The sequence below is a fragment of the Flavobacterium denitrificans DSM 15936 genome, assembly GCF_000425445.1.
In the GTDB taxonomy this organism is placed as follows: domain Bacteria; phylum Bacteroidota; class Bacteroidia; order Flavobacteriales; family Flavobacteriaceae; genus Flavobacterium; species Flavobacterium denitrificans.
The window spans coordinates 1-57,671 of sequence record NZ_AUDL01000004.1 but is presented as its reverse complement, the minus strand read 5'-3'; the positions used below and the strand labels follow the sequence as shown (position 1 = coordinate 57,671).

The window sequence follows — 57,671 nt, the reverse complement described above, 5'->3', positions numbered from 1 at the left end:
GCAAAAACATACTCGCGATGTAATTTTTATAGAAATTTTGAAAACATTATTTTGGTTCAATCCTGTTTTTGTTTTTTACAAAAAAGCCATTCAGCTTAATCATGAGTTTTTGGCAGATGAAAATGTGATAACAGCACATAATGATGTTTACTTATATCAAAACCTGTTGCTCAACAAATTAAGTAGCTCTCAGCCAATTTATTTGACTAGTAATTTAAATTTTTTATCAACTAAAAAACGACTTATCATGATGACAAAAATCACTTCAAAAACAAGAGCTTTAGTAATACAGTCTTTAGCTGTTTTAGGTCTTTTAACAATCTTTTTATTGTTTGCTTTCAAGCCATTGCCATTGAGCGGAAAAAAAACTATCGTAATTGATGCCGGACACGGAGGAGAAGATACTGGAGCGCAAATTGGTGCCGAGCAAGAAAAGAAAATTGTAGCAAATATTGCGAATAAAATTAATGCACTGAATGGCGAAGATAATGTTGAAATTATTTTGCTTAGAAAAGACGATAGCTTTATTCAATTAAGCGAAAGAGTATCGAAAATTAACCAAATAAACCCAAGTTTAGTAATTTCTTTACATGTAAATAGTTCACAAAATGTGAATGAAAATGGAGTAAATGCATATGTATCAAAACAAAATGCTTTTTATGAAAAATCGAAGGAAAGCGCTAAAAATTTAGTCGATAAAATCTCAGATCAAAAACTTGCTAAAGGAGAGGTTAAAGATGCAAACTATTATGTGCTTAAAAATTCAAAATGTCCCGCATTGTTAGTAGAAATTGGCTTTTTATCAAATGATAACGACAGAGCTTATTTGACCAGCGAAAATGGGCAAAATGAAATTGCAAATAAAATAGTTGAATTCATAAAAATATAAATGCCTGCTAAGGCAATTGATGAAGATAAATGCATTTTAATATTTCTTAATTCAGTTAAATAGTAGATTTTAAAACCTCAAAAAATAAAAAAAATGACCGACTTTCTATATAAATCAGCTTTGAGTTTGTTCGTGCTTTTGGTTATTTATCATTTGGTTTTAGAGAAACAGAAAATGCACAAGTTCAATAGGTTTTACTTGCTGTTTAGCCTTGTGTTTTCTTTTATTCTGCCTTTTGTAACGATTGAAATCGCATCGGAAGAAAACACTGTGCAGACGTACAAATATATGATGCAGAATGTTCCTATTCAGTCAACCGTTGTTGCTCAATCTTTTGATTATAGAATGTTGTCATTATGGGGTTTATATGGATTGATAACAATGATTTTGCTCTTTCGTTTTGTGCGAAATATTTTGAAGATTGTTTCAGAAATAAAATCCAATACGACTGTTCCGTTTAAAAATGCCAATTTGGTTTTGTTGGAAGAACAAACGTCTCCACACACTTTTCTGAATTACATTTTTTTAAACAATACGGATTATCAAAACCGAAAAATTGAAGAGGAATTGTATGTGCATGAGCTGATTCATGTAACACAAAAACATACTTTGGATATATTGTTGGTTGAGGTGCTAAAAACAATTTTCTGGTTCAATCCGCTTTTTATTTTCTATAAAAAAGCCATGCAGCTCAATCATGAATTTCTTGCCGATGAAAATGTGGTGACTTCTTTTAACGATGTACCGTTTTATCAAAATCTATTGCTTGAGCATGCGAACACAAATCCAATTTCTGGATTGACTAGTAATTTAAACTATTCAGTAACAAAAAAAAGATTTATTATGATGACAAAATCAGTTTCAAAAACAAAAATATTTTTTTCTAAGATTGCGCTTATCCCTTTATTCTTAGGACTTGTTTTCTTTATTTGCGGGGAAAGTATAGCGCAGAAAATTTCGGCAGCTAATGATATTTATGCGAATAATCAAATTGCAGAAAGTAGCTCAAATTCCGGTTGGAAAGTTGGCGTGGAAAAAAATGAAGATATAGTAGAAAAATTGCCAGAAATAATGACAAGCTTTGGTTATAATCTGGAAGGAATGAAGGTAAATCAGCCTGCATTGCAAAGTGCAATGTTGAAATTATCACATTATGTTCAAAATAATTATAAAAGCCCTAATGGAATTGATAAAAAGGATGAAGTTGCAAGTATTTCATTTCTGTTCAAAAAAGATGGAAGCCTTGAGGATGTAAAAGTGATTAATGGCAAAGAAACAGAAGCGACATCAGAATTGCTTCGTATTTTAAAATCAAGTCCAAAATTTCAGCCATCATCAAGTTATGGTAAAGCCGATTGGAAATCGGTTCCTATAAAAATGGATTTCTGGCCAATGAATCCCGAGGAAGTGAAAAACGAAGCAGTTCGAATTGAAACTCAAAAAACTCCAGAAAAAGAAAATCCTGCAGTTGTTGATGGAATTGAAAAACAGCCAGAGTATCCAGGCGGTATATTGGAGTTTTATAAGTTTGTAGGTAAAAATTTCAAAACGCCAGCCGAAGCTAAGATTGAAGGAAAAGTGCTTTTGGAATTTATGATTGAAAAAGATGGCTCGCTTTCAGAATTTAAAATAGTAAAAGATTTAGGATTTGGAATAGGAGATGAGGCAATTCGTGTACTAAAACTATCGCCAAAATGGAATCCTGGCCTTGCAAATGGAAAACCAGTGCGTGTGCAGTATAATTTGCCTATAACAATTCAAAATGAAGATGCAGCAAAAAAAGCGGAGGTAATTAAAGCATCATATCCTAAGGTTAATTTTGAACCAAGTATTTTTGGAAATTAAAAAAAATTTAGGATTAACAAAGATTGAAAATCTCTGAATCATTGTCAATTTGCACCTTAAAAAGAAAAAATCCGCTTCTTGCATCAGAGAAGCGGATAAAATAAACTAAAAAAAAAATTCTAAAAAATAAAAATCAAAAAACGGGACTAAAACAAGTCCGGGTTGTATCCAAAATAAGGCACAGTTTGTTCGTTAAAAATAACGCCGTACTCTTCTAATTCATTTAATATTGGTTCGTAAACTTCTTTTTTTATCGGAAGCTGAACGCCAGGAGTTGTGATTTTTCCGTTAAGAATCAGCAATGTTGCCATTGCAACCGGAAGTCCAACTGTTTTTGCCATTGCAGTATAAGTTTGATCGTCGCCAATGCAGACCATTTTCGAATCGATTTGCTTCTTTTCGCCATTGCACTCGTAACCAAATTTATGGTACATCACGATCATATCTTTGTCGTCTGGTTCTAGTGCCCAGCTATCTGTCAGGATTTTTTCTAAAATTTGGGCAGGAGTTGCATTTGGCAAATTCACTTTTTTGTTTGGATTGAATAAATCCAATTCCAAAAGTTTGTCCCACATGATATCGTCCTGATCAATTTTTAAAATAAATCTGGTTTTGATTTCCACAGAATCTGTTGGATGATAGGGCAAAAACGAATTTATAAATTGGCGATAGCTCATGTTTTCAGAATCTTCAATGACATAACTGTCATCCGTCATTCCGAGTTGTACAAACATGTTCCAAGCTTTTGAAAAACCAACTCTCCGTATAGTTCCTCGGTATAGAGTTAAAATATCATCAAGTCCGTAAACTGATCTGTATTTAAGGGAATCTCGGTTTGAATAGGCTTCAAATTTTCCGTAACCTTCCACTTCTAAGAATTCCGTTCTACGAAACAAAGCGCTGTATGGAATATATTTATAAGTTCCTTCCTGGATAAATTTTGCTGCGCCTCCTTGACCTGCTAAAACCACATTTCGAGGTGCCCAAGTGAATTTGTAATTCCACAGATTATTATCAGATTCGGGTGCTACAAGGCCGCCGCAGAAAGATTCAAACAAAAGCATTTTGCCCCCTTTTGATCTAATTTCATCAATCACTTTCATGGCGCTCATGTGGTCGATTCCGGGATCAAGACCAATTTCGTTCATGAAAATCAGATTGTTTTGCTTCGCTTCTTCATCAAGTGCCTGCATTGCATCACTAATATAAGATGCTGTAACAAGATGTTTTTTAAAGTGAAGACAATCTTTTGCAATTTCGATATGCAAATGTGCTGGAAGCATTGAAATGACAATAGAAGCTTTTTCAATTGCCGATTTTCGTGCTTCAGCATTAAAAATATCTAAAGCAATTGGAGTTGCATTTGGGTGTTTCTGTGTCTTTTTTTCGGCCAAAGCCAAAGACAAGTCCGCCACAATCAAATGTAGGTTCTCACTCTCTGATTTTGAAAGTAGATAACGAATCAATGACGACGCTGAGCGGCCCGCTCCAAAAATTAATATGCTTCTCATGTTTTATATTTATAACACAAATATATTAAAATGTTATAATTATAACAATATAGAATAAAAAAAAATGCAATTTATTTTTGAAATAAGTTAAAAGATGAATTTTTCAGTTTCTGCGCTTTTTTTGGGAAAAAGCAAACGGTTTTTTCTAATTGTATTGAGTATTTTTGTGGGGTAATTAGAAAAACAAAAACATGAAAAGAACAATAGTTTTGACGGGAGCTTTTATCGGAATGTTAGCTATTATTTTAGGCGCTTTTGGAGCTCATTTGCTAAAAAAATATTTATCTGTAGAAGAGCTGAATACTTTTGAAGTTGGAGTTCGTTATCAAATGTATCATGCTTTCTTTTTGTTTTTCGTTTCGACTCGAAAAGACATTTCCGAGAAAACCTTGAAAACCATTTATAATCTGGTTGTGGCGGGCGTAGTTCTTTTTAGTGGTTCGATTTATTTATTGTCTACAAAAAACTTCACTTTATTCGATTTTAAATTTATAGGATTCGCAACACCTTTAGGCGGAATGCTATTAATTATTGCTTGGTTGACCTTATTTGTTACTATTTTGAGGCAAAAATCATAAAATCCCGAATAAAAAATTCTATCTAAAAATTAATATTTAATTTTGTCTCATAAATAACATATAATCGTATTTGTGTGAATTTATTTTGTTTTTCACTTTAAAAAGAGAAAAATATAACAAATTGACGCAAAAGGTTATAAGATAACAAATTAGAAGCTCTTATTTTTTTATTTTATTGAATTTAAAGTTCAAATTTTGCTTTTTTGACATAAATTAAAGTGAAATTGAAATATTTTTAAAGGATTTACAATAAATCTGTAATTTTGCATTCTATCAAACATCACACACAACTTAAAATTTATGGACACTAACACACTTTTCTCGCAATCGATTTCGTTAAAAGAATTAGGAATTGAAAATGCTAAAGTTCGCTATCAATTATCCCCAGATGAATTGCATGCCATTACTTTACAATCAGGCCAGGGTGTCGAAAGCTCAACAGGAGCATTGGCTATTAATACAGGTGAATTTACAGGACGTTCTCCACAAGATCGTTTTATTGTAAAAGATGCGATTACAGAAGATAAAGTTTGGTGGGGAAATGTAAATATTCCTTTTGCACCAGAAGCTTTTGAAAAACTATATAATAAGGTAACAAATTTTTTATCAGACAAAGAAGTTTTTGTTCGTGATTCATACGTTTGTTCTGATGCAAACTATAGACTAAATGTTCGTGTTGTAACCGAAACGGCTTGGTCAAACTTGTTTTGCTACAATATGTTTTTAAGACCAGAAGAGTCTGAATTGGCAAACTTTACTCCAGAATGGACAGTAGTTTGCGCGCCAAGTTTCATGGCAGATCCTGCTGTTGACGGAACGCGTCAGTCTAACTTCGCAATTTTGGATTTTACTAAAAAAATCGCACTTATTGGCGGAACGGGTTACACAGGTGAAATGAAAAAAGGAATTTTCTCTGCGTTGAATTTCATCTTGCCAGTTTTCAAAAATACACTTCCAATGCACTGTAGTGCGAATGTTGGAAAAAATGGAGATACTGCGATTTTCTTCGGATTATCTGGAACAGGGAAAACAACTTTATCTGCAGATCCAGAGCGTAAATTAATTGGAGACGACGAACACGGATGGACAAGCGAAAATTCAGTTTTCAACTTTGAAGGCGGTTGTTATGCGAAAGTAATCAACCTTTCTGAAGAGAATGAACCAGACATTTACAGAGCAATCAAAAAAGGTGCGCTTTTAGAAAATGTGGTTTTCAAAGCAGGAACTAACGAAGTGGATTATGATGATGTTTCGATCACTCAAAACACGCGTGTAAGTTACCCAATAACACATATTGATAATATTCAGCCGGGATCAATTGGACACAATCCTAAAAATATCTTTTTCTTGACGGCAGATTCTTTCGGAATTTTGCCTCCAATTTCAAGATTAACTCCAGGTCAGGCGGCTTACCATTTTATTTCTGGATATACTGCAAAAGTTGCTGGAACTGAAGCTGGTGTAACAGAACCACAGCCAAATTTCTCTGCTTGTTTTGGAGCGCCTTTCATGCCTTTGCATCCAACAAAATATGCTGAAATGTTAAGCAAAAAAATGAAAGATGCAGGAGTAAAAGTTTGGTTGATCAATACAGGTTGGACAGGCGGTCCTTACGGAACTGGAAGCCGAATGAAACTAAAATATACTCGTGCTATGATTACTGCGGCATTAAACGGAGAACTGGATAATGTAGAGTACAAAGATCACGCTGTATTTGGAATTGCAAAACCACAATCTTGTCCAAATGTTCCAGAGGAAATTTTAAATCCAAGAAATACTTGGGCAGATAAAGATTTATACGATAAAAAAGCGTTAGAATTAGCTCAGAAATTCAAAGCTAATTTTGCCAAATTTGAAGAATTTGCAAATGCTGAAATTTTAGCAGGAGCACCGATTACAGAATAAAGGGGCAATTACTAATTCAAAATTAAAAAAGCTGTTCGTTATGAACAGCTTTTTTGTTTGTTTCCAATCGTAGCAAAAAAATAAAATAAACACTGAAAAGGGCGCTGCGACTGAAAACGGTGACTGAATGCCTATTTTTTAGCTTCGTCAATACGTTTTTGAATCAAATCCCAAGCGTAATAGTGGAAAGTCATTCCGTTGCTCATCGCTACAAAAAGTCCGTTTTTATATTTTCCACCTAAATTTACATTTGTAACATCGGCACCGTCGCATTCAATTGTAGAAGTTGGAATTTCTGCTAATAAAGAATAGCTATTTGGATTTCCTTTTGAGCCTTCTCTCGGATAAACCATAAAAGAATTTGCTTGCTGATTTGAAACTAAAATATATCCGGTCGAATCTGTTTTCTTGTAGATTGCAATTCCTTCATGATCTGCTTTGAAATCTTTTTGACCAAAAAGAGCCAATTCTTTATTGTCGTTTAAAGCTGGATCTGCTTTGTATTTTCTGATTCCGAATTGTTCATCACAGTAGTAAACCGATCCTAATTCATTGTCTACAGCAATTGCTTCAATTTCTTTTTTGCCGCTGTAAGCTCCGAATTTACGAACTACTTTTGCAGTGGCATTTTTTCCAGAACCAGAAAGTTCATATTGCCATAAATAACTTCCTGAAGGTCCCGTTTTTCTTCCAACAACAGCAAAAATCTTTCCATCACTTGGGCGTGTGTATAAAGCAATTCCCATTGGGTCACGTTGCGCTTCACCTTCAAAAACTGAAATTCCGCCATTATCAATTGGTTCTAAATCAGGTAAGCTGAAAATTCGGATTTTATTTTCTTCACGCTCTGTCGTTACAGCAACGTCTACTTTTTTTCCGTCGATAATTAATCCGTAAGCGATATCAACATTGTTTGGACGTTTTAACGGAATTGATTTTTTAAGGATTTTTCCATTCAAATCAAAAGCATATAATCCGCCGTCTGTGTCTTTATCAGTTCCAACGATTATACTTTTTGAAGCGTCAGTTGGGTGAATCCATATTGATGGGTCATCTGTATCGTGAGGCAAAGCTTGCGTAACAGTTGTTGGTTTAACTGCATTTGGCTGAATTGGCGCTAATTTGTCGTCTTTACAAGCAGTAAAGGACACCGCTAAAAGTAAAAGAGCAACTAGAGATTTATTTTTCATTGGTATGATATTTTAATGCAATTAGACAGAGTCGTTAAACTCTGTCTAATTTAAGAATTTTAAAAAACAGATTTTACAAGTCTAGTTTCAATCCGAAATTGTAACGCGCTTGGTAATACTCAGCTTGTTTTGTGTTTGTTTCAACGCCTTGGTAGTAACGCAAAGGCTGATTTGTTAAGTTATTTGCTTCTGCAAAAACACGAAGTTTTGGCGTGATTTTATAAGAAGCATTTGCATCTAAGAAAAATTGCTTGTCATAAAAACTGTCTTTATAAGATTCTGATCCTAATTCATCTAAATAATCAGATGTGAAGTTGGTTGAAACCCTCGCAGAAAAACGTTTGTTTTCCCAAGATAAAGATCCGTTGAACATGTGTGGCGCTGTACCAGGAAGACTGATATCATTTCTTTCATTTCCATCTTCATCAGAAATTCCTTTTGCTTTAGATTTTGTATAAGTATAGTTCAAATAAATACCGAAACCTTTTAAGAAAGCACCTGGCAAGAAATCTAATTGACGTTGAAAAGCAACCTCAAAACCATAAACGTCTACTGTATCTCCGTTTCTAGATTGTAAAAATGACCAGTTTTCTCCTTCTGGAATTGGATTAATTTGGTTAGGGAAATCTGCAGCAAATTTTTCAGTTGTATATTGATTGTCGCTATAATTATAGATGAAATCATGTAATTTTTTGTAGAAAACACCTCCAGAAATCAAACCAACAGATTTGAAATAATTCTCGGCCATGAAATCATAATTGTATGCATATGTTGCGTCAAGATCTGGATTTCCAGCTGTGATTTCCTTGTCAGCAGCAATGTTGTTTACGTATGGAGCTAATGCGTAATAGTTAGGACGCGCCAAGGCAGTTGTAGCAGCAGCTCTTAAAACTAAATCTTTAGTAGCGTTGTATTGAAATGAAATACTTGGCAATAAATTAGTATAAGTGTTTTTTGTATTGATTTGGCTTTCTAATTCTTCCTCATCCAAAACTCTATTTCCAGTATAATCAATATGAGTATTTTCAACACGGAAACCTAAAACCATAGAAAGTTTATCGTTAAAATCCTGATCCCATCTTACATAAGCTGCGTAGATGCTTTCTTTCGCATTGTAGTTTACAGCTAAATATTCTGCTGGATCAGCCTCCTTGTCAAATAAAGTAGAGTTGTTTAAATCCAAACCTCCTAAAAATGCTGCCGAAGCAAAAGTTCCCGGTACATATTTGCTTCCTGGATTGAAGTTTTTACCATCAAAATAAGAAGTTGGAACTTCAGATAATAATTCCATTCCGTCATTAATTGGTTCATAAGAATAGAACGAGTTGTTTCTTTCTTTCTCTTTCAAACGAAGTCTCAAACCTGTTCTCAATCTTCCTTTTTCTCCAGCAATTACAGAGAAAGGAAAACGGATATTTACTTTTGCTCCAAATTCACTTTCGCTTGTTTCATCTGTATTTTCAGTAACCGAATCAAATTTGAATTCGTCTGTAGATTCGCCAACTGTAGTCATCAAAGGAAATCTTGGATCAGATAAATCTTCCATCATTTCCAAACCTTTTTGACGGTATTCGATATAACGTTCTTGCGGACGATATTCTCTCGCCTTTGCATAATTAGCAGACCAATCCAAATCTAAAGTTGAATTGATTAAATGCTCTCCGCGAAGTGAATAATTTTGCACGCGCTGATCTTCTAATCTTCTGTTTTTGTTTCTGTTGTTGTCAACGCCACCTTTTGTCTGGCGTTTTACACGACCTTCAAAACCAGTGATTTCTTCGCCGTTGTAAATTGGCTCAATATCATCATAAGTAGTTCTGAAACGATTCTCACGATCATCTCTCCAGTTGTAGATTGCATTTGCAAAAATGGTATTGTTTTCGTCAAATTTATAATCTAAAGCAATAGAACCGCTTCGGCGAATACGTTGAACATCATATTTTCTGATTTCTGAAGCTTGCAGATATTCATTTCCGAAATCATCTTTTACCCATTCGTTTTCAATATTGTCAGATCCGTAATCTACATTATTATAAGAACCGCTGAAAACTGCTCCAAGTTTGTTGTCGAAAAAACGATTTCCGTAAACTAAGCCTGCAGTATAAGAAGCATGCTCACGAATTGGTAAATATCCTCCGGCAAGCGTTGCAGAAATTCTTTCGCCGTTTGGAGTTGCTCTCGTAATCAAGTTTACAGAACCTCCAATCGCATCAGCATCCATATCTGATGTAAGTGTTTTGTTTACTTCGATAGTCGAAATCATATCAGACGGAATCAAGTCCATTTGTACGTTTCTGTTATCTCCTTCCGCAGATGGAATTCGGTCGCCATTTAAAGTAACCGAGTTCAATGAAGGCGCAAGACCTCTAATAATGATGTTACGTGCTTCACCTTGATCATTTTGCATGGTGATACCCGGAACACGTTTTAAAGCGTCTCCAACATTGGCGTCAGGAAAACGCCCAACTTGGTCAGACGAAATTACGTTTCCAATGTTTTTGTTGTTTTTTTGCTGATTCAGCGCTTTGGCTTGACCTTTTAAAATGTCTCCAACCACAACTTCATTCAATTCAGTTCCTGAAGTTTTTAGGGCGAAATCAATTACATTGTTTTTTCCTTGTTCAACTGTTATTTCTTTTGTGATAGATGTGTATCCAATATATTTTACTTCAACTTTATAAGTTCCTGTATTTACATTTAATAATTCGAAACGGCCATTATAATCTGAAACCGTGTATTTGTTTTCACCTACGATTTGGATCATCGCTCCAGGCAAAGGAAGTTTGTCGTCAATATCTAATACTTTTCCAGAAATTATTCCTTTTTGGGCATAACCGGAAAAGGCTAAAAGCATAAAAGTTACTAATAAATAAATTTGTTTCATTGTGTTTTAGTTTAATTTCCTGCGAAACTAGAACCTTAATGTTATTTAAAAACTTGAAAAAAATTAACATAGTGTTATGATTAGTCCAATAAAAAGCAAACTTATTAATGTTAAAGTAACACTTGTTAATTTGAAATAATTTAAAGCGCAAATGAAAACAAATCAACTATTTAACTCATAATTAAATTTTTGGCGTTAAATTTGTTCTCTCAATCACAATCAAAAATCATCAATCATGTTAAAACAATTTTTTATCCTATGTTCAGGAGTCGACCGAGATCTCTTGAAAGATTGTTCAGAAGGCGAACAAACCAAATATGTTGGAATTGGCGCCACTGTATTTTTTACTGCTGTAATGGCATTTTTAGCGAGTGCTTATGCACTTTTTACTGTTTTCGATTCTATTTATCCCGCCTTGATTTTTGGATTTGTTTGGAGTTTGCTGATTTTTAATCTGGACCGATTTATCGTTTCTACGATTAAAAAGAGAGATCGTTTTATCGATGAATTCCTGCAAGCGACACCTCGAATTGCTTTGGCAATTATTATTGCGATTGTAATTTCAAAACCTTTGGAAATTAAAATCTTCGAAAAAGAAATCAATACCGTTTTATTGAAAGAGAAAAACGAAATGGAATTGGCCAATAAAAAACAAATTGGAACTTATTTCAAAACGGATTTAGATAAGAATAAAGCTGAGATTGCTGCTTTAAAAGCTGATATTGTAAAGAAAGAAAAAGAAGTGAACGCTTTATATTCTACTTATATTACAGAAGCCGAAGGAACTGCGGGAACTAAGAAATTAGGAAAAGGTCCAGTTTACAAAGAAAAGCGAGAAAAACACGACGCATCTTTAAAAGAATACGAAGCCTTAAAAACAACAAACGAAGCAAAAATTGCTGAGAAAGAGAAAATCGGGAAACAACTGCAAGCTGATTTAGACAAAAAAGTTTCGCAAACCCAGCCAATCATTGAAGGTTTCGACGGATTAATGGCGCGTATCAACGCATTGAACAAATTGCCGTGGTTGCCGTCATTTTTCATTATGCTATTGTTTTTAGCAATTGAAACCTCTCCAATTATCGCCAAATTATTAGCACCAAAAGGCGAATTCGATTTCAAACAAGAAGAAGCTGAAACTGCAATGAAAGCGACTTTGGCACAAAATAAATACCAACGCGATTTACTAGTAAAAACCAGCGCCGAAATGCACGACAGAGTGTATGCTGATATCGCTGAAGATAAAGGCCTTTTCGACTTGCAACGTAAAAATGCAAAAGAATTGCTGGAACTACAATCGCATAAATTTGTAGAAAAGCAAAAAGCTACGCTATAGTCGAAAGTTGGAAAGTCAAAAGTCATAAAGTCGAATTACAGACTTAAAAATCAAAAGCCAGAATAGAATTTCTATTTCTGGCTTTTGATTTTAGACAAAGCAAAAAGACTTTACGACTTTCGACTTTTGACTTTAAGACTAATTTTACATATAACTTAAAATCTCTTTTTTATAAGCATCATATTCTCCTTGCATAATCAATCCATTATCAAGAAGTTTTTTGTAATTCTGTAATTTGTCAAAAAGTTCTTCTTTAGACAAATCACTTAATTTGCGCTCTCCTGCTGGTTGTGTAGGTTGCGTTGGAAGCGGTTCGTAAGTTTCTGTAACGACTGGCGTTGCAGGCAAAATTTCTGCGAAGCTTGTCACTTCTTCTGTTTCTACTTCTTCAACTTCATCTTCGTCTTCAAAAACAGGTTCTTCTACTTGAACAGCTTCTTGAACAGGAGTTCCAGCTTGAACCGGATTTTTCAATAAATCCAATTGCTCTTTAGCGTAAGTATAAATTTTTCTAGCCTGAATTTTTGGGATATAATCGATAGAAACAGCTAAATCTGTTTTTGTTCCAAATGAAAACTCAGAACCTAAAATATTTTCTTTTACAAAAGTGCTTGCAATATCGTCCCAAGTATAATCGGTGAAATCCATAGAAAGACCTAAATTTTTAGGCTTGCAAATAATAATACGTTTATTCGTTAATACAATGCTGTCAGGAAAAACAGTAATCGCAGGCTTTTTTTGCACTGCAATGTATCCAACTTCTTCGCCTTTCATTAATAAATCTGTAAGTTTCGAAGTGATTTTTTCAATCGCTTTTGGATCTTGTTCTTCGTTCAGAAATTTTTTAAATTGTTCTTTCATTTTTTTAAAGGTTGTAAGTTGCTAAGCTACTAAGCAGCTGAGTTTTTTCTTTCGTTGCAAATGTAATGCCTAATTTTCTAATTGCTCCGCCTGTTCGGTAAAAATTTTACCTCGAGTCAGTTATTTCATTTTGAATTTTCTTTGTTAAGCTTTTGAAAACCAATTCGTACGAATGATCTATGAGTTCTTTCACAAATTTATCAGGCAAGTTTCCGTTTAAAGCAATCGTATTCCAATGTACTTTGCTCATATGAAAGCCTGGTTTTATTTCGTCGTATTCGGCGCGGAGTTCTTCGGCTCGGTCCGGATCACATTTTAAATTCACCGAAGCTTCATTTTTTTCCCATTGAGAAAGAGAAGACAAAGCAAACATTTTACCGCCTACTTTAAAAACCAAAGTATCTTCATCAAAAGGAAAATGTTCGCTCACTCCTTTTTTTGAAAGGCAATATTCGTAATAGGTTTCCAAATTCATATTATAAAAGTTATGATTTAACACGAATTGCACAAATTTCACTAATTGGATTGTTTCGTGCCAATTAGTGAAATTAGTGTTTGTTATATTATTTTTTCCATCATCTTTTGAGGATGATTCAGTTTTGTAAATCCGAATTTCTCATATAAAAAATGAGCATCAGTGGTTGCCAATCGCCAGATTTTGACTTCCTGCAATTGCGGTTCTTTCATCATCGCTTCAATTAGAATTGACGAATAACCTTTTCCGCGATGTTCTTCTGTAATAAAAACGTCCATTAAATAAGCGAAAACCACATAATCGGTGATTACGCGGGCGAAACCAATTTGTTTGTCATTCAAATAAATTCCAAAACAAACCGAAGCATCAATTGTACGCTGGACTTCCTCAATAGTTCTTCCCGCAGCCCAATAAATATCTTTCAGGAAGTTTTGTATAAACGGAACGTCTAATTTTGTTTTATCAGTTGAAACATTAATCATAGTTTGTTATTGTTTTGCCACGAATTACACGAATTGACACCAATTTATTTTTTGCCACAGATTAAAGTATTAAAAATGATTAAATCTGTGTAAATCTTTTTATCCCGATAGCTATCAGGAGTGGCAAAACAAAAAAAGAAATTTGCGAAAATTATTGTAATTCGTGGCGATCGAATTAAATTTTATATAAAATTGGCTTGCTCGGACTTGCATCATTTTCAAACGAAGCGATTTGAAGATTTAGTATATAATTTCCATCTTCAATTTCGTCTGGTACATAAATCATTTCGGTGATTGTTGCATTCAATCGGGCATCAGCATTCAGATTATGCGTGTCTTTTACATTCCAAAAAGCTTTGTGTGCTAATAATTTCCCTTCGTCATGTTCTTTATCAACGCTTGGTAAATCGATCAGTAAATGCTGAATTTCGCTTTCGCGGATGAAAATTGCAGCGTCTTCAGACAAATAAGGCGGATTGGTATTGGAATATTTTCGTGATTTTTTTTCCTTTTGATTGGGAAGCGTTCTGATGATTAAAGCTTCTTTAGGAATTCCTAATTTTAATGTGGCATTAAGCGCGGTCAAGATATTTTCTAAAGTAATTACCAAATCTTCACCAATTATTTCTGGTGTAACCGAAATCAATTCAGCAAAAAAGAAAAACTGTTTTAAAGACTGATTAATGCTATAAAAATCATTCGTAATATGTCCCAAACATTCCGTATGCGTTCCATGCCCGTGCGGATTGAAGAAAATATTATTGAAATTCGTAGATGATTTTCCTTCAGAAACTTTTCCAATCCAATCGCCAAAAACTACAGGTTCAATAGATGGTTTCTCGATATACCAAGCAATCGGGTTTTCATCTGTATTGGTTAATGGAATAGAGATATCGATAGGTTTTGATAAGTCGATTTCGAAGTTGTTGATTTTTGCTAACACAAATTTGGATTTTATGCCGCAAAGACGCTAAGTCACAAAGTTTAATAAATTTGCGCCTTTGTGCCTTCGTGGCTAATTTTTATTCATCCAAATTTAGATAAAATAAATCTGAAGCAATTCCATCCGTTAAAAATTTTCCTTTTGGAGTTGGTTTTAGAATGTTGTTTTCGATGGAAAGGAAATCGTCGCTTAAGAATTTTTGAGCTTGTTTTTTCAGATAATCCAAATATTCCGATCCGAATTCATTTTCAATTCTATCTAAAGAAACGCCCCAAATGGTTCGTAAACCCGTCATAATATATTCATTATAACGATCTGAAATAGTTAAAACTTCAGTTTCAATAGGAAGTTCATGGTTTTGAATTGCTTTTAAGTAAAGCGAATTATTCGCAATATTCCAACCTCGTTTTTTGCCGTCGTAACTATGTGCCGAAGGCCCAATTCCAATATATTTTTTACCCAGCCAGTAAGCCGAATTGTTTTTAGAGAAATAATTTTCTTTCCCAAAATTGGATAATTCGTAATGAATAAAACCATTTTTCTGAAGCATTTCAACCAAAATCATAAAGTGATTAGAAGCGACTTCATCTTGTGGTGCAGCAATTTTTCCGGTTTGGATTAATTTGCTCAAAGCCGTTTTAGGTTCAACCGTTAGAGCGTAACTTGAAATATGCGGAATGCCAAAATCTAAAGCCGTTTGAATATTTTGTCGCCACATTTCGTCGGTCATTCCTGGAATTCCATAAATCAAATCAAGCGAAATATTATCAAAATATTTTGTTGCTTCTTCCAAACATTTTTTGGCATCCGCCGAATTATGAGCACGATTCATCATCTTCAAATCCTCTTCATAGAAAGACTGAATTCCAATACTTAAACGGTTTATCGGACTTTTCGATAATTCTAAAATTCGTTCAGAAGACAAATCATCCGGATTGGCTTCAAGCGTAATTTCTGGATTTTCGACAACTTTATAGTTTTTATAAACCTCAGAAATTAAAAAATTGATTTCGTCATTTGGCAGAACAGAAGGAGTTCCTCCACCAAAATAGATGGTTTCAACAGTTTCAGTATCAAATTCACTTTTGCGCACAGCAATTTCTTTAGCTAATGCCAAAACCATTTCGTCTTTCTTTTTCATTGAAGTAGAAAAATGAAAATCGCAATAGTGACAAGCCTGTCTGCAAAAAGGAATATGGAGGTAGATACCGCTCATTTTTTTAATTAGATAATTAGTCAAATAGAAAATGTGTCAATTTGATAATTAGAAAATTCTATAGACAACGAAATAAATTCTCTAATTATCAAATTGGCACATTGCCTCATTTTTTCACTCGATCTTCATTTTGTTTTACAAAAGCGTCCCAACCCGAATAACTTTTTCCGGCAACAACTTTCCCCGAATTAAAATGATGGCAAACCGCAGCAGCTAAACCATCTGTTGAATCTAGGTTTTTGGGTAATTCTTTTAAGCCTAAAAGTTGTTGCAGCATTTTAGCAACTTGTTCTTTACTGGCATTTCCGTTTCCGGTAATTGCCATTTTAATCTTTTTAGGTTCGTATTCTGTAATCGGGATTCCTCTAGAAAGGCCTGCTGCCATAGCAACTCCTTGCGCACGGCCAAGTTTTAGCATTGATTGCACGTTTTTGCCAAAGAAAGGGGCTTCGATCGCAATTTCATCTGGACAATGCGTTTCAATTAACTCGATAGTTCTTTCAAAAATGATCTTTAGTTTTTGGTAATGATTATCGTATTTGGAAAGTTGCAATTCATTTAACTGCAGAAATTCCATTTTTTTATTGGTTACTTTAATCAGTCCAAAACCCATAATTGTGGTTCCAGGGTCAATGCCTAATATGATGCGTTCTTTTGTCAAGAGAGTTTTTGTTTCAAGTTTAAGGTTTGAAGTTTAGAAAAATTGCCACATTTTCTAATTTTCTAATTGCCACATTTGATTACTTTTGCGGCATGATTTCAATTCCTCACAAAGCTAAGCAATTCCTAGTTCTTCTGGCCAAACTTTTGATCGTTGGCGGCGCATTTTATTTTATTTACAATCAGCTGGCTAACAACGACAAATTAGACTGGCAGAAGTTTATTGTTTTGTTTAAGAAAAACCAATCGGTTTTAGGAATTTCGTTTATTTTGCTTTTGAGTGTTTTGAATCGCTATTTTGAGATTTTGAAATGGCAGAATTTGGCTCAGGTAATTCATAGAATCTCGGTTTATGAATCTACGAAACAAGTTTTGGCTGCATTGACGGCTGGAATTTTTACACCAAATGGAGTGGGAGAGTATGCGGGAAAAGCATTGTATTACCCAAAAGCAGATGCCAAAAAAGTAGTTTTCCTAAACTTAATCTGCAACGGAATCCAGATGATTTTGACCATTCTTTTTGGAATCTTTGGACTTCTTTATTTCAATGCGCAATTTAATGTGATTACAACCAAAACTGTTTTGATTCTTTTTGGCGGATTTGTTTTGATTTTGATTGTATTATTTTCCATAAAAAAGATAAAAATTAAAGGCTATTCGATTGAAAAACTGATTCACAAAATCAATGAAATTCCGAAAGAAGTTCATCAAAAAAACATCTTTTTAGGAATTTGCCGTTATTTGGTTTTTTCACACCAGTATTATTTTCTGTTTTTAGGTTTTGATGTCGATCTGCCGTATTTGACTTTAATGGCAGCCATAACGTCGGTTTATTTTTTGGCGTCTTCGTTGCCAACTTTTCAATTTTTAGATTTTGCTGTAAAAGGAAGTGTCGCAATTTATTTCTTTGGAATTCTGGGCGTAAACGAATGGATTGTCATTTTTATAAGCACTTTAATGTGGTTTTTAAATGTCGTTTTACCGGTAGTTTTAGGAAGTTATTTTGTACTGAATTTTAAAACCAAAACTGTAGAATGATTTTTACGTTATTTTCCATATTAGCAATTTATGTTTTTAGCATCAGTTTGCTTGTTTATGGATTTTATAATGTCAAAAAATATCAGAAAACAGGAATAAAACCGAAGACGAGTTTTACTATAATTGTGCCTTTCAGAAATGAAGAAGAAAATCTTCCGAATCTCTTAAATAGTTTTTCAAAACTAAATTATCCACAAAATTTATTCGAAGTAATTTTGGTCGATGATTCTTCAAGTGAAAAGTTTCAATCATCAATTGTTAATTATCAATTATCAATTATAGACAATATTCGTATTTCAAATTCTCCTAAAAAAGATGCGATTTCAACAGCAATGCAGCATGTAAAAACCGATTGGGTTACTACAACCGATGCTGATTGTATTGTTCCAGAAAACTGGCTTTTGACATTTGATAATTACATTCAGGAAAATAAAGTTTCAATGTTGGCGGGTGCTGTAACATATAACTGCGAAAACTCGTTTCTAGATCATTTTCAGCAATTGGATTTAACGAGTCTTCAAGGCGCCACAATTGGAAGTTTCGGTATCAATAAAGGTTTTATGTGTAACGGAGCCAATTTTGCCTACACAAAATCATTGTTTGAAAATTTAAATGGCTTTGAAGGAAATAATAAAATAGCCAGTGGAGATGATGTTTTTTTACTTCAAAAAACAATTGAAAAATTCCCAAATCAAGTTCACTATTTAAAAGCAAAGGATGCAATTGTAATTACAAAACCAACCGAAAACTGGAAAGCATTATTTCATCAAAGAGTACGCTGGGCGGCAAAAACTAGTTCGTATAAAAGTATTTTTGGTAAATTCTTAGGCTTGGTTGTTTTTTTGGGAAATCTGAGTTTTGCAATTGGATTTTTCCTGCTTCTTTTCGGAATTTGGTCGTATCCGATTTTTGTGATTTTTGCTTTTTATAAGTTTGCAATTGATTTCGTTTTGCTTTCAATTACCAATAAATTTTTGACACAAACAAAAATCAAAAGCCTTTTGCTGAGCAGTCTGCTATATCCTTTTTTTAGTTCGGCTGTGGCTTTGTATAGTTTGTTTGGTTCTTATGAATGGAAAGATCGACAATTCAAAAAGTAAATTCTTTTGAAAACGACTGCCCTAGCCCTGATGGAAGCGGCATCCTTTTGTGGTGGGGTTCACCACAAAAGATACAGTGGACAGCAGGAATAGCTCCTAAAATAAACTATTTTTCTTCTTTAGCTTTTAAAATTACTGGAAGAATAAATTGTGTTTTTACGGGAATTCCTCGCTTTATTGCTGGATTTACTTTTGGAAAATCAATCAGGCGTGCATGCAAAATACTGTCGACTTTGATGGTGTCATAAGCAACAGAATCTTTAGGAAATTGAGGCTCGAATTTCATTTTTGAATTCGGGAAAACAGTCACTTTTACCTGAATGGTGTCGAGTTCAGGATACAAAATCGACAGACTATCGATTTGAAGTTTTTCTTGGATAAGTTGGGCCATTACATCAAAGAAACATTTTTGGCGTTGTTTTTCATCCGCAATACTTTCACATTCTGTAACGGTAGGATATTCGTCAACTTCTTTCCAATTAATAGATTTTAGTTCTTTTTGAAGTAATTCTTTTTCAGACGGTACCTTCTTCTCAAAATATTGACAAGAGTTTAAAAGTAGGAAAGCTAAAAAAAAGAAAAACTGCTTCAAGATTTTGAGGTTGAGTTGAATAAAGTGCTTTTGTGGTATAAAAATACGATTATTTTTTTTGAGAACCTTTGTATTCTAAATAATCTTCATAGCTTTCTGAAAGCCATTGTTGTTTGTTCTGTGCCGCAACTTCCTTTTGGTCAGGATATAAAGACGCAAGCCGGTCTGAAAATGTTGCGATCTGAACGGTATAAGTGTAAAATTCTGTTTTTGTCAGAACAATATTTGGATCTTGTTTGCGGTTAAAAAATTCAAGAAAAAGCGTATCAAATTCTTTTAGAGAAAAATTTAATACTTTTTTCTTATTACTTTTATAAATGCTGTCCTGCAATAAAAGATCATCTAAAGAAAGTTTTTGAGTTTGAGCATGTAAATTCGAATTGATCGAAAGCATCAAAAAGAGGCACGCAAATGTTTTCAAAAATTTTGGCATAGCTTGTTTTTTCTAAGGATTTGCAAATACAATTTACAAAAAATATATGGATTTAGTATTGTTGTTGCTCGGTTTTATCTGTATGATTATCGGTATTTTTGGCAGTTTCTTGCCTGTTTTGCCTGGCTTATCAAGTTGCTGGGTTGGATTATTGCTTTTGTATCTTACAAAAGCTGTCGAAAATAATTATTGGGTTTTGGGCATAACGCTATTAATTACAATTGTTATCACGGTCCTGGATTACATAATTCCATCAAAAGGAACTAAAAAATTTGGAGGAAGTTCATATGGTGTTTGGGGTACGAATATTGGCTTGATAGTCGGAATTTTATCGCCAATTCCTTTCGGGGTTATTATTGGGCCATTTGTAGGAGCATTTATTGGGGAACTCATTTATGATTCAAAAAACCATCAACGAGCATTAAAAGCGGCCACCGGATCGTTATTAGGATTTCTTGCCTCAAGTTTTATCAACTTTCTGTTTTGTGTTATTTTTCTTGGAATTTTCTTGCATATAACATGGGAATATCGAAACAATTTATTTTAATTTTGTAAAAGTACTTAGGATTTTTCTTATTTTTTGTTTGTTTTTTTAAAATATTGAAAAAAAATTAAAATATTTTCAATTTCCATTTGATAACGAAAGCATTATGTTTACTGATATTGACAACAATTTATGTTAATAACCTGTTAATCGGGTATGTATATTCTTAACTTATTTTTTGGAAATGTTAAAATATTTTATATTTTTATCCTGATAAACGATAAAAAGCCTCACTTTATCGATTATTTTTAACAGTTATAAATAATTATTTTATAAGTTATGAGTATGACCCCAAACCTACAAATTGAACTTAGACGTTTTATTTCTTCTAATGTTGTTTCTAAGCTAAACAAGTTTTATTTCGAAAATGATGCTCTTTTAATTAAGGGAATTGATGTTTCGATAGGCACAATTTTGATGGGCCTTTATAACAAAGCCGAAGAATTAGGCTTTTATAAAGAAATCATCTCATTAATCGAAGACGATTCAACCTTTTATCAGGAAGTCGATTTTACCTCAGGCCGAATTTTATCTGTCGACGATTGTTACAGAATTGAAGGAAATGCCATTTTAAAAGAAATCTTCACCAATAAAAAAGGAAGAATTTCTGAAATGATTTCAAACGAAGTAGGAATCAAAAGTGAAACTGCCCGCGAAATACTTAACTTCTCAGCACTTCTTGTAGTTTCATATCTTAAAAATAATATCCAATTGTTAGATAGTTTAAAGCTTCTTCTTGAAGAGCAAAAAAGAGAAATCCTAAACAGCATTCAGCCCGGAATCAAAATCATATTAGGATTTTCAAATTACGAAACAGTTGAAGAAAAAAATCAAAATATCGGAAGATCGATCTTTACACTTTTTGGACATAACTTTTTCAGTTTCTAAATAAAAAAATCCCGTCTTACAAAAGCAAAACAGGATTGGTATTTAATCTAATTTGAAAAACTTAAGAGTTTTTCAAATTGATAATTTCTTGGTCTGTCAGAAAACGCCAGTTTCCTCTAGGCAGATTCTTTTTGGTTAAACCAGCAAACGAAACGCGGTCAATGCGCAAAACATTGTAATCAAAACTTTCAAAAATAGAACGAACAACCTTTACGTTTGATGTACGTAATTTAAGGCCAACTTCGCTTTTTGCCTCTTTTTCGATATAACTGATTTCCTCAACAAAAACACGGTGTCCTTCAAGAACTAAACCTTTGCTGATTTTTTCCAAATCCTCAAACTTCAAGTTTTTGTCTAAAGAAACCTGATAAATTTTTGATGATTTTTGATTCGGCAAAGAAAATTTACGAATCATATCAGTATCATTCGTAAACAACAGCAATCCCGTTGTATTCTTGTCCATTCGTCCTACAGGAGCAATTTTTGAATTTGTAGAACCACGAACAAGTTCTAATACATTGCGATATTCCTGACCTTCATCAAGCGCAGTAGTAAAGTTTTTTGGTTTGTTCAGTAAAATATATTCTTTCTTTTCTGGAGTCAAAACAACGCCATCAAAGTTTACAACATCATTGATTTTTACTAAATATCCCATTTCAGTAACTGGAACGCCATTAACTTTTACGTTTCCAGACTGAATATAAATATCGGCATCACGACGTGAACACACTCCAGAATTTGAAATGTATTTGTTCAAACGAATTTCGTCTGAAGCTTTTTGTCTCTTAGCTGGTGTGTTCTGTTTTCTGAATTTTTCAGCGGCAGCTTCCTGAGCAGCTTTAACTTCAGGTTTCACTTTTTTCGGCCCTTGAGCGCGTTTTGCCATAGGAGGTTTTGGCTTGCTAGAGTTTGGTCTTGAGCTATTTGGTCTCGATCCGCCTCTTCTATTATTGCCTTCCTTGTTGTTCATAAAGTCATTAATTTGTGCAAAGATAGTTTTTTCCTGCCAATAAATCTTAAGTTCAATGTTCTTAGATTAATAGCAAAAAAAATGAAAGGATTTTGAAGCATCACAATTGGCTTTTTTTCAGGGATTAATTCCCGCTTTCCGTTTCAATCTTTTATTTTTTTAAAGAAAAAAAATAAAAGGCTTTCCACTTCAAACGAAGTTCACTGAACTCCGATAAAAATAAAAGTTAAGTGAAGTAATCGGGGCTAGTTTCAAACAATTGGCTTTTTTTGAACATGGAGAGATCATATTGTTTCACAAAGACTCGCAAAGTTTTCACAAAGACTCGCTAAGAAAAAATTTGCTAAATCTGCCAAATCTGCGTGAGACAAAAAATAGGATTGCTATATAAAGTTAGTACAATGCCTGAAAAACTTTGTAAATCTTAGAGAAAGTCTTCGTGAATCTTTCCGGAACGAAACTAGTAATTAGAAATCAATTCTCGTCCGTGCCATAACACACTCGGATTAATTAGAACAATACAAAAAACGCCAGAAACAATCAAAAATTTCAAAACATTATGAAGCATTAAAAATTGCTCTTTTGAATTTGATTTCCAAAGAAAAATCAGAAAAAAAAGTAATATTCCAAAACAAACATAAAAGTAAATGTCCATATAGCCAACATCATAAATATTGACTAAAATATAAACCGGAATAATGGTCAAAAAAGTCAAAACGGTAATAATTTGCTTTGAAACCTTTTCGCTGTAAAGTATTGGAATAGTTCTGTAATCATTTGCCAAATCGCCTTTCAGATTTTCTAAATCTTTGATCATTTCCCGAATCAAAAGCAATAAAAACAAGAAAACGGCATGGGCAGAAATTACCATAAAATGACTCATATGATCCTCAATTTCTTCAAATGAAATCTTATTGTAGAAATAAAGCAAAATGGCAAAAAACGGAATTACAGCCATAAACGCCGCCATTAAATTGCCAATAATAGGATATTTTTTGATTTTATGTGAGTAAAACCAAATCAAGAAAATATAAGCCGAAAAGAATAAAAAAGCACGCCAAGAAACAATCGAAGCCATCAAAACTGCTAAAAAGTTCAAGCTGAAATAAACTGATAATTTAGTTTTCTGACTTACCAAACGATCCAACATCGATTTGTTTGGCCTATTGATCAAATCTTTTTGGCTATCGTAAAAATTGTTGATGATATAACCTGAAGCGATCGTAATTGCTGAGGCAAAAACAATTAGGAACAAATAAAAATCCAAGATAATATCAAGGGCTCTTTTCTCTGGAGCCAGAATAAATATTGCAGAGAGATATTGTGCAATAACAATAATCGGAATGTTATAACCGCGTACTACAGAAAACAAACTGACAATTTTCATTACTACAAGTTTGTGCTGTCTGCTTAACATAAATTATAAAGTGTGATGGATTAGATTTAGGGAAGTTAGAATATATTTTTTTATTCTATATTTTAAAGTTTGTTTTTTAACAATTCTTTAGAACCGTAACCTAATTTTCGAATACAGGCCAAAGCTTGTTTTTGGGTAATATCAATATCCTGAATGTCTTTTTTTTCTACAAAAACCACTGATCCGCTCCAAGGATTTGGTGCATCTGGAATAAAGACTGTAAATTTATCTTCGCTGATTTGCTCAATCAAAAAAGCAAATTGCAATCCGGCATCTGTAGGAACTAGAATTACTTTTAAGTCATCTTTAGATTCAATTCCCAGAATGTTTTCATTCATGTTTTTCATGAACGAATAACCAGGAACAAAACTCAAAATACCATCTTCTAATTTTTCTACCAACTTTTTTGCATTGGCAGTTTTGGCTATTAATCCTGCTACCAAACAAATAAGAATTATAAGCAGTATTCCAATAAATTCCTGAAGTGCAAGCCCTAGAACACTAATTCTTGGCAAGTTGTTTACCAGTGGAAGTGTCGTTTTTTGAATGATGCCGTATCCTTTTTCTAAAACAATTATCAGAACCACTAAAGGCACTAAAAATATAAGTCCTCCTAAAAAAGTTGCTTTGATAATCTTTAAAATACTTTTCATAGGCAATAATTTTTTAGGATTAAATGTTAGAAAATGGTATTCGATAAATTACAATATTTTAAGAGGTTAAAACTTAAAACTGATAAACAACTTCTAATTTGTAGTCTTTCAAAGATGCTTTGGCACGTTCTAGATCTTCGGTAAAACCAAGAATATAACCGCCGCCGCCAGAGCCGCAAAGTTTTAGGTAATAATCGTTTGTGTCTATTCCGTGTTGCCAAATTCCGTGAAATTGCTCAGGAATCATTGGTTTGAAATTATTCAACACAACTTTAGAAAGTTTTTTAGTATTTCCAATCAAAGACTTCATGTCGCCATGCAAGAAGTTGTCGATACAAATATCTGTGTATTTTACAAACTGGTTTTTAAGCATTGCGCGGAAACCTTTGTCTTTTAAGCTTTCCATAAAAATACTGATCATAGGAGCAGTTTCGCCAACAATTCCAGAATCTAATAAAAATACAGCGCCTTTTCCGTCAACAGTTTGAGTCGGGATGCCAGTTGTTTGAATATTGTCTTTAGAGTTGATCAAAATTGGAATGCTCAAATAACTGTTCAGCGGATCTAAACCAGAACTTTTTCCGTGGAAAAAGCTCTCCATTTGAGAAAATATATTTTTTAATTGCAAAAGTTTTTCGCGTGTCAAATTCTCTAAAACCGTGATTTTGTTTGCAGCATATTTGTCATAAATAGCCGCTACAAGCGCACCGCTGCTTCCAACACCGTATCCCTGTGGAATACTAGAGTCGAAATACATTCCGGTCTCAACATCGTTTTTAAGATTTTCTAAATCAAAAGTAACCAAATCAGGCTGTTGTGTTTGTAGAACTTCAAGATAAGAAGCGAAACTTCTTAAGCTTTTATTTGATGCGATAGCTTCTTCAGAAGGCTCTTCAGACTTTTTCAGAGCGCCATTGTAAAAGTTATAAGGAATAGCCAGCCCTTTTGAATCGCGGATAATTCCGTACTCTCCAAAAAGTAATATTTTTGAATAAAATAATGGTCCTTTCATGATTTATTTTATGTCTTTCTTAATTTTAATTGGGTTTTGTCTGCTATCAAAAAATGTAATTATCTCTACTCTTTTTGTATTGAATTTATAATAAATTGTCGTTTGTTTTGACAAGACACATTTTCGATAATTTTTATTTAATTCCGATTTAGGAAAAATTTCTGGTTCAATTTGTATTAGATAAATTACTTTGTCGAGATTTGATATAAAATTGTTTTTTATTCTTTCTGACCATCGACTTTCTAAGTATTCAAATAATTCGGATAAACCTTTTTCAGCATTTTTTGAAAAGACAATTGTTCTTTTCATTAACGAAATTTTTTCATCATTTCTTCATATTCAACAAATTCACCACGTTCAATTTGTCTTTCTCCTTCTCTAATTTCTTCTTTCTGTTCCTCACTCAAATCATCCCACCAATCTTTTTTGTTTTTGGTTAACAATTTTTTGACAGCTAAAATAATTGAAAGATCATTTGTACCTTCCAAAATATCTATTACTTCGCGTTTTTCTAATTGAATGTCCATAATCAAAAAATTTAATTAAAGATACGCAAAATTATAATGCAATTGCGCCTTCTCCAATTTTGTCGCAAATGTACTGACGATTCTGACAAAATACAACTAATTCGTCCTGAATAAATTGTAATACTTTTTCGCTAACGTTTTCGGGATAAAGCACATGAACATTTGCTCCGGCATCAAGCGTAAAACACACTGGAATATTAGTTTCATTTCTAAATTTCCATATCGCGTTTATGATTTGAAGTGTGTTAGGTTTCATCAAAATAAAATACGGCATTGAAGTCATCATCATAGCATGCAAAGTCAGTGCTTCACTTTCTACAACTTTGATGAATTCTTCTAAATCTCCGCTTTCAAAAATGGTGATTAATTTATCTAAATTTTCGTGCGCCTGAGCAAAACGTCTTTCCGCATAAGGATGATTGTGCATTAAATCGTGTCCAACAGTACTTGAAACTTGTTTCTCGCCTTTATCAACTAATAAAATGGTGTCTTGATAATTTTTGAAATTTTCGTGAATTACATAAGGGAATTCAACACCAAATAAATCGGTACTTCCTTCTATGTTTGCTTGATTTCCCCAAACGACCACATTTCCTTTTACGCTTCGGCAGGCACTTCCTGAACCTAAACGAGCCAAAAGTGAAGCTTTTTGATAAAAGTATTCGTCTGTCATTTCTGGATTTAGCAGTTTTTCCAAACTCATAAAATTCATTGCCAAAGCGGCCATTCCAGATGCCGAAGAAGCAATTCCTGAACTGTGCGGAAAAGTATTCTGAGTATCAATTGTAAAATGATAGTCTTTTAAAAACGGCAGATAAACTTCAACTCGTTCTAAAAACTTTTGAATTTTTGGTTTGAAATCTTCTTTTGGTTTTCCTTCAAAAAGCAAATCAAAAGAAAAAGAATTTTGGCTTGCTCTTTTTTCAAATCCTAATTTCGTAATCGTTTTGCAATTATTCAAAGTAAAACTAACCGAAGGATTCGCCGGAATCTGATTGTCTTTTTTCCCCCAATATTTCACTAATGCAATATTGCTGGGAGCACTCCATTCAAAATTTCCATTTTCGACCGTTGAAGTATAAGTATTTGGAATAAAATCAGCTGCTGTAAACATGAATTATAAAATTTTGGCAAAGATAGTTTTTAAATTTTTTCACCATATAAGTTATATAAGAAATTATAAGTAGGCTTTACTAAAATGAACTTCTATGACTTATATGGTTTAAACTTTTCTTTTGACTATTTTTGGACTACAAAATTTGATAAAATGAATAAGATTGTAAAAATCGCTATAGCTTTAGTAATTTGTTTAACAGTTGGGTATTCTGCCAGTACAGTAACTAGACCGAGTATTGAAACATGGTACGTGATGCTTGAAAAACCAGTTTTTAATCCGCCGAATTGGATTTTTATGCCAGTTTGGACTGTACTTTATATTTTTATGGCAATTGCAGCAGCTTTGGTTTGGGATAAAATAAAAGAAAACACCGAAGAAATAAAAAAAGCATTGCTATTCTTCATCATTCAATTGATTTTAAATTCAATTTGGTCTTATTTATTTTTCGGATTGAAAAATCCAATGTTGGCTTTAATTGAAATTATCCTTTTATGGTTGATGATTTACGAAACGTATTTGAAGTTTGTTAAAATCAATAAAATATCAGGTTATTTATTGATTCCTTATTTGGCTTGGGTTGCTTTTGCAATGGTTTTGAATGCTAGTATTTGGTGGTTAAATAAGTAGTTTCAGGTTTCGGGTTTTCTGCGTTTCAAGTTCTAAGGTTTTTTCAATTTCTTAAACTCTTCATTTTTTAAATAAAGAAAATCCATAACAGCTAAAACATTTGGATTTTCAAGAAGCGTTTTTGATTTTGGGTCAGCATCGCAGAATTTTATGAAAAGTTCCTTTTCTTCGGGTTTTAGTTTCAAATTATTGATGAAAAAATCGGGTGGGCAATAAGCAAGTGCTAATTTCTTAAAACGATCGTCGTCAAGTTCAATTTTTTTGTTTTGCTTGCCTTTTAAGGGGAATGAAACTCGAAGCGCTTCTCTAATTGTATTGTCACTAACTCCTGTATTCCAGAATAAATTTTTGCCATTTTTATCAATCAATACATCTGCAACAGCATCAGCATCAACCTTAACTTTATCAAATTCGACTTTAGTTATGACCACTTCTTTCAATTCTTCAGGTTTTAGAACAATATTCACGATTATATTATTCTGAATAATATTTTCCTGAGAAATTTTCAACCGTGAGAAAAAAGAATCTTTATAGAAAAAAATAAGGCTGTCCTGCGCTTTTGCCAAAATTGAAAATGCTCCCAACTCGTTTGTTTTAGTGCTGATTTTGGCGGTCTTATTAATTACATCCACTTGGTTTAGTGGTATATTCTGCGAAAGCACTTTTCCGTTTATTAATTTTTCTGTTTGAGAAAAGCTGAGTTGATAGGTGAAAAAAGAAATTGTGGTAAGTAATTTTACTCTCATTTAATGGATTTTTAGTTTTTAATTCCAGAATTTAATTTTTTAAACTCATCGTTTTTGGCATACAAAAATTCCATGGTTTCTAGAATATTTAAATTTACCAGAAGCGCTTTTGATTTTGGATCGGCTTCGCAGAATTGAAGAAATAGCTCTTTTTCTTCAGGATTTAATTTTAAGTCTTTAGTAAAAAAATCTTGTGAACAGGTTTTTGCAAGTAATTTTCTAAAATCCATTTCTGAAGTTTTCTTTTTGGGTTCTTCTTCGTCTTTTTTGAATAAGTTGTAAACTTGCTTGCCCAAATAAATGAAATCGATATCAAGCGGGCTGGCTTTTACTTCATAAAAACCTTGGATTTTTAATCCTTCTTTTGATTTATGTGAATTTAGTTTGATTTCTTTGATATCTTCTTTACTCAGTGAAATTGAGGTAGTTTTTTTGTCTAAAATTACCACTTCGTTCAATTCTTCTGCTTTAGGAATCATATTTACAATAAGATTGTCCGTTTCGATTTCCTTCGCTGTAATTTTTAATCTTGTGAAAAGATAATCTTTCGCGAAAAAAATCAAACTATCTTGCGCTTTTACTACAATAGAAAATTCGCCTAAAGCATTTGTTGTGGTACTAATTTTTGCAGTTTTATTAATGACTTCAACATCTTTGAGAACTAAATTATAAGAAGTAACTTTTCCGTGTACTAATTTTTCTGTTTGAGAAACGCTGAGTTGATACGTGAAAAAAGAAATTGTAGTAAGTAGTTTTACTTTCATTTAATCGGTTTTAGTTTTGCTTCCAGAATTTAATTTTTGAAACTCTTTGTATTTAGAGTGCAAAAAATCCATGGTGTAAAGTAGATTTTTTTGTTGTACAAGAATTTTAGCCTTGGGATCAGCGTCGCAAAATTGCAGAAACAAATCTTTGTCTTCAGGTTTTATTTTTAAATCATTTCTGAAGAAATCCAATGGAACTGTGGCTTCGGCTAGTTTTTTAAAATCTAATTCTTTGAATTTTTCTTTAGCTTTTTTATCTTTTTTTCGAAACAAACTGAAAATAGATAACAAATCAACCCCATTTACAATTCCTCCTGTATAAACGCCCGGATTAGATATTGGAGGTTTTGGTATTATAGTTGAATTTTCGTCTGCTGCACTAACCTGAGGAAATGTGATTTTGGTTATTACAATTTCATCCAGTTCTTCGGGCTTTAAGATCATATTTACTGTAATATTGTTTTGATCAATATTTTCTTGAGAAATTTTCAGTCTTTTAAAAAAATAATCTTTGGAGAAAAAAAGCAGACTGTCTTTCGGGCGAACCATAATGGAGAATTCTCCTAGCTCGTTTGTTCTGGTGCTGGTTTGCGCTGTTTTATTAATGACTTCTACTTTATTGAGAGGAATGTTTTGAGAAAGCACTTTCCCGTTCAATATTTTTTCGCTTTGAGAAAAGCTGAGCTGATATGTGAAAATAGAAATTGTGGTAAGTAATTTTACTCTCATACAGGATTAATTAGTTGAGAGTAAAATTATTAGAATAGTCTTAATGAAAACTTACAGAATCTGTAAATTCTTGTTAATAAACTATAACAAGCTTTTGAATCTCTCAAATTCGCCATTATTAAATAAAACGGGGCCATGACCAAAACACAAAATTTTTGGCTGTAAGGAAGCAAGTTTTAGAATCGATTTTCTATTCATTTCTTGATCGGAAGTAAACAAATGAGGAGGTTCATGCAAGCCAACTTTTGTAGTCAGTAGATTCATATTTGTCATAACATCACCCACAATCAGAACGCCATCTTTTTCTCTGAAAAAAGATAAATGACCTCTTGAATGACCGGGAGTTTCAACAACTGTAAATTCACCGATTTTATCTCCTTCTCTTAAAGATTGAGAAACTGGATGTCCTTTTCCTGCCCAAAAGTTTTTCTGAAATTTTGAAATAATATGATTTGGGTTTGGGTATTCTGTTATTACATTTCCGTTTTCAGCAAATTCTTTTTCAGGTTCACTGCATAAAAGCGGAATATTTAGTGTTTCGCAGATAATTTTACTGCTTCCCTGATGATCGGCGTGTGCGTGCGTCAATGCGTGTTTATTAACAGATTTGCCTGTGATTGATTTTAATATTTTACTGGCAGAAGTTCTTATTCCAGCATCAATTAAAACATCTTCAATTAAATAACAATTTATGGCGTTTCGAGGAAATAATGGAATTTGGTAAACGTCTTGGGCGATATTCTTCATCTTTTCAAATTTTATTTTGACAAAGATTTGAATTCCGTTTCTCAACTCACTTGATAAATGTTAAGAAATGTCCTGACGGATTCTGCTCAAAGATTCTGGAGTAATTCCGAGAAAAGATGCGATATAGATTAAAGGTGTTCGCTGAATTATTTTGGCTGGAGCCGAAGCTAAAAAAGTCTGGTATTTTTCTTTGGCGGGAATCATTTGCAGTTTTAAAACGCGATCTGCCATACAGAGATAATTTTGCTCTGCTAAGATTCTTCCAACGCGTTCCCAATTCGGAATTTCCTTATATAAAAACTGCATTTTTTCGAAAGTTATCGAAAGCACTTCGCAATCTTCAATACATTGAATGTTTTCAAAAGATTGCGTCTGATTGATGAAACTGGAATATGATGCAATAAAACCGTCATTACAGCTTAAATAAGTGGTAATTTCTTTTCCGTCTTTTAAGTAATAAACACGAGCCAAACCTTCAACAATAAAAAAGATTTTATTGTTGGTTTTTCCCATTTCAGAAAGGAATTCTTTAGCTTTAAAACTTTCATATTCAAAACAAGAATCAATCATTTCGATTTCATTTTCAGAAAACGAAGCGATTGATGTAATTTGTTTTTGTAAAGAAGGATTCACGATTTTATAAAATATCAATCAGTTCCGAAGCTTTATTAATAACTGTTTTTGCACCGCTGTTTTTCAATTCTTGTTCTGTTCTGTAACCCCAAGTTACGCCAACAGGAAACATATTAGCATTTAAAGCAGTTTTCATATCAATATCAGAATCGCCGACAAAAAGGATTTCTTCTGGTTTTAGATTCCATTTTTTGCTTATTTCAATTGCTTCAACCGGATTTGGTTTTTTAAGTTCTTCTGTGCTCAAACCAACTGCTGTGTCAAATTGCTTTGGAAATAATTCCGTTGCAATTTTCTTGGTCAATTCATCGGCTTTGTTAGAGAAAACCGCCATTTTGATATTTTGTGAAGTCAGGTTTTCTAATAATTCTACAATTCCGTCATAAGGTTTTGTTTTGAGCGTACAGATTTTAGTATATTCATCGACCATACATTCAAAACAACTTTCGATTTCATCATCAGAATTGTTTGTGGCTGGCAATGCTTTGCTTACCAAATTTCGTAAACCACTTCCGATAAAATATTGGTAAGTATCGTAATCATGTGTTGGGTAACTTAGAGCGGTAAGTACTTTGTTCATCGCATCTGAAATATCGTGTAATGAATCTACTAGCGTTCCGTCTAAATCAAAAATAATTCCTTTAAATTTCATTTTATATTAAATATTTTGAGCCAAAATAAACCCGCTTGTCCAGGCATTCTGAAAATTAAATCCGCCTGTAATGGCGTCGATGTTTACAATTTCACCAGCAAAATAAAGATTCTCGTGAATTTTGCTTTCCATGGTTTTAAAGTTGATTTCTTTTAAATCGATTCCGCCAGCGGTTACAAATTCTTCTTTAAAAGTACTTTTTCCGTTGACTTTAAATTCAGCTTTTGTTAATTGTGAAGTTAGATTCTGCAATTGATTTTTAGATAAATCTGCCCATTTGGTTTCCGAATCAATTCCTGAAGCCAAAACCAAACTTTCCCATAAACGATTCGGGAAATCAAAAGGAGATTTTTTAGAAACGGCTTTTTTCGCGTGTTCTTGTTTTAAATCTTTTAGGATTTTCTCAGCATCTTCAAAATCAACATCATTTAACCAATTCACATAAATCGTAAACTGATAATTTTTATCATGCAAAATGCGTGCTCCCCAAGCTGATATTTTTAGGATTGCAGGCCCGCTCATTCCCCAATGCGTGATTAGCAAAGGTCCTGTAGATTCTAATTTGGTATCTTTTACGTTTACGGTAACTTGTGTCGCAACACCTGGTAATTCTTTAATTCGGGAATCTTTAATATTAAATGTAAATAGGGAAGGAACAGGGCTCACAACTGCGTGTCCGTGTTCCTGAAGCATTTCCCAGATTTTAGGATTACTTCCTGTTGCCATGACTAATTTTTCCGTAGCATAATTATCAGTCTGAGTATCAATTTTCCAATGATTTTCTTTTTTGAAAATCGATTGTACGCTTTGACCTGTCAAAACTTTTATGCCTAATTTTTCGGTTGCTTTTAAGAAACAGTCAATAATGGTTTGTGAAGAATTAGAAATAGGAAACATTCTGCCGTCTTCTTCAATTTTTAATTCTACGCCATGTTTTTCGAACCATTCTATTGTATCGCCAGAACAAAATTGATGAAATGGACCACGAAGTTCTTTTTCGCCTCGCGGATAAAATTTTACTAACTCGTTAGGTTCAAAACAAGCGTGCGTCACATTGCATCGTCCGCCTCCGGAAACGCGGACTTTCGAAAGCACTTCTTTTCCTCTTTCTAAAATGGCAATTTTCAGTTTCGGATTTTTCTCTGCAATATTAATTGCGGTAAAAAAACCAGCTGCGCCTCCGCCAACGATTATTATGTCGAAATTTTTAATCATATTTTTTTTAGGTTGCCACGAATTCACGAATTGGCACTAATTTTTTTATTTAACCACAAATTACGCAAATTTTCACAAATTGATTTTTGCATTTAATTTGTGAAAATTTGTGGAATTTGTGGCAAAAAAAAACTTTTAATCTGTTGCTATTTTAAACTTTATATTTTTTCTGGATTATCAGAGATGATTCCGTTTACTTGATAACTTTTTACTTTTTGAATGTCTTCTTCTGAGTTTACTGTCCAAGTTAAAACTAGAAAATCTTTTTTCTGCATTTCGTTTACATTATTTACACTTAGTAATTGAAAATCAGGATGAATGGATTTTGCTTTTATTTTTTCGGCGAAAGCCAAAGCGGTATCTATATTTTCTTCTGTTAAAACGCCAATCGGAATTTTTGGATTTAGATTTGATGTTTCTTCCAGCATATTCCAATCGAAACTTGAAATTATAAAATGGTCATAATTCCAGTTTTTTTCTGAAATATATTCCTCAATTAACGAGACAACTTTAGGAGCAGTTCCTAAACCTTTTAATTCGATATTGATGAGACATTTTTTGTCAACCAAATCAAAAACCTCGTTTAAAGTTGGGATTTGGTATTTTCCATCAATTAAAAATGATTTTAATTCTGCTAAAGTGAAAGTGTTTACAAGACCTTTTCCATTAGTTGTTCTATCGATGGTTTCGTCGTGAATTACGATTATATGTCCGTCATCGCTTAAATGAACGTCGAGTTCTATTCCGTCTGAATTTAAGTCTAAGGCTTTTTGAAAGGCTTGTAAAGTATTTTCAGGTTCGTAGGCTTTGGCACCTCTGTGAGCAATCTTTAGAATATTCATTTTTCTAGGTTCAGAGTTGCAAAGGTACAAAGGAGCAAAGGAAAAATAATAGCCACAGATTAAAAGGATTAAAGTGATTTTTAAATCCGTGTTAAATTATGTCTCTCGCAGATTTAGCAGATTCGGCAGATTGCTTTTAAATTATCTGCTAAATCTGCGAGAGAAAAATATTTTTAAATCTCTTCTAATAAAACTATATCAAAATCATTGTCAATAATTACTTTTCCATCGATAACCTCAACTTCTTGATTCGAGTAAGTATCTTTTAGTTTTGTTCCGTTTGAGAAAACGTCACCAATTGGAAGTTCTTTTCTGCCTTTTGGTAAATCCAAGCCAATTAAAACTTTATCTGTAAAAGAACCTTGAGTAAACGTTCTGGAAAAAGTATAAGGATACGGATTAATAAGTTTATGAACGCCAGCACCAACAGCAGGATGATTTCGTCTAAACTGACCTAATTTCTGCCAGTGTAAAAGAGTTTTTTGTATTTCAGGATTGTTCTGAATAGCATCCCAATTCATGTTGGAACGTAAGGTTGCATCGCCTTGAGTTCCTTCAACGACTAAAGATCTTGCCGATTCATCTCCATAATAAACTTGAGACATTCCTGGAGAAAGCAATAATTTATTTGCAGTTTCAATGCTTTTTGTTCTGTTGGCGTCAAAAGGTTGTCCGTCGTCGTGAGAAGACATATAATTAAGGACTGAATATCCTTTTAAATCATTGTTTAACGCATTCGAATATTTAGAAAATAAACCTTCATAATCGTTTTGAGCGGCATTCCATTTAAACTCAAAATTGATCATGCTGTTGAAACCATTTTGGAAATAATTTACTTTTCGGTCTCCAAAATCATAATCCTGCCCACCGCTGATTCCGTAGCCGTAAACTTCGGCAATTGTATAAAATGAATTTTGATCTAAAACTTGCAAAGGATGATGTTTTTTCCAGGTTTCAAAAGCATATTCGCATTCTTTTTTAAAATCGGCCCAAACATTTTCATCGGTATGTTTTACTGTGTCGCCTCTGTAACCGTCAATTCCGAATTCCAGAATATAATCTGTCAGCCATTTTATGATATAATATTTAGGCGTTCTTGGATAATTTGTTCTTTTGAAGAATTCGTCAAGTGATGCGATTTCTTTTTCGTAACGACCTTCTTTTTTCCATTTTTCGATTAAAAAAGGAGGTAATTGTACTTCCTGATTACTTTCAGTTCTAACATCGGGAAGATTGTCCACCAAAGTACACATTGTTGTATTCTCAAAAGATTTGTAATCGCAGACAACACCAGTTCTCACCCAATCCGAAGGCCAAACGGGATCTTCTGGAGTTACTGGTCCTGTATGATTGATTACGCCGTCAAGAATAATTCTGATGCCTTTTTCGTGTGCTTTTTTAACTAGTTTAGCTAAATCTTCTTTGGTTCCGAAATTTGGATCTAAAGCCGTCCAATCTTTTGCCCAATAGCCATGAAAACCATAGCTAAGTCCAGTTCCTTCGTCAACGCCATCGTGAATCTGTTCTACAATCGGCGTAAGCCAAATGGCATTTATTCCTAGTTTTTCAAAATATCCTGATTCGATTTTTTTAGTGATTCCGATAATGTCACCGCCTTCAAATCCGCGGAGTTTTCCGGGAGTTTTGGTTCGGTTGAAATTGACGTCGTTGGAAGTATCTCCGTTGTAAAAACGATCTGTAAGTAAAAAATAAACATTTGCTCCTTCCCAAACGAAAGGTGTTTTCGAAGTAGTATTCATTGTAACTGATTTTGAGCCAGAACAACTCATTGTTAAGTATACTAAAGATAAAAAAAGGAAAGTGTATTTTTTCATTATTTTAGAATATTTTAGGATGGATTGTATTGAAAAAAATAGCCACGACCCGAGCGATAGCGAACAGGCGAAGCAATTCACGAATTTTTTATTCTCAAAGATTGTCAAAAATAATTCGTGAATTCGTGGCAGAAAAAAAAGTTTCTCGCAGATCTCGCAGATTTGGCAGATTTTTTTAAAATTATCTGCTTAATCTCCTAAATCTGCGAGAGAGAAAATTTTGTTATTCCAATTCTAAAACCAAAGCCGATTTTGGTTCTAAAGTAATTTCAGTAGCTAAATCAAATGTTTTTCCAGTAATAACATCTTTTCCTGATTTAAAGTTTTTGATGTTTTCTTTGAAACGAGCTGTTTTTACAACCTGCTCTTTTGCATTGTTGTTGAAAATCACCATTACGGTTTTAGCATCGGTATATCTGAAATAAACATATGTATTGTTTTCCGGAATATAATGCGTCATTTTTCCGAAATGAACTGCTTCATTCGTTTTTCTCCAGTTGAATAATTTTGAAGTAAAATCAAAATATTGAGCTTGTTGAGCTGTTCTTCCTGCTGCTGTGAAAGCATTGTTTTTGTCGCCAGCCCATCCGCCAGGAAAATCTTGACGTATATCGGCATCACCTTTGCTTTTGTCACCGCCCATTCCAATTTCTGTACCGTAATACACTTGTGGAATTCCGCGAATGGTTGCCAATAAAGTCATGGCTAGCTTGTATTTTGGCAAATCATATTTGAACTTTTCGTTCATACGATCGGTATCATGATTTTCTGCAAAAACTAAAATATTATTAATGTTTGGATATAAATAATCCATCGCAAAATTGTTGTAGAATTTAATCAATCCACTATCCCAGTTTGGTGTATCTTCGTTGAAAGCAGAAGTAATTTGACTTTGAAGCGTAAAATCCATTACACTTGGCAAATTCGAATTGTAGTTTTTGATTGCTCCAATTTTGCTGTCTTTTTGCCAATACGCCAAACTTGCCTGATTGTGCATCCAGATTTCGCCAACAATGTTGAAATTCGGATATTCATCTGTAATTGATTTTGCCCAATTTGCCATAGCCGTTGGATCAGAATAATTATAAGTATCCACTCTGAAACCATCAAGATTGGCAAATTCAATCCACCAAATCGCGTTTTGCGTTAAATATTTTGCAACTAGCGGATTTCTTAAATTCAAATCCGGCATAGAAGGGACAAACCAGCCATCAATACAAACTTCCTGATCTGCTTTTGAAGCATGTGTATCCGGAATTACCTCACGTCTGTGATTTGTTTGCGTAAAGTTTTCAAATTGATTGAACCAGGTTTTTGTTGGCGTATCTTTGATCATCCAGTGCGTAATTCCCCAGTGATTCGTCACATAATCCATAACCAGTTTCATGTTTTTTTTGTGCATTTCTGCAGAAAGACGAGCGTAATCGTCGTTCGTTCCATAACGCGGATCAATTTTGTAAACATCCGATTGTCCGTAAGTGTGGTATGAATGCTGTTTGTCGTTGTCTTCGCATAAAGGCGTGCTCCAAATTGTAGTGGCACCAAGAGACGAAATATAATCTAAGTTTTTAATAATTCCTTCGATATCTCCACCGTGACGCCCGCCTGGTTCTGCGCGGTTTCCTTTTTCAGTCAAAACAGGATCGCTGTCGTTTTTCGGATTTCCGTTAGCAAAACGATCTGGCATGATTAAGTAAATCAAATCTGATGCATCGTAGCTTTTTCTATCTGCGGAATTTGCTCTTCTTTCTTTAAGCGAATATTTCTGCGTGAAAGCTACTTTATTATTGTTTTTGAAAGAGAAAACCAATTCAGAAGCTTTGATATTTTGCGTATCAATTGTTACGAAAAGGTAATTTGGGTTTTCTGTTTTTTCTACATTTTTAATTACCACATTATTCGAAACTGAAGCTTCATATTGTGCAATATTTTTTCCGTAGAACATAATTTGTAGCTCCGGGTTTTTCATTCCGGCGTACCAAAATGGCGGTTCTACTTTTTGGATTTGCGCTTTCGCGGAAGCGGAAAACAGCAAGACGACTAGGATTAATTTGTAGAAATTGTGGTTTGTTCGAATTCTCATAATTTATAGTTTTATTTTTCCTGCAAGGTTTACAAAACCTTGTAGGTATGTTTTGAGAAAAGTTTAAACCTACAAGGTTTGCAAAACCTTGCAGGATGATAGAATTTAAACCATATAAGAAATGTAAGAACAATTAAGAAAAAACTGGGGAGATTTTAATTTTAAATGGACTTACATTTCTTATATGGTTAATTAAATTATTTTGTTTCAATAACGCTTATCGCATAACCTCCGCCTGGAGCAGAAAGCTGTGATAATTTTGATTTGCTAGTTACAGCAATTTTCTTGATCGTATAAGCTTGCGGATTCGTTTTGTAATGCGCATCTTTTGCATCAGCATAAATTGTAGCTGTGTATTTTTTGCCTTTTTCAAGGAAACTGAAATCGATGTTTGATGTACGAGGCGTTTCTCCGTTTACGTTTCCAATAAACCAGTTGTTTGTTCCTTTTGCTTTACGGGCAACAGTGATAAAATCTCCTGGCTCAGCTTCAATATATTTACTTTCTGACCAGTCTACAGCTACATCTTTAATGAATTGGAATGCATCTGGAAAACGGTTGTAGTTTTCTGGAGTATCAGCTGCCATTTGCAACGGGCTGTACATGGTAACATATAAAGCTAATTGATTACAGATTGTACTGTTTACATGCGATTTGTTATCAGGATTCATCTTGCTGATATCCATTTCGAAAATTCCCGGAGTATAATCCATTGGACCACCAATTAAACGTGTAAATGGTAATACCGTTACGTGATTTGGTTTAGAACCTCCAAAAGCTTGGTATTCTGTTCCTCTTGCGGCTTCGTTTCCAATTAAGTTTGGATACGTTCTTGCAATTCCCGTTGGGCGAACCGCTTCGTGAGCGTTCACCATAATTTTGTAATCAGCCGCTTTTTCGATAGCGTATTGATAGTGATTTACAATCCATTGACTGTAATGATTTTCACCTCTTGGTAAAATATCACCTACGTAACCGCTTTTTACAGCATCGTATCCGTTATCGTTCATAAATTTGTAAGCAGCATCCATGTGGCGCTCGTAGTTACGAACAGATCCTGAAGTTTCGTGGTGCATAATGATTTTTACACCTTTAGATTTAGCATATTCGTGAAGACCTTTTACATCAAAATCTGGGTAAGGCGTTAAGAAATCAAAAACATAATCTTTAGAGTGTCCAAACCAATCTTCCCAGCCTTCGTTCCATCCTTCAACCAAAACAGCATCGAAACCATTTGCAGCAGCAAAATCAATGTATTTTTTTACGTTAGCATTGTTTGCACCGTGCGTTCCACTTGGTTTTGCTTTTGAGAAATCAGAAACTCCTAACTGAACTGTTGGAAAATCGTTTGTGTATGACCAAGAGCTTTTTCCTGTAATCATTTCCCACCAAACACCAACGTATTTTACTGGCTTAATCCAAGAAGTGTTTTCAATTTTTGAAGGATCGTTTAAGTTGTAAGTCATTTTTGAAGCTAAGATTTCTCTCGCATCATCGCTTACCATAATTGTTCGCCATGGCGAATGGCTTGGCGCTTGCATATAACCTTTATCACCTTTTGCATCTGGCGTTAACCAAGATTCGAAAACCAAGTTTTTATCATCTAAATTCAAGTGCATACAAGAATAGTTGATCAAAGCCGCTTCGTGTAAGTTGATGTAGATTCCGTCAGCCGTTTTTAACATCAAAGAAGTCTGAACCCCTGTTGGCGAAAAAGACTTTTGAGAAACGTTTGCCGTGTATGCTTTTTGAGATAAACCTCTGATTTCAGATAATTTCGATTTTGTATAATCGTACTCCTGCGTGTCATAATCTCCCGGAATCCAGAAAGCAGTGTGATCTCCAGTCATTGCAAATTGAGATCTTTCTTCTTTAATGACGAAATAAGTAAGATTCTTTTGCGCTGGGAATTCATATCTAAATCCAAGTCCGTCTTCGAATAAACGGAAACGGATAATGATTTGTCTGTCGGTTCCTTTTTGATTTAAAGTTACAGCCAACTCATTATAATGATTTCTGATGTGATCTACTTCTCCCCAAACTGGTTTCCAAGTTTCATCAAAAGTTGAAGTTTTTGTGTCAACAACTGTAAAGTCATTCAGCAAAGATTTTTTATCATCTTTAAGTTCAAGACCTAATTTACTGGTTTTTACAACTTCTTTGTTTTTATATTTTAAATTGTAAGTTGGAGTTCCGTCGTTTTGAAGCGAAAATTCCATTACGAACTTTCCTTCGGGAGATTTTAATTGTTGTGCTTCTGCAATCGAGCTAAAAGCAAACAAGATTAAACTTGCGAAAAATAAGTTTTTCATGTTTTTTTAGATTTTTAGGTGTATTGTAATTTAATTTATTTGTAAAAATTTACTTGCAATTACAGGTTTTCCGTTAACGATAATTGTTAAATCTTGATCGCCATCTACAGTAAAAGTTGTTTCGTTATGATTTACTGCTACTTTTAAAATTTGGTTTCTGAAATTGATTTTAAACGAATAGCCTTTCCATTCTTTTGGAATTTTTGGAGAGAAATGAAGCTGGTTGTTTTTAACACGCATTCCCCCAAAACCTTCTACGATACTCATCCATGTACCGGCCATTGACGTGATATGACAACCTTCTTCCACTTCTTTATTATAATCGTCCAAATCCAAACGGGAAGTTCTTAAATAAAAAGTATAAGCCATATCCATTTTGTCTAAAACTGCAGCCTGAATCGAGTGTACGCAAGGCGAAAGTGAACTTTCATGAACTGTAAATGATTCGTAGAATTCGAAATTGCGTTTTAATTCTTCTTTAGAAAAATGATCTTCAAAAAAATAGAAACCTTGTAAAACGTCGGCTTGTTTGATATATGGAGAACGTAGCACGCGATCCCAAGACCATTTTTGGTTGATTGGACGTTGTGATTTGTCTAAATCTTTAACAGGAACTAATTCCTTGTCTAAGAAACCGTCTTGTTGCAAGTAAATTCCAAGTTCTTCAGAAACTGGGAAGTACATATCATCAGCTACTTTTTTCCATTCTTGAATTTCTGCTGGTGAAAGAGTAACTTTTTCCATCACTCTTTTGTGATCTGCAGGATATTCTGAAGCTACTTTTTCAATTTGTTCAGCAGCAAAATCAATACACCATTTTGCAATATAATTGGTATAGAAATTATTGTTAATGTTGTTTTCGTATTCGTTTGGTCCTGTAACACCAAGAATTACATACTGATTTTTATCTTTTGAAAAAGAAGCTCTCTGGTGCCAGAAACGCGCAATTCCGATTAAAACTTCTAAACCTTTTTCTGGAATATAAGAGTAATCTCCCGTATAGCGGTTATAGTTGTAAATTGCAAAAGCAATCGCTCCGTTTCTATGAATTTCTTCGTGTGTGATTTCCCATTCGTTGTGACATTCTTCACCATTCATGGTAACCATTGGATACAAAGCTGCACCGTTTTTGAAACCTAAATTATCTTTAGCATTTTCAATCGCTTTGTCCAATTGATTGTAACGGTACGTCAATAAATTACGCGCAACTTGCTGGTCTTTTGTCGCCATGTAAAACGGAATACAATATGCCTCAGTGTCCCAATAAGTAGATCCGCCGTATTTTTCTCCAGTGAAACCTTTTGGACCAATATTTAATCGGCTGTCTTTTCCTGAATACGTTTGGTTTAATTGGAAAATATTAAAACGAATTCCCTGTTGCGCTTTTACATCACCTTCGATTGTAATATCTGACATTTCCCAGATTTTTGCCCAAGCTTCAATTTGATTTTGAAGAAGTGCATCATATCCTAAAGTAACTGCCGATTTGATTACTTTTTCGGCTCCAGCCAAAGTATTTTCGTGGTTTAGAGAAACCGTATATCCACCAATTTTTTGAATTGATGAGGTTTGTCCTTTTGCAATAATAGTTCCGTACGTGTACTGAACTTTATCTGTTGTTGAATCGATTGTTGACGGAGAAACGTTGATGTTTTCGCCATTTGCCAAAATCGTATTGTGCATGAAAGTGGTAACCTTGAAATGCGTTTTGAAAGTCTGAGCTGTTACAAAAGCCTCGTTTGTACCTTTTTTAACTTCAAGCGGTTCCCAGAATTTTTCTTCCCAGTTGGCATCTTCATTGGTTACACCAGCGTCGATATACGGTTTGTAAACGATTTTTGCGTCTTTATTCAAAGGCGTAATATCGTATTTGATCACTCCGGCTTCATCTAAATCTAACGAAAGAAAGCGACGAATGTTTACTGCAATTTCAGTTCCGTTTTTTAGAACTGCTTCAAAAGAACGGTTGTACCAACCTTCTTTCATATTCAATTCTCTGCGGAAATTTCTAACTTCGGTACAATTATGTAAATCAAGATTTTCCTCGTTGATTTCAATATCAATTCCAATCCAGTTTGGAGCGTTTAAAACTTTGGCAAAATATTTCGGATAACCGTTTTTCCACCAGCCCACTTTTGTTTTATCTGGATAATAAATACCTGCAATATAACTTCCTTGGAAAGTTTCGCCAGAATATGTTTCTTCAAAATTCGCACGTTGTCCCATAGCACCGTTCCCGATACTAAAGAGACTTTCAGACGATTTTACTCTTTCGACATCAAATCCTTCTTCTATTATGGACCAATTGTCTGGTTTTATATAATCTTGATTCATCTTTTAAATTAGATAATGTGGCAATTAGGTAATTAGATAATTTGTCGATTAGATAATTAGATAATTATCAGTTGGACGCTATTTTTTACCTTTGAATTGCTTGGTGTTTTACATTTTTTTTTAAGTGACACAATTTGTTGAGTGATAATTAAATTTTTCTCATTTTTTGAAAATTATCTAATTATCAAATTTTCTCATTGACTAATTAAGTCGTTAATAAAGCCTGGTGTGATTTGGGTGAAATCTTTAAAAATATGATCAGCTTCATGTAAAATTGTTTCCTCACCAATTCCAACACTTACCATTTCTGCAATATTTGCTGCCTGAATTCCGGCAACAGAATCTTCAAATACAATTGAATTTTTTGGATCAATATGTAATAATTGAGCCGCTTTTAAGAAAACTTCAGGATCTGGTTTTGCATTGGTAACGTCATTTCCGTCAACAATAACATCGAAGTAAGATAGAATCCCTGTTTTTTCTAGAATTGGTCTTGCATTTTTGCTGGCAGAGCCTAATGCAATTCCTTGATTTAAATCTTTTAATAGTTGTAGAATTTTCAAAACTCCTGGAAGAACCTCACTTTCATCCATATCAACTAAATAAGATAAATAATCTTCGTTTTTTTGAATCAGCCATTTGTCTTTGTCTTCCTGCGAAGCTTGAACATTGCCTAACCCAAGTATTATATCTAACGAACGAACTCGGCTCACACCTTTTAAAAGTTCATTGTCTTCATGTGTAAAATTTATATTTAATGACTGAGCTATTTTTTGCCAGGCCAAAAAGTGGTATTTAGCGGTATCAACAATTACGCCGTCCAAGTCGAATATAAATGCTTTCTTGTTCATTATAAAGGGAATTCTAATTTATGATTTTTGAATAGTGTCGTCTACATCTTTTACTTTATACACTAATGCAGCCGCGATTAAAAAGCTTACACCACTTGTAATCAGAGCGTAAATTGCATCTCCGTTATAAAGGTATTTTACAATTGGGCCACCAATTAATGCGTTTACAATTTGTGGAATAACAACAAAGAAGTTGAAGATTCCCATGTAAACTCCCATCTTTTTTGGAGCTATAGATCCTGCAAGAATTGCGTAAGGCATTGCCAGAATACTTGCCCAGGCAACTCCAATTAAAATCATTGGTAAAACAACCCAGTCTTCATTTGGCATGAAATAAATAGATATTAAACCTATTCCTCCAATGATTAATGAAACGGCGTGAGTTGATTTTCGTCCGATTTTTTTAGCGATATACGGTAAGAAAAACAATGCGACGATAGCAGAAACTAAGTTGTAAACACCAAACAGAATTCCGACCCAGTCACCAGCGTCTTGATATTGCTGACTTGAAGTATCATTTAATGGTAATCCGTAAATGTGATGCGCGATTGCCGGTGTTGTAAAAACCCACATTCCGAATAATCCGAACCAAGAAAAAAATTGCACCCAGCTAAGCTGACGCATTGTAGTTGGCATTTTTGCAAAATCAGTAAAAATGTCTGTGATTTTTGATTTTTCCTCAGAATCAGAAATCGCATCATTTTGCGGATCTTCAAATTTTGCCAATTCTTCTGGTGAATATTCTTTTGTGGTGAATAATGTAACTAAAATAGAACCAATTAAAACTGCTGCACCAATAATAAATGACAAAGTCAGATTTAATGGTACACTTCCCGGAACGGTGCTGTTTGGAACATGAAACCATTTAGTTAAAACGTAAGGCAAAGCAGAACCAATTACAGCTCCAAAACCAATCAATGAAGTTTGAATACTAAATCCAGCAGTACGCTGATCTGTTCTTAAATTGTCACCAACAAGTGCGCGAAACGGCTCCATTGCAATGTTGAAAGAAGCGTCCATGATCATTAACATTCCGGCACCAACCCATAAAGCAGGTAAAACAGAAATGAAAATATTAGCTTGCGGCATTAAAATTAATCCAACTGATGCTAAAATTGCGCCAACTAAAAAGAAAGGTTTTCGTCTGCCAAACCTTCCCCAGGTTTTATCACTATAATGACCAATGATAGGCTGAACTATTAATCCCATAAGGGGAGCAATAATCCAGAACCACGAAAGTTCATGTACGTCGGCACCAAAAATTTGAAGAATTCTGCTGGCATTTGCATTTTGTAATGCAAACCCCATTTGTATTCCTAAGAAACCGAAACTCATGTTCCAAATTTCCCAGAAACTTAATTTACGCTTTTCCATTATCGTAATTAAAGAATTAATTAGACGATAAGCGCTTTGCTTATCAAAACTTACTGTTTTTTTCGAAGTAAAAGTAAAAGCCTTGACGGGCGTAAAAGTATTAATTATTTTTTTATTTATGCTAATAAAAAAGCCATAAATATTTTTTATGGCTTTAGAATAGGTTGATTTTAAGAAATTTAGTCAGTAGATTCTCTTTTTATTAAATGAGTTTCAATAACCTCAGTAGTGTAATTCTCGTTTTCGTCTTCATCTTCGTCATGTTCAGCTTCTAGTCTTTCGATAAGCATTTTGGCTGCTTTATTACCCATTTTTTCACCACTTTGACTTACTGTTGTAATACTTGGAGTTGAATATTTTGAGATAATTCCATCCGTAAAAGCAATTACAGCCAAATCTTCAGGAATTTTTAATCCCATTTTCGAAGCCGTTTTGATAATTGTAACAGCAAAAAGCTCATTTACAGCAAAAACAGCATCAAAAGCACGGTCATGTAAAAGCTCAGAAATGGTGATTTCACAAGTATCAACATCTTCAATTTTAATAATTAAATCTTCATTGAATGGGATTCCGTTGTCTAAAAGCGCTTTTTCGTAACCGTCAGTTCGTAATTTTCCAACGCTTACATAATCAACCGTAGTTACTAATGCAATCTTTTTTCGGCCGTTATCAATCAGACTCTGAACGGCTTCGTATGCAGCAGCTTTATCATCAATAATAACTTTATCACATAAAATATCATTGGTAACACGGTCAAACATTACAACAGGCATTCCTTGATTGATAACTTCAGTAATATGATGAAAGTCGCCTTTAAATTGTGTTTCTTTAGAAAGGGACATGATAAAACCATCAATACTTCCATTGGCTAACATTTCCATATTCAGAACTTCTTTGTCGAAAGAATCATCTGACAAACAAATCACAACGCTATAGCCGTGTTCGTTCGCTACTTGCTCGATTCCGTTGATTACGGTGGAGAAAAAATGATGTACAATTTCAGGAATAATAATACCAATACTTTTGGTTTTTCGGTTCTTTAGACTAAGAGCAATATTGTTAGGCTTATAGTTGTAAAACTTAGCAAAAGCCTGAACTTTTAGACGTGTTTCTTCGCCTATTTCAAGACTGTTTCTAAGTGATTTTGAGACAGTTGAAATAGATACATCAAGTTCCTTTGCGATCTGTTTTAAGGTTATTTTACGTTTCATGGTGTTTTTTGGAAAAAATCTAATTGATAATAAAGATGGTTAATATTTTTGGTATTGGCAATTTTTGACTTAAAAGATTACAAAAAACAGAAAGTTTTCAACACTACCACGTTTTCGTAAACCAATAAAAATTGCCTCTTGTTGAGCGTGTTAATAAATTCATAATTTTGAAATTCGAAGTAAAATTAAAAACTTAACTAACAATCAAAAACTCAAACTAATTTAAACAAAAAGTATGAAAACAATTTACAAAAAGTTGTTATTTTTATTCCTATTGTTGCCATTTACTGTGTTAGCTCAAAGCACATTAAGTGGGACTGTTGTTGATAAAGCAACAGGACAGCCAATACCGGGAGTAAACGTAAATGTTCAAGGTGCTCCGGGTGGAACATCAACAGGATTTGATGGTAATTATCAATTATCTAATGTAAAAAACGGTAACAAGATTTCTGTTTCTTTTATTGGATACGTAACTCAAATTCTTGATTACAATGGACAAAAAACAATAAACGTTTCTTTAGAAGAAGATACAAATCAGCTTAAAGAAGTTGTAGTACAAGTAGGTTACGGTACTGTTAAGAAGAAAGACGCAACAGGATCTGTTTCTCAAATTTCTGCTAAAGAATTTAATAAAGGAATTAACGTAACTCCAGAGACGTTAATCAGCGGACGTATTGCCGGTGTTAATGTTGTTGGAGGAGGAGCTCCTGGAGCAAAAGCCGATATTAGAATTCGTGGAGGATCTTCATTAAGTGCTTCAAATGAGCCATTAATCGTTATTGATGGACTTCCTATGAGTAATGCGGTTCCAAATGGTTCTACAAGTATTTTATCCACTATAGACCCTAATGACATTGAGTCATTTACTGTTTTGAAAGATGCATCAGCAGCTGCAATTTACGGTTCTCGTGCGGCAAATGGTGTAATTGTAATTACAACTAAAAAAGGAACAAAAGGTGGCGTGAAAGTTAACTTTAGTTCTCAGGTTGGTATCAATACAGTTGCTAATACCGTTGACGTTTTAAGTGCAGATCAATTTCGCGCTTTAGTAAACGAGAAAGGGACTGCAGCTCAAAAAGCTTTATTAGGCACAGCAAACACAAATTGGCAAGATGAAATTTTTCATACTGCTTTAACAACCAACAATAACATATCTGCAAGCGGTGCTTTATTCAAAAAATTACCAGTACGTTTATCTGTTGGAAATGTAGATAATCCGGGGATCTTAAGAAATACTTCTTTTGAAAGAACTACGACATCATTATCATTAAACCCAGTTTTGTTTGATAACCACTTGAAAATTGATATTACAGGAAATTTATCTTTTGGAAAAAACCAATTTCAAAATGAAGGTGCTGTAGTAAGTTCTGCTATTACATTTGATCCTACACAATCAGTTTATGAGGCAGGTTCTCGATATGGTGGTTACTTCGAATGGTTGGAAGGAAATGGTAATGTACCATTATTACCAGCAAGAAACCCTGTTGCAAGATTAAATCAGGAAGACAGAAGAGCAACTTCTACAAGAAAATGGGGTAACATTAGATTAGATTATAAATTTCACTTTTTTGAAGATTTAAGAATCGTTGCTGAGGCAGGTATCGATAAATTTGATAGTGATGGTTATAATGCAATTAGTACTGAAAGTATTTTAGGATACCAGCCTAATCCATTTGATAATGGTAACTGGGTAAACTACGGAGGTTATACTCATTATACAGACAATCGTCAGAACAAAAACTTAAATACATACTTTAATTATACTAAAGATATTGGTAAGTTTAAAATCGATGCTACTGCAGGTTACAACTATCAGTTGTTTCAACGTGAAGGGTTTAATTCGGGAGATGTTAGACAACCAAATCCACCTGCTGACGTTACTACTGATCCGGACATTAACTTACAATCTTATTTCGGACGTGTTAATTTAGGATATGACAGTAGATATTTGTTAACTGTTAATTACAGAAGAGACGGAACTTCACGTTTCTCTAAAGAAAACAGATGGGGTAATTTTGCCGGAGGTGCATTCGCATGGAATTTAGCAGAAGAAGCATTCTTAAAAGATAATTCTACATTATCTAGTTTGAAATTAAGAGTTGGTTACGGAACTACAGGACAACAAGATATTCCACCTGCATATGATTTCTTAAGAAGAGTTACATTTGGTACACTTAATACACAATATGTATTTAATGGTGTAGTATACAGAGCTGCAAAACCAGAAGGTTATAATGAGGATATTAAATGGGAAGATTTAGCTGAGATGAACTTAGGAGTTGATTTTGGATTCTTTAATGAGAGATTAACTGGTACTATTAACTATTTTGATAAAAAATCTAGTGATCTTTTGGCAGATATTCCTGTTCCTGATGGAGCAAATATTCGTAACCAAGGATATAGTAATATTGGAAGTGTTAGAACTAAAGGGGTTGAGTTTAGTCTTCAATCAGATATCATTAAAACTGATAAATTAACATGGAATCTTGCTGGTAACGTAACGTATATTGATCAAAAAATATCTGATTTAGGAGTTACAGTTCCTGGATTCCAAGGATATATTACAGGAGATGTAATTGCGGGAGGTACAGGTAACCAGGTTCTTATTCACTCTGAAGGTTTTGCACCAAATTCATTTTTTGTTTTTGAACAATTGTATGATGCTAACAAAAGACCAATTCAAGGAGCTTATGCAGACAGAAATGGTGACGGAGCAATTACAGACGCGGATCGTTACAAATTCCATAAGCCAACAGCTGATTATCTTTTCGGATTGTATTCTACTTTGAATTATAAAAAATTCGATTTTACAATGAACTGGAGAGCTAGTTTAGGAAATTATATTTTCGACAACGTAAGTTCAGATAAAGGTTATGTACAATCTGGTTTAAGAAGAGATAGCGATATTTCTAATATTACTACAGATTACTACAATACAGGATTTACAACTGAAAGTAACTCAAATGGTACACAACGTAATTATTCTAACTATTTTGTTAAAGACGCTTCATTTATTAAGTTAGATAATATTGTACTTGGATACACTTTTGATAAAACATTATTAAAAGCAGCTTCATTGAGATTTACTGCAGGAGTTCAAAACGTATTGGTATTCACGAAATACGACGGTTTAGATCCAGAGAAGTTCAACGGTATTGATAATAACGTTTATCCTAGAGCCAGAACATTCTTGTTTGGAGTAAATGCGAATTTCTAGTAGTACATTGAAAAACAAAATTTTAAAAATAAACAAAATGAAAATATCATTTAAATATATATCTTATTTTCTCCTATTCATTTTAGGATTAAATATGACACTTACGTCTTGTACAGGTGACTTAGACGTGACACCAACGGATGATGATGAGTTCCTTTCTAATGAATTTTTTCAAGATCCGGCATCGTACAAACAAGTAATGGCAAAATTATATGCAGGTTTGTATGTTGGAGGAAATGATGGAGATGGACAAGCTGATATCGCAGGTCTTGGAGGAGACTTTAGTAGTTATTTACGACTAATGTTTGTTACTCAGGAATTCCCGACAGATGAGGCAATTGTGGCTTGGTCTGATGATGGTTTGCCAGCAATAAATGGGCAAAAATGGAGTCCGAGTAACCAGTTTTTGTACGGAATTTTTTCTAGAGCTTTTTATGAAATTAGTGTTGCGAATGAATTTTTAAGACAAACTACAGATGAGAAACTGGCATCAAGAGGCGTTGACGCTAATTTGAAAGCTGAGGTTACGACTTTAAGAGCTGAAGCACGTTTTTTAAGAGCTTTCTCTTATGTTAACTTGATGGATTTATTTGGAAATGTGCCTATCACAACTGAAAATGATCCGGTAGGGTTCTTTTATCCAGAACAAAAAACAAGAGCAGAAGTTTTTGCATTTGTAGAGTCTGAATTGAAAGATATGGATAATACTTTGGCGGCTTCAAAAACTAATGAATATGGAAGAGTTGATAAAACTGCTGCTAAATTTTTGCTTGCTCAGATTTATTTAAATTCTAAAGTATATACAGGAACAGAAAGATTTAACGATGCAGCTGTTTTATGTAATGACATTATTACTTCTTCAGGATATACATTTGCAGAGGTTCCATACCGTTATTTGTTTTCTGCAGATAACAACAGAAACGGAGCGCAAAGTGAAGTTATTTTCCCAATTGTTGGTGATGGAAATGCAATTAGAGCAATCGGTGGAGGTATGAGTTTTATTTTGCACGCATCTATCGGAGGAAAAATGGCAGGAGCTGATCAAGGAATGGACGGTGGTTGGTCAGGTATCAGAGTAAGACCAGAATTTGTTCAGTTATTTCCTGATGTAAATGCAGTTTCTGATAAAAGAGGTACTTTCTTTACAGATGGACAAACTTTAGATATCGCTGATTATGGAGTGTTTACTAATGGTTATGCAGTTAAAAAGTTTACAAACATAAATTCTGATGGCTCTGCGGCACAAAGAAATGATATGCCAGACACAGATTTTCCTATGTACAGATTGTCAGATGTCTATTTAATGTATGCTGAAGCAACTCTTAGAGGAGCTGCGTCTGGTGATGCAGCAAAAGCTCTAGGTTATGTAAATAAAATTAGAGCTAGAGCTGGAGCAGGTATTATTACAAGTTCTGAATTAACATTAGATTTTCTTTTAGATGAAAGAGCAAGAGAATTGTTTTGGGAGTGTCACAGAAGAACAGATTTGATTCGTTTTGGAAAATTCTCAGGATCATCTAAAATTTGGCAATGGAAAGGTGGCGTTAAAAATGGTAGCGGTACAGAATCTTTCAGAGATTTGATGCCTATCCCGTCACGTGCTATTCAAGCAAACCCAACTTTAAAACAAAACCCAGGATACTAACTAACCCTATAAAAAATAAATAAAATGAAAAACATATATAAAATTTTAATCGCATTCATTGGTGTTTTAGCAGTGTCATGTAATGCTGATGATGTAGAAGATAGACCAGTAATCGAGCCTGTTACAGCTCCTGTATTACTTAGCCCTCAAAGTGACTTTAACATTGTTCTTACAAAAGAAAATGAAAAAGAGGTTGCAACAACTGTAATTTGGGATGATGCAAAATATGATGGAACGCAAACAGTTGTAAATTATACAATTGAAATTGCAAAAGCAGGTACTGAATTTGCTACTCCTTTTGCTGTAACTACAACTACATCTCGTTACAGAGCTTTGACAGTTGCTGAGTTAAATGCAGCTTTAATTAATGCTGGTTTTCCTTCAAAAGAAGAAAGCAGTGTTGATATCCGTATCAAATCTACGGTTGGAACTGGAGCTGAATCACAGTTTTCTAATTTCTATACTATTAAAGCAACTCCTTATCATACTCCATTAGCAACTTCACACTGGTTAGTGGGTGCTGCTACTCCAGGTGGATGGACTTGGGATGGTGATGCAGAAACTGAATTCCCATTGGTTGTTGGAAAAACAGATGTTTACCAAGTAACTATTGTTCTTAAAAGCGGAGAAGCATTTAGAGAATTCTTAGGAAACAACTTTACAAGTAATGGTAACTGGGATGCAAGTCATAATTATACTTTCTATTCATCAAATGGTTATACTATTGATGATGAATTAGTAAATGCTGGTGATGGTGATAGTAACTTTAAATATACTGGACCAACTGGAGAAAGAGTTTTAACTATTGACAATGGTGCGAAAAAAATCACATTAGACTAGTTTCAATGTAATTTACAAAAAAAAGGGCTATCTCCAGATAGCCCTTTTTTAATCAAACTAACTAACCACACAAACCACGAGATTATGAAAAAAACATTACTTTTTATTTTCTTTTTATTGTCTATTATTGCCGATGCTCAGCAGATAACAGTGTCGCCAGCTATATTTCAAGTCAATGAGCCCATCAAAATAACAGCATCATTTGTATCTACTACATGTAATACTATGGGAACCAATCCGACTAAGGTTTATATGCATGCAGGTATTGGTGATGAAGGAAATCCTTGGCAGGTTGTAAAAGGAAATTGGGGGGCTGATGATGGAGTTGGACTAATGACAAAAGAAGCAAACGGAACGTGGAGCATTACCATTACCCCAAGTGTTTATTTTGGACTAACTTCAGGACAGCAAACTGCGGCGACAAAAATGGGAATTGTATTTAGAAGCGCGAATGGAAGTCAGACGCTGAAATTGGCGCCATCATGTTCCGATTTTTTTCTTAATGTAGGATCTTTTCAAGTTACTTTGACTTCTCCAGTCGAAAATAGTACAACCATTATTAATTCTGGTTCAAGTTTTAATATTACGGCAACAAATACTGGAGGTGCGGGGAGTTATACATTAAAAGCTAATGAAACAACAATCAATACAAACGCCAGTACTTCAAGTTATTCTTATACTCATACTAATATTATAGGAAACCAAAATTATGAATTGATTGCTACTCAAGGGGCTACTACAGTTTCAAAGAAATTTGCAGTAGTTGTAAATCCAAATACTGTTTCTGAAGCTATGCCTGCAGGTTTAGTTGATGGAATAAATTATAATACTGCAGATGCAACAAAAGCAACTCTAGTTTTAGATGCGCCTTTAAAAGATTTTGTTTACGTAGCAGGAAGTTTCAATAATTGGCAACCGACAACGGCTTATGCTATGAAAAAAGATCCTTCTTCTGGAAAATTTTGGTTGGAATTGACAGGGTTAGTTTCGGGTGCAAATAATACGTATCAATATTGGGTGGGAGAAAGTACTCCATTAGCAAATTCTCCGGCTTTGGTAAAAACAGCAGATCCATATTCAACTTTGGTTTTGTCTCCTTATGATGATTCAGGAATTCCTGCAACTTCTTATCCAAATATGCCGGCTTATCCAGCGGGGCAGAATTTCGAAGTTACGGTTTTAAAAACGGGACAAACGCCTTACAATTGGCAAGTAACGAATTTTACAAAACCGGAAAAAGACAAATTAGTGGTTTATGAACTTTTAGTTCGTGATTTTGACGCTAAAAGAAATTATCAGACTTTGATTGATAGAATAGATTATTTTAAAACACTTAAAATAAATGCAATCGAATTAATGCCGGTAATGGAGTATGAAGGCAATGAAAGCTGGGGTTATAACACTTCGTTTCATATGGCTTTGGATAAATATTATGGTACATCAGATAAATTAAAGGAGTTTATCGATTTATGCCACCAAAACGGAATAGCTGTCATCCTTGACGTTGCTTTGAATCATGCTTTCGGAAGAAATCCGATGGTGAGAATGTGGATGAATGATCCTGATGGAGACGGTTTTGGATCACCAACTTCAGAAAATCCATATTTTAATACTGTTGCAAAACATACTTATAGTGTTGGTGAAGACTTTAATCATCAGTCTGCAAAAACGCAATATTATGTTGAGCGCGTTGTGAAGCAATGGATTGAAGAATATAAAATCGATGGTTTCCGTTGGGATTTAACAAAAGGATTTACACAAGCTTGTACCGCTTCAGATGAATCTTGTACAAATGCTTATCAGCAAGATAGAGTTGATATCTTGAAAAAATATGCCGATTATTCTTGGAGCCTTGATCCAACGCATTATACTATTTTCGAACATTTAGGTTCGGATAATGAAGAACAGCAATGGGCAAACTATAGAACAAATGAATCACCAAGTAAAGGTGTTATGATGTGGGGAAAGATGACAGATCAGTATAATGAGTTGTCAATGGGGTATACAAGTAATATTTCTAGAATGATGAGTTCTAGCAGAGGATTTAATGCGAATCGTTTAATGGGATACGCCGAAAGCCACGATGAAGAACGTTTAATGTATAAAAATGTAAAATTTGGAAATTCATCAGGAACTTATAATGTAAAAACATTAAATACTGCTTTGTCAAGAATGTCTGCAATTGGAGCGGTTTCACTATTGATTCCTGGTCCAAAAATGATTTGGCATTTTGGCGAACTTGGTTGGGATGATTCTATTTATACTTGTAACGACGGAACTGTAAATGACAATTCAGCAACGATTTCTGGAGATTGTAAATTAGATACTAAACCACAGCCACAATGGGCTGAAAACTGGTTAGGAGACACAAATCGTAATAAAATTTATTATGATTGGGCAAAAATGATCAATTTAAAAGTGACTGAACCTGTGTTTTTGGGTACACCAACAATGGCAAGTGCTAATACATTGACTGTAAACATTAAAATTACAAACAGCAATCTAGCTGCAACACAATTAAAAGATGTCTTGATTCTAGCTAATTTTGATGTGACTCCGCAAAACGTTGCTACAGGTTTTCAATATACTGGAACATGGTACAATTTAATGGATAATTCTTCAATCAATGTTACAGATGTTAATGCAACGGTAAACTTAGGTCCAGGCGAATACAGAATTTACGGCAATAAAACAGCCAATTTAGCGATTCCAGATTTTGAGAAAACAAGCGCAGTTAATTTATATCCAAATCCGGTTGCAAATTATTTTACCTTGAATATTGCAACAACAAAAGTTCAGGTTTATTCGATAACAGGTCAACTAGTGAAAAGTTTTGCTTCAAACGGAAATCCTGATTTTCAATATAACGTAAGCGATTTGAAAACAGGATTATATGTTGTAAAAGCTACAGATGAAAATAATAAAGTTCAAGTAATGAAATTTATTAAGAAATAATAAAAGAAAGTAATTTAAAATTTGGTTTTTTAGTAATGTAAAAGGGCTGTCTGTTTGGTTAAGACAGCCCTTTTTTTGTTAAAGTTTGTTTTGGTTATTTTTTCTCGTTGTATTCTCCAATCAAAGAAAAATAGCCAAAAGTTCCTAATCCTAGGACGATTAATGGGGTGAGAATGAAAAGGATAATGATTCCAAAGACAGTATCGTCCTGCTGGTCTGATAAAAATTTTGGCAAGCCAAATTCAAACACACAGAAATAAGCGGCTGCAATGGAAAATATAATCCACAAAACACCTAAAATTTGTTTAACGGTATTCATAATTATAAGTAGGTATTAAAGGTGATTCGTTTTATTTTTATTATCAATGTAAACCATTCCAATTACAAAGCAGATTGAGGCAATAATAATTGGATACCAAAGTCCTTCAAGATAAAATTCTGGTTTTCCATTGGCTTTGGCGTGCGTTACAAAGTAGGTAGAAATTGCAGGAAGCAAACCTCCAAAAATCCCGTTCCCCACGTGATAAGGAAGCGACATTGAAGTGTATCGTATTTTAGTTGGAAACATCTCAACTAAAAAAGCTGCAATTGGCCCGTAAACCATTGTGACAAATATAACTTGAATGAAAACCAAGAAAATCAATGTCCATTCATCTTCAGAATTTATTTTGATGGTAATATTGCTTTGAGATTCTTTTTTGTCAGCAAAGACAGTTTTCTTTTCTATATACGAAGTTCCATCAGTAAAAGTTTTGGAAGTTATAGTTACAACGTCATTTTTTGCGTTAGTTTCTGTATTTGTTTTTGTTGTTTCACTGATTTCTGTTTTATAAGTGATATCAGTGGTGTTGTACATCATTTTATAAATTGGCCTGTAAAAAAAGATTGCCAACAGCATGCCCGACATCATGATATATTTTCTGCCAACTTTATCACTAAGCCATCCAAAAACAATAAAAAAAGGTGTTCCAATTAATAAAGCAATTCCCAAAAGTTCATCAACTTGTGAAGAGTCAATATTCATGACCGTCTTCATGAAACTCATAGCGTAGAATTGCCCCGTGTACCAAACTACACCTTGTCCCATCGTCGCTCCAAAAAGAGCCAATAAAACGAACTTCAAATTGTATCGATTTCCAAAACTTTCCTTTAACGGATTGGAACTTGTGGTTCCTTCTTTTTTTGCTTTTGCAAATACTGGCGATTCATCCATGTTTTTTCGAATTAAATACGAAACGCCAACCATTACAATTGAAACCCAAAACGGAACGCGCCATCCCCATGTGTCAAAAGCCTCTGCAGAAAGCACATTTTTTGTGGCCAAAATAACCATCAACGATATGAATAGTCCCACTGTAGCCGTAGTTTGAATCCATGATGTCCAATATCCTTTTTGTCCTGCTGGCGAATGCTCGGCTACATAAGTTGCGGCGCCGCCATATTCTCCTCCTAGCGCCAGTCCTTGAAGCAAACGAAGAATCAATACTAATAAAGGTGCCATAAAACCAATAGTTTCATAACTCGGGATACAACCTATCAAAAAAGTAGAACCTCCCATTAATAATAAAGTAGCCATGAACGTATATTTACGCCCAATAATATCGCCAAGTCTTCCAAAAAATAAAGCCCCAAAAGGGCGTACAACAAATCCAGCCGCAAAAGTGGCCAAAGTCGATAAAAATGCCGCAGCGGGATTATCGCTAGGAAAGAATTTTGTTGAAATGACAACAGCTAAACTTCCAAAAATATAAAAATCGTACCATTCAATCATGGTTCCCATCGAGGATGCCGAAATAACTTTCCAAATACCTTTAGTAGAAGTTTTGCTCATAAAACCGTTTTGTGTACTTAATAATTATTAAATATTAAAAATATAGTTTTACGAATATATAAGATATTTTGTTATTCACTTAATACTTTTTTAACAAAAACTATTAATTTGTTGGCATTCTAAATTATAGTGATTTAATTTAATCAGAAGAATTTTATATTTGAAAAAGATCTAGATTTTTATTGAAAATGAAACAAAGTATCGTCGTAATTTTATGTGTAATTTTTATTTCTTGTGGAAATAAAAAAAATGTTGTTACAGAAGTAAACACATATAATTGTAAAGTTATCCCAGCGATCTCAGAAGAATTGCAACATCAATATTTGAGTTTTATAAAAGATTCTGATTTTTCTAAAGAGGAATTTGAAAATTTTAATAAAATAAAAAAAGGGGCTTTGCTTTATAATTGGCAAGAAGGGAGCGGAAGTAATCAGTTTTTAATAGTTGATTTTGATAAAGACTTTAGTTTTTTTATTAAATCGGAACGCTTTACAAAAAAGAAAGATTTTGTTTTAGAAGATAAAAAGAAGCTAAGTTTTATTTTGGAAGTTTTGGAAAAAGGAAATTATTATCAAAGTTGTAACAGATTTGATGGCCATTCCAATTTATATGTCTTGCTTGTAAAGTGTAATGATGAAATAAAAATTCAGTATTTCTCACCTTCTACAAGTCTTTATGAAACAAAAACATCAGATGTAAATGTTAACTTGATTAAGAACGTTTTTGAAATAATGCAAAGAAACTATTATAAGAGCATAGTACTAAAGAAAAAATAAAAGCTTAAAATAAAACTTTGCTCCCGATAGTTATTGGGATTGCGTAAATCTTAGCCGTTAAATCATAAAAACAAAAAACCCGAATCCCGAAGCCTCGGGACTATTCGGGTTTCGTGGTACCTCCAGTCCCGAGGCTTCGGGAGAACCAGGGAGGCATTATGATTTTCTTTTGGATAAGATTTCTTTGAGAATTGATGGTTCTGCAATTATTTTATTGTTGAAAACCTTGCTTTTCATTCTTTTGATGAAATTTTCGAGATACAGGGCTTCCTCTTTATTACTGCAGATAAAAGTTAAAGCTATTTCCCAATCGTTGGCAATTTTGGTAAAAGAATTTGAATAAGAATGATTTTGATGTTTTAAAATGCGTTCGTCTATATTATGAG

At 33.8% G+C, this 57,671-nt stretch carries 51 protein-coding genes (1 of these 51 running past the window's edge); 15 read left to right on the top strand and 36 right to left on the bottom strand.

Features of this window, described 5'->3' with window-relative positions:
• Positions 1–889, top strand: the 3' portion of a protein-coding gene (locus tag H600_RS22425) for an N-acetylmuramoyl-L-alanine amidase (protein ID WP_051234330.1). It extends 530 nt beyond the left edge of the window; the window shows 889 of its 1,419 coding nt (coding positions 531–1,419); the start codon falls outside the window, past its left edge; its stop codon occupies positions 887–889.
• 93 nt (positions 890–982) lie between these two features.
• Positions 983–2,734 carry a M56 family metallopeptidase gene (locus tag H600_RS22420; protein ID WP_051234329.1) on the top strand — a complete coding sequence of 584 codons (1,752 nt, stop codon included), beginning with the start codon at positions 983–985 and terminating at the stop codon, positions 2,732–2,734.
• Between the two features lie 146 nt (positions 2,735–2,880).
• On the opposite strand, the gene H600_RS0100245 is transcribed toward H600_RS22420, so the two are convergent.
• Positions 2,881–4,245: a saccharopine dehydrogenase family protein gene (locus H600_RS0100245; protein ID WP_026726909.1), complete on the bottom strand. Its 1,365-nt coding sequence runs from the start codon at positions 4,243–4,245 to the stop codon at positions 2,881–2,883.
• Between the two features lie 191 nt (positions 4,246–4,436).
• Between H600_RS0100245 and H600_RS0100240 the strand changes: the two genes are divergently transcribed.
• The gene (locus H600_RS0100240; protein ID WP_026726908.1) at positions 4,437–4,823 is read left to right on the top strand and encodes a DUF423 domain-containing protein; all 387 of its coding nucleotides are present in this window, start codon (positions 4,437–4,439) and stop codon (positions 4,821–4,823) included.
• A 300-nt stretch (positions 4,824–5,123) separates the two neighbouring features.
• The gene (pckA, locus tag H600_RS0100235) at positions 5,124–6,728 is read left to right on the top strand and encodes a phosphoenolpyruvate carboxykinase (ATP) (protein WP_026726907.1); all 1,605 of its coding nucleotides are present in this window, start codon (positions 5,124–5,126) and stop codon (positions 6,726–6,728) included.
• Between the two features lie 131 nt (positions 6,729–6,859).
• Here the strand turns inward: pckA and H600_RS0100230 are convergent, their stop codons facing one another.
• Complete coding sequence (locus H600_RS0100230; protein ID WP_026726906.1) at positions 6,860–7,918, bottom strand: phytase; 1,059 nt, start codon at positions 7,916–7,918, stop codon at positions 6,860–6,862.
• 73 nt (positions 7,919–7,991) lie between these two features.
• Positions 7,992–10,802 (bottom strand): TonB-dependent receptor, encoded by a 2,811-nt coding sequence (locus H600_RS0100225; RefSeq protein ID WP_026726905.1) that lies wholly within the window; start codon positions 10,800–10,802, stop codon positions 7,992–7,994.
• Positions 10,803–11,037: 235 nt separating this feature from the next.
• Between H600_RS0100225 and H600_RS0100220 the strand changes: the two genes are divergently transcribed.
• Positions 11,038–12,138: a DUF4407 domain-containing protein gene (locus tag H600_RS0100220; RefSeq protein ID WP_026726904.1), complete on the top strand. Its 1,101-nt coding sequence runs from the start codon at positions 11,038–11,040 to the stop codon at positions 12,136–12,138.
• Positions 12,139–12,282: 144 nt separating this feature from the next.
• Here H600_RS0100220 and H600_RS0100215 read toward each other — a convergent pair whose 3' ends face one another.
• The 6 genes from H600_RS0100215 to ruvC all read right to left on the bottom strand — a co-directional run bounded on the left by H600_RS0100215 (position 12,283) and on the right by ruvC (position 16,776).
• Positions 12,283–12,999, bottom strand: a complete 717-nt coding sequence (locus H600_RS0100215) for a PH domain-containing protein (RefSeq protein ID WP_026726903.1) — start codon at positions 12,997–12,999, stop codon at positions 12,283–12,285.
• Between the two features lie 106 nt (positions 13,000–13,105).
• Entirely contained in the window at positions 13,106–13,474 is a 369-nt protein-coding gene (locus tag H600_RS0100210) for an MmcQ/YjbR family DNA-binding protein (RefSeq protein ID WP_026726902.1), read from the bottom strand.
• A gap of 83 nt (positions 13,475–13,557) precedes the next feature.
• On the bottom strand, positions 13,558–13,956 hold the full coding sequence (locus H600_RS0100205; RefSeq protein WP_026726901.1) for a GNAT family N-acetyltransferase: 399 nt from the start codon (positions 13,954–13,956) through the stop codon (positions 13,558–13,560).
• Positions 13,957–14,131: 175 nt separating this feature from the next.
• Positions 14,132–14,899, bottom strand: a complete 768-nt coding sequence (locus H600_RS0100200; protein ID WP_026726900.1) for a cyclase family protein — start codon at positions 14,897–14,899, stop codon at positions 14,132–14,134.
• A 79-nt stretch (positions 14,900–14,978) separates the two neighbouring features.
• On the bottom strand, positions 14,979–16,115 hold the full coding sequence (gene hemW, locus H600_RS0100195) for a radical SAM family heme chaperone HemW (RefSeq protein WP_026726899.1): 1,137 nt from the start codon (positions 16,113–16,115) through the stop codon (positions 14,979–14,981).
• Positions 16,116–16,221: 106 nt separating this feature from the next.
• The gene (ruvC, locus tag H600_RS0100190) at positions 16,222–16,776 is read right to left on the bottom strand and encodes a crossover junction endodeoxyribonuclease RuvC (protein ID WP_026726898.1); all 555 of its coding nucleotides are present in this window, start codon (positions 16,774–16,776) and stop codon (positions 16,222–16,224) included.
• A 92-nt stretch (positions 16,777–16,868) separates the two neighbouring features.
• On the opposite strand from ruvC, the gene H600_RS0100185 reads away from it, so the two are divergent.
• Together H600_RS0100185 and H600_RS0100180 are read left to right on the top strand one after the other, a co-directional pair.
• Positions 16,869–17,813 carry a lysylphosphatidylglycerol synthase transmembrane domain-containing protein gene (locus H600_RS0100185; protein WP_026726897.1) on the top strand — a complete coding sequence of 315 codons (945 nt, stop codon included), beginning with the start codon at positions 16,869–16,871 and terminating at the stop codon, positions 17,811–17,813.
• Positions 17,810–18,913, top strand: a complete 1,104-nt coding sequence (locus H600_RS0100180; RefSeq protein ID WP_026726896.1) for a glycosyltransferase family 2 protein — start codon at positions 17,810–17,812, stop codon at positions 18,911–18,913. Before H600_RS0100185 ends, H600_RS0100180 begins: the two co-directional genes overlap by 4 nt.
• Before the next feature lie 106 nt (positions 18,914–19,019).
• On the opposite strand, the gene H600_RS0100175 is transcribed toward H600_RS0100180, so the two are convergent.
• Together H600_RS0100175 and H600_RS0100170 are read right to left on the bottom strand one after the other, a co-directional pair.
• Positions 19,020–19,505, bottom strand: coding sequence for a hypothetical protein (locus H600_RS0100175; protein ID WP_026726895.1), 486 nt, complete (start codon positions 19,503–19,505; stop codon positions 19,020–19,022).
• A 49-nt stretch (positions 19,506–19,554) separates the two neighbouring features.
• Positions 19,555–19,938 carry a hypothetical protein gene (locus tag H600_RS0100170; RefSeq protein ID WP_026726894.1) on the bottom strand — a complete coding sequence of 128 codons (384 nt, stop codon included), beginning with the start codon at positions 19,936–19,938 and terminating at the stop codon, positions 19,555–19,557.
• Between the two features lie 46 nt (positions 19,939–19,984).
• Between H600_RS0100170 and H600_RS0100165 the strand changes: the two genes are divergently transcribed.
• Together H600_RS0100165 and H600_RS0100160 are read left to right on the top strand one after the other, a co-directional pair.
• On the top strand, positions 19,985–20,485 hold the full coding sequence (locus tag H600_RS0100165) for a DUF456 domain-containing protein (RefSeq protein ID WP_026726893.1): 501 nt from the start codon (positions 19,985–19,987) through the stop codon (positions 20,483–20,485).
• Positions 20,486–20,767: 282 nt separating this feature from the next.
• Positions 20,768–21,370: a DUF937 domain-containing protein gene (locus H600_RS0100160; RefSeq protein ID WP_026726892.1), complete on the top strand. Its 603-nt coding sequence runs from the start codon at positions 20,768–20,770 to the stop codon at positions 21,368–21,370.
• Positions 21,371–21,431: 61 nt separating this feature from the next.
• Here the strand turns inward: H600_RS0100160 and H600_RS0100155 are convergent, their stop codons facing one another.
• The 7 genes from H600_RS0100155 to H600_RS0100125 all read right to left on the bottom strand — a co-directional run bounded on the left by H600_RS0100155 (position 21,432) and on the right by H600_RS0100125 (position 27,063).
• The gene (locus H600_RS0100155; protein ID WP_026726891.1) at positions 21,432–22,340 is read right to left on the bottom strand and encodes a pseudouridine synthase; all 909 of its coding nucleotides are present in this window, start codon (positions 22,338–22,340) and stop codon (positions 21,432–21,434) included.
• A 460-nt stretch (positions 22,341–22,800) separates the two neighbouring features.
• Positions 22,801–23,757: a geranylgeranylglycerol-phosphate geranylgeranyltransferase gene (locus H600_RS0100150; RefSeq protein WP_026726890.1), complete on the bottom strand. Its 957-nt coding sequence runs from the start codon at positions 23,755–23,757 to the stop codon at positions 22,801–22,803.
• A 62-nt stretch (positions 23,758–23,819) separates the two neighbouring features.
• On the bottom strand, positions 23,820–24,410 hold the full coding sequence (locus tag H600_RS0100145; RefSeq protein WP_026726889.1) for a DUF502 domain-containing protein: 591 nt from the start codon (positions 24,408–24,410) through the stop codon (positions 23,820–23,822).
• Positions 24,411–24,483: 73 nt separating this feature from the next.
• Complete coding sequence (locus H600_RS0100140) at positions 24,484–25,422, bottom strand: mevalonate kinase family protein (protein WP_026726888.1); 939 nt, start codon at positions 25,420–25,422, stop codon at positions 24,484–24,486.
• Between the two features lie 3 nt (positions 25,423–25,425).
• Positions 25,426–25,731: a type II toxin-antitoxin system RelE/ParE family toxin gene (locus tag H600_RS0100135; protein ID WP_026726887.1), complete on the bottom strand. Its 306-nt coding sequence runs from the start codon at positions 25,729–25,731 to the stop codon at positions 25,426–25,428.
• Positions 25,731–25,949: a hypothetical protein gene (locus H600_RS0100130; RefSeq protein WP_026726886.1), complete on the bottom strand. Its 219-nt coding sequence runs from the start codon at positions 25,947–25,949 to the stop codon at positions 25,731–25,733. The genes H600_RS0100135 and H600_RS0100130 overlap by 1 nt, the downstream gene beginning before the upstream one ends.
• Positions 25,950–25,980: 31 nt before the next feature.
• A complete protein-coding gene (locus H600_RS0100125; RefSeq protein ID WP_026726885.1) occupies positions 25,981–27,063 on the bottom strand; it encodes a diphosphomevalonate decarboxylase in 1,083 nt (360 codons plus the stop codon).
• A 153-nt stretch (positions 27,064–27,216) separates the two neighbouring features.
• On the opposite strand from H600_RS0100125, the gene H600_RS0100120 reads away from it, so the two are divergent.
• On the top strand, positions 27,217–27,693 hold the full coding sequence (locus H600_RS0100120; RefSeq protein ID WP_026726884.1) for a TspO/MBR family protein: 477 nt from the start codon (positions 27,217–27,219) through the stop codon (positions 27,691–27,693).
• Positions 27,694–27,725: 32 nt separating this feature from the next.
• On the opposite strand, the gene H600_RS0100115 is transcribed toward H600_RS0100120, so the two are convergent.
• The 15 genes from H600_RS0100115 to H600_RS0100045 all read right to left on the bottom strand — a co-directional run bounded on the left by H600_RS0100115 (position 27,726) and on the right by H600_RS0100045 (position 46,021).
• On the bottom strand, positions 27,726–28,439 hold the full coding sequence (locus H600_RS0100115; protein ID WP_026726883.1) for a hypothetical protein: 714 nt from the start codon (positions 28,437–28,439) through the stop codon (positions 27,726–27,728).
• Between the two features lie 11 nt (positions 28,440–28,450).
• Positions 28,451–29,203, bottom strand: coding sequence for a hypothetical protein (locus tag H600_RS0100110; protein WP_026726882.1), 753 nt, complete (start codon positions 29,201–29,203; stop codon positions 28,451–28,453).
• Positions 29,204–29,932, bottom strand: coding sequence for a hypothetical protein (locus tag H600_RS0100105; protein WP_026726881.1), 729 nt, complete (start codon positions 29,930–29,932; stop codon positions 29,204–29,206).
• 81 nt (positions 29,933–30,013) lie between these two features.
• Complete coding sequence (locus H600_RS0100100; protein WP_026726880.1) at positions 30,014–30,679, bottom strand: MBL fold metallo-hydrolase; 666 nt, start codon at positions 30,677–30,679, stop codon at positions 30,014–30,016.
• Positions 30,680–30,739: 60 nt separating this feature from the next.
• On the bottom strand, positions 30,740–31,312 hold the full coding sequence (locus H600_RS0100095) for a Crp/Fnr family transcriptional regulator (protein WP_026726879.1): 573 nt from the start codon (positions 31,310–31,312) through the stop codon (positions 30,740–30,742).
• A gap of 4 nt (positions 31,313–31,316) precedes the next feature.
• Positions 31,317–31,964: an HAD family hydrolase gene (locus tag H600_RS0100090; protein WP_026726878.1), complete on the bottom strand. Its 648-nt coding sequence runs from the start codon at positions 31,962–31,964 to the stop codon at positions 31,317–31,319.
• A gap of 6 nt (positions 31,965–31,970) precedes the next feature.
• Complete coding sequence (locus H600_RS0100085; RefSeq protein ID WP_026726877.1) at positions 31,971–33,179, bottom strand: BaiN/RdsA family NAD(P)/FAD-dependent oxidoreductase; 1,209 nt, start codon at positions 33,177–33,179, stop codon at positions 31,971–31,973.
• Between the two features lie 158 nt (positions 33,180–33,337).
• The gene (locus H600_RS0100080) at positions 33,338–34,021 is read right to left on the bottom strand and encodes a glycerophosphodiester phosphodiesterase (protein ID WP_026726876.1); all 684 of its coding nucleotides are present in this window, start codon (positions 34,019–34,021) and stop codon (positions 33,338–33,340) included.
• A gap of 173 nt (positions 34,022–34,194) precedes the next feature.
• Entirely contained in the window at positions 34,195–35,856 is a 1,662-nt protein-coding gene (locus tag H600_RS0100075) for an alpha-amylase family glycosyl hydrolase (protein WP_026726875.1), read from the bottom strand.
• Between the two features lie 223 nt (positions 35,857–36,079).
• Positions 36,080–37,939: a glycoside hydrolase family 13 protein gene (locus H600_RS0100070; protein WP_026726874.1), complete on the bottom strand. Its 1,860-nt coding sequence runs from the start codon at positions 37,937–37,939 to the stop codon at positions 36,080–36,082.
• Between the two features lie 197 nt (positions 37,940–38,136).
• Positions 38,137–40,251: a glycoside hydrolase family 97 protein gene (locus H600_RS0100065; protein ID WP_026726873.1), complete on the bottom strand. Its 2,115-nt coding sequence runs from the start codon at positions 40,249–40,251 to the stop codon at positions 38,137–38,139.
• A gap of 30 nt (positions 40,252–40,281) precedes the next feature.
• Positions 40,282–42,585, bottom strand: a complete 2,304-nt coding sequence (locus tag H600_RS0100060; RefSeq protein ID WP_026726872.1) for a glycoside hydrolase family 65 protein — start codon at positions 42,583–42,585, stop codon at positions 40,282–40,284.
• A 194-nt stretch (positions 42,586–42,779) separates the two neighbouring features.
• Positions 42,780–43,436 (bottom strand): beta-phosphoglucomutase, encoded by a 657-nt coding sequence (pgmB, locus tag H600_RS0100055; protein WP_026726871.1) that lies wholly within the window; start codon positions 43,434–43,436, stop codon positions 42,780–42,782.
• 18 nt (positions 43,437–43,454) lie between these two features.
• Positions 43,455–44,810: an MFS transporter gene (locus H600_RS0100050; RefSeq protein WP_026726870.1), complete on the bottom strand. Its 1,356-nt coding sequence runs from the start codon at positions 44,808–44,810 to the stop codon at positions 43,455–43,457.
• Positions 44,811–44,989: 179 nt separating this feature from the next.
• Positions 44,990–46,021 (bottom strand): LacI family DNA-binding transcriptional regulator, encoded by a 1,032-nt coding sequence (locus H600_RS0100045; RefSeq protein WP_026726869.1) that lies wholly within the window; start codon positions 46,019–46,021, stop codon positions 44,990–44,992.
• Positions 46,022–46,256: 235 nt separating this feature from the next.
• Here H600_RS0100045 and H600_RS0100040 point away from each other — a divergent pair, with 235 nt between their 5' ends.
• The 4 genes from H600_RS0100040 to H600_RS0100025 all read left to right on the top strand — a co-directional run bounded on the left by H600_RS0100040 (position 46,257) and on the right by H600_RS0100025 (position 54,678).
• Positions 46,257–49,238 (top strand): SusC/RagA family TonB-linked outer membrane protein, encoded by a 2,982-nt coding sequence (locus tag H600_RS0100040; RefSeq protein ID WP_026726868.1) that lies wholly within the window; start codon positions 46,257–46,259, stop codon positions 49,236–49,238.
• 37 nt (positions 49,239–49,275) lie between these two features.
• Positions 49,276–50,883 (top strand): RagB/SusD family nutrient uptake outer membrane protein, encoded by a 1,608-nt coding sequence (locus H600_RS0100035; RefSeq protein ID WP_026726867.1) that lies wholly within the window; start codon positions 49,276–49,278, stop codon positions 50,881–50,883.
• A 24-nt stretch (positions 50,884–50,907) separates the two neighbouring features.
• On the top strand, positions 50,908–51,723 hold the full coding sequence (locus H600_RS22415; protein WP_026726866.1) for a SusE domain-containing protein: 816 nt from the start codon (positions 50,908–50,910) through the stop codon (positions 51,721–51,723).
• 84 nt (positions 51,724–51,807) lie between these two features.
• Positions 51,808–54,678 (top strand): alpha-amylase family glycosyl hydrolase, encoded by a 2,871-nt coding sequence (locus tag H600_RS0100025; protein WP_026726865.1) that lies wholly within the window; start codon positions 51,808–51,810, stop codon positions 54,676–54,678.
• A gap of 94 nt (positions 54,679–54,772) precedes the next feature.
• On the opposite strand, the gene H600_RS0100020 is transcribed toward H600_RS0100025, so the two are convergent.
• Positions 54,773–54,997, bottom strand: coding sequence for a DUF6814 family protein (locus H600_RS0100020; RefSeq protein ID WP_026726864.1), 225 nt, complete (start codon positions 54,995–54,997; stop codon positions 54,773–54,775).
• Between the two features lie 15 nt (positions 54,998–55,012).
• Positions 55,013–56,509, bottom strand: a complete 1,497-nt coding sequence (locus H600_RS0100015; protein ID WP_026726863.1) for an MFS transporter — start codon at positions 56,507–56,509, stop codon at positions 55,013–55,015.
• Between the two features lie 188 nt (positions 56,510–56,697).
• Between H600_RS0100015 and H600_RS0100010 the strand changes: the two genes are divergently transcribed.
• Complete coding sequence (locus H600_RS0100010; protein WP_026726862.1) at positions 56,698–57,285, top strand: hypothetical protein; 588 nt, start codon at positions 56,698–56,700, stop codon at positions 57,283–57,285.
• 156 nt (positions 57,286–57,441) lie between these two features.
• On the opposite strand, the gene H600_RS0100005 is transcribed toward H600_RS0100010, so the two are convergent.
• A partial coding sequence (locus H600_RS0100005) for a GIY-YIG nuclease family protein (RefSeq protein WP_026726861.1) occupies positions 57,442–57,671 on the bottom strand: 230 nt, incomplete at its 5' end.

Bases quoted from the DNA above. Each gene is read 5' to 3' on its own strand.
- H600_RS22420 (WP_051234329.1), top strand. From the start codon at position 983: ATGACCGACTTTCTATATAAATCAGCTTTGAGTTTGTTCGTGCTTTTG.
- H600_RS0100245 (WP_026726909.1), bottom strand. From the start codon at position 4,245: ATGAGAAGCATATTAATTTTTGGAGCGGGCCGCTCAGCGTCGTCATTG.
- H600_RS0100240 (WP_026726908.1), top strand. From the start codon at position 4,437: ATGAAAAGAACAATAGTTTTGACGGGAGCTTTTATCGGAATGTTAGCT.
- pckA (WP_026726907.1), top strand. From the start codon at position 5,124: ATGGACACTAACACACTTTTCTCGCAATCGATTTCGTTAAAAGAATTA.
- H600_RS0100230 (WP_026726906.1), bottom strand. From the start codon at position 7,918: ATGAAAAATAAATCTCTAGTTGCTCTTTTACTTTTAGCGGTGTCCTTT.
- H600_RS0100225 (WP_026726905.1), bottom strand. From the start codon at position 10,802: ATGAAACAAATTTATTTATTAGTAACTTTTATGCTTTTAGCCTTTTCC.
- H600_RS0100220 (WP_026726904.1), top strand. From the start codon at position 11,038: ATGTTAAAACAATTTTTTATCCTATGTTCAGGAGTCGACCGAGATCTC.
- H600_RS0100215 (WP_026726903.1), bottom strand. From the start codon at position 12,999: ATGAAAGAACAATTTAAAAAATTTCTGAACGAAGAACAAGATCCAAAA.
- H600_RS0100210 (WP_026726902.1), bottom strand. From the start codon at position 13,474: ATGAATTTGGAAACCTATTACGAATATTGCCTTTCAAAAAAAGGAGTG.
- H600_RS0100205 (WP_026726901.1), bottom strand. From the start codon at position 13,956: ATGATTAATGTTTCAACTGATAAAACAAAATTAGACGTTCCGTTTATA.
- hemW (WP_026726899.1), bottom strand. From the start codon at position 16,115: ATGAGCGGTATCTACCTCCATATTCCTTTTTGCAGACAGGCTTGTCAC.
- H600_RS0100185 (WP_026726897.1), top strand. From the start codon at position 16,869: ATGATTTCAATTCCTCACAAAGCTAAGCAATTCCTAGTTCTTCTGGCC.
- H600_RS0100180 (WP_026726896.1), top strand. From the start codon at position 17,810: ATGATTTTTACGTTATTTTCCATATTAGCAATTTATGTTTTTAGCATC.
- H600_RS0100170 (WP_026726894.1), bottom strand. From the start codon at position 19,938: ATGCCAAAATTTTTGAAAACATTTGCGTGCCTCTTTTTGATGCTTTCG.
- H600_RS0100165 (WP_026726893.1), top strand. From the start codon at position 19,985: ATGGATTTAGTATTGTTGTTGCTCGGTTTTATCTGTATGATTATCGGT.
- H600_RS0100160 (WP_026726892.1), top strand. From the start codon at position 20,768: ATGACCCCAAACCTACAAATTGAACTTAGACGTTTTATTTCTTCTAAT.
- H600_RS0100155 (WP_026726891.1), bottom strand. From the start codon at position 22,340: ATGAACAACAAGGAAGGCAATAATAGAAGAGGCGGATCGAGACCAAAT.
- H600_RS0100150 (WP_026726890.1), bottom strand. From the start codon at position 23,757: ATGTTAAGCAGACAGCACAAACTTGTAGTAATGAAAATTGTCAGTTTG.
- H600_RS0100145 (WP_026726889.1), bottom strand. From the start codon at position 24,410: ATGAAAAGTATTTTAAAGATTATCAAAGCAACTTTTTTAGGAGGACTT.
- H600_RS0100140 (WP_026726888.1), bottom strand. From the start codon at position 25,422: ATGAAAGGACCATTATTTTATTCAAAAATATTACTTTTTGGAGAGTAC.
- H600_RS0100135 (WP_026726887.1), bottom strand. From the start codon at position 25,731: ATGAAAAGAACAATTGTCTTTTCAAAAAATGCTGAAAAAGGTTTATCC.
- H600_RS0100130 (WP_026726886.1), bottom strand. From the start codon at position 25,949: ATGGACATTCAATTAGAAAAACGCGAAGTAATAGATATTTTGGAAGGT.
- H600_RS0100125 (WP_026726885.1), bottom strand. From the start codon at position 27,063: ATGTTTACAGCAGCTGATTTTATTCCAAATACTTATACTTCAACGGTC.
- H600_RS0100120 (WP_026726884.1), top strand. From the start codon at position 27,217: ATGAATAAGATTGTAAAAATCGCTATAGCTTTAGTAATTTGTTTAACA.
- H600_RS0100115 (WP_026726883.1), bottom strand. From the start codon at position 28,439: ATGAGAGTAAAATTACTTACCACAATTTCTTTTTTCACCTATCAACTC.
- H600_RS0100110 (WP_026726882.1), bottom strand. From the start codon at position 29,203: ATGAAAGTAAAACTACTTACTACAATTTCTTTTTTCACGTATCAACTC.
- H600_RS0100105 (WP_026726881.1), bottom strand. From the start codon at position 29,932: ATGAGAGTAAAATTACTTACCACAATTTCTATTTTCACATATCAGCTC.
- H600_RS0100100 (WP_026726880.1), bottom strand. From the start codon at position 30,679: ATGAAGAATATCGCCCAAGACGTTTACCAAATTCCATTATTTCCTCGA.
- H600_RS0100090 (WP_026726878.1), bottom strand. From the start codon at position 31,964: ATGAAATTTAAAGGAATTATTTTTGATTTAGACGGAACGCTAGTAGAT.
- H600_RS0100085 (WP_026726877.1), bottom strand. From the start codon at position 33,179: ATGATTAAAAATTTCGACATAATAATCGTTGGCGGAGGCGCAGCTGGT.
- H600_RS0100080 (WP_026726876.1), bottom strand. From the start codon at position 34,021: ATGAATATTCTAAAGATTGCTCACAGAGGTGCCAAAGCCTACGAACCT.
- H600_RS0100075 (WP_026726875.1), bottom strand. From the start codon at position 35,856: ATGAAAAAATACACTTTCCTTTTTTTATCTTTAGTATACTTAACAATG.
- H600_RS0100070 (WP_026726874.1), bottom strand. From the start codon at position 37,939: ATGAGAATTCGAACAAACCACAATTTCTACAAATTAATCCTAGTCGTC.
- H600_RS0100065 (WP_026726873.1), bottom strand. From the start codon at position 40,251: ATGAAAAACTTATTTTTCGCAAGTTTAATCTTGTTTGCTTTTAGCTCG.
- H600_RS0100060 (WP_026726872.1), bottom strand. From the start codon at position 42,585: ATGAATCAAGATTATATAAAACCAGACAATTGGTCCATAATAGAAGAA.
- pgmB (WP_026726871.1), bottom strand. From the start codon at position 43,436: ATGAACAAGAAAGCATTTATATTCGACTTGGACGGCGTAATTGTTGAT.
- H600_RS0100050 (WP_026726870.1), bottom strand. From the start codon at position 44,810: ATGGAAAAGCGTAAATTAAGTTTCTGGGAAATTTGGAACATGAGTTTC.
- H600_RS0100045 (WP_026726869.1), bottom strand. From the start codon at position 46,021: ATGAAACGTAAAATAACCTTAAAACAGATCGCAAAGGAACTTGATGTA.
- H600_RS0100040 (WP_026726868.1), top strand. From the start codon at position 46,257: ATGAAAACAATTTACAAAAAGTTGTTATTTTTATTCCTATTGTTGCCA.
- H600_RS0100035 (WP_026726867.1), top strand. From the start codon at position 49,276: ATGAAAATATCATTTAAATATATATCTTATTTTCTCCTATTCATTTTA.
- H600_RS22415 (WP_026726866.1), top strand. From the start codon at position 50,908: ATGAAAAACATATATAAAATTTTAATCGCATTCATTGGTGTTTTAGCA.
- H600_RS0100025 (WP_026726865.1), top strand. From the start codon at position 51,808: ATGAAAAAAACATTACTTTTTATTTTCTTTTTATTGTCTATTATTGCC.
- H600_RS0100020 (WP_026726864.1), bottom strand. From the start codon at position 54,997: ATGAATACCGTTAAACAAATTTTAGGTGTTTTGTGGATTATATTTTCC.
- H600_RS0100015 (WP_026726863.1), bottom strand. From the start codon at position 56,509: ATGAGCAAAACTTCTACTAAAGGTATTTGGAAAGTTATTTCGGCATCC.
- H600_RS0100010 (WP_026726862.1), top strand. From the start codon at position 56,698: ATGAAACAAAGTATCGTCGTAATTTTATGTGTAATTTTTATTTCTTGT.